Source organism: Parahoeflea halophila, assembly GCF_900220985.1.
In the GTDB taxonomy this organism is placed as follows: Bacteria; Pseudomonadota; Alphaproteobacteria; order Rhizobiales; family Rhizobiaceae; genus Hoeflea; species Hoeflea halophila.
This window is the reverse complement of record NZ_OCPC01000006.1, coordinates 17256-72301: the sequence shown is the minus strand read 5'-3', so window position 1 is coordinate 72301 and position 55046 is coordinate 17256. Positions and strand designations below refer to the sequence as shown.

The following is a 55046-nucleotide window of genomic DNA, read 5'->3' as shown; positions in this document are numbered from 1 at the left end:
GATCACCGTACCATACGAGCGCGTCAAGGCAGATTTTCAACGATCCGCAGCCAGCGGAAGGAAGGATCCTGCCGCTTCCGCCTGATTTTCCGGCGTGGAAGGTGACGCGAGTAAGCCATCGCGCCATGCCCCGCTAGCATGTCGATGCGCGGAACGAATGTTCCAGTGTTGCGTTTTCCCTGTTTACACAGGGGCATTCAATGAAGCGTCTTTATCGCATGGATCCGCCGGTTGTGCGCATCGCGGCCAAGTCCGGAATGGATGCCGGATTGCAGTCAACCGCGCGCATCGCCATCATCGTTACCGGCCTGCTGGTAACGCTTGCAGCACTTGATCATGCCCAACCCTTTCTCGCCCCGGTTTGCCTTGCCGTCATCACCGGTTTGATGGCGTCGCCGGTCGCAAACAAGCTCGAGCGGCTCATTCCCGCGTCGCTTGCCGCGGCCACGGTGGTGATCCTGTTTCTCGCGCTGATCGGATCGGCGGTGGTACTGTTTTCAATGCCACTTTCGATATGGACCGAAAGGCTGCCCGAGATATGGCATGAAATGCAACGCCACCTTATCAACTGGCGCACCATGTTCGACACGCTTGGCGGCGTGCAGGAACAGATCCGCACCATTGCCGGCGGCAAGGCAGAGATGACCGTAGATATTGCCGAGGACTCGGCGGTTGAGGAAATTGCCACCCTCGCCCCGGCCCTGATGGCGCAGATCATACTGTTCCTGGCAAGCCTGTATTTCTTCCTTGCCACACGCCACTCGATCCGCACGAGCGTGCTGTCGCTGTGCTTCAGCCGCCACGCACGGCTGAGAACGGCGCGGATGTTTCGGGATGCCGAATGGTTCGTCTCGCGCTACCTGCTGTCAATTACCGTGATCAATGCCGGCCTGGGCGTCGCGACCGCCGGCCTCATGTGGCTGTTCGGTGTGCCGCAGCCTTATCTGTGGGGCATGCTTGCCTTCTGTCTTAATTACATCGTCTATATCGGCCCTGCCGTCATGGCCGCCATCCTGCTCGGGGTCGGGCTGGCCACCTGGGACACGATGCCGGCCATCTTCCTGCCGGTCGGCGGCTATCTGGTGCTCAACATGATCGAGGCCCAGATCGTGACTCCGCAGGTGATCGGGCGATCGGTCACGCTCAATCCGTTCTTCGTGTTTCTCTCACTCGCGTTCTGGATCTGGATGTGGGGACCAGTCGGTGGACTGCTGGCGGTACCGTTTCTGCTCGTGGGCTACGCGGCGATCAGAAACGCATTTCCGGAACGCATCGGAGGCGCGCAAGTGACGTCGTCACCGATCAAAAAAAGTTGAAGCGGGCCGGAACCTTGATCAGGCGAGCACGTTTACGCCGTGTAACCATCGCCGAGCCGGTCCAGCGCTCTCACACACACGGCCCAGCCCGGCAAGCACCTTTCGATGCAAAGAGGAAATTACCATGTTCAAGACACTTTTGGCCAGTACCGCACTCGCAACGTTTGTTGCTACCTCTGCGATGGCGGCCAGCACCACCACCACTGCAACCACCGACACCACCGCAACCGAAGCGGAAACCGTCGTTGCAACTGACACCAATGCGGCCATGGCTCAGGGCGACAATCTCGCCAGCAACCTGATCGGCTCGGCCGTTTACGGCTCGGCAGCTGAAGATGCAGACATGATCGGCGACATCAACGACATCGTGATTACGCCAGAAGGCGATGTTGCCTCCATCATCGTCGGCGTTGGCGGCTTCCTGGGCATCGGCGAAAAGGACGTCGCCGTCGACTACAAGACCATCGAGTGGGTTGACCGCGACGGCGAACGCTGGCTGGTGGCCAACATGACCCGCGAGCAGCTTGAAGCAGCGCCCGCTTATGATCGCTCGGCGCTCTACAACGAAGCGCGTTCCACCGACGAAGAGATGAACGCAACCGGTCAGATGGCTGCCGAAGACCGGACCGCTGAGAACATCGCCGAAGGCGAAAGCGCAGTCGAAACGGCGGAAGAAAAGACGACGACAATCGATCGCTCGGCCATGACCCAGGTGACCACGGACGATCTGACCGCCGAAAACCTGATCGGCCGCACCGTCTATAGCTCGACCGATGAAAGCATCGGCGAAGTCGGTGACGTCCTGCTGACCGCCGACAACAAGGTCGAAGGTTTCATCCTCGACGTCGGCGGTTTCCTTGGCATGGGTGAAAAGCAAGTGGCCGTCTCGCCCGAAAACCTCGACATTCGTGCCGACGCCAACGGTGATCTGACGATCTTCACGCCGTTTACCCAAGAGCAGCTTGAAGCCCAGAAGGAATACTCGGAAGAAAACTGGGAAGCAGAGCGTGACACCATGATCCTGGTGGTCCCGGCTGGCTAACCAGTCCGACACCTTCCCTATTGCGAGAGCCGCCGGAACATTCCGGCGGCTTTTTTCTGTTTTCCAGCGGAACCATCGTATCGCGCCGGCGTTGGTCGGATGAAATCATGACAGGAGAGGTTACACGATGGCTGCCACCGGCAAAACCGCACGTTCGAACAACAATGCAAACAAGGCTGCCGATGAAATCAGTGAGCGCGCACAACGTATCCGCGAGGAACTCAAAGCGCTTAGTGATGCGCTCGCTGGCGCTGGCGCGGTGCAGTCCGGGATTGCCCGCGAGGCGGCGGAGGAGCGAATTGACGAACTGCTCAAGAGCGGCGAACGGGTTATCGCCGAACTCTCCGGGCACTACGCCAATGCGGAAAGGCAGGTCAGCAGCACCGTGCGCGAAAAGCCGTTGCAGTCGCTCGGCGTTGCGATGGCGGCAGGCTTCCTGGCAGCAATCCTGCTGCGCCGGTAAGCGCTCATGCCTCCGGTCCTCCCTCTAACGTCGCTTGCCACGACCTATGCGCGTTCCAAGGCGAGGCAGGTGCGCCGAGACGCCGCCCTGTTCGGCTTTATCGGCCTGATGGCACTCATGGCATGCAGTGCCCTGTTCGGTGCCTTCGCGCTGGTCGTAGCCGAGACCTACGGCCCTGTTTACGGCCTGCTGGCAACAGCCGGCCTCGCGCTCGTCCTGGCGCTCTTGGCGATCGGCATCCGTGTCCTGCTTCGCCGCCGCGCCCGGCGACGCATGAATGCGGCAATGGCGGGAAGGGCGTCGGTGCTGGCGGTTTCCTCCGCCTCTTCGATGATTGCCCAGCACAAATCGAAGGCAATCGTAGCCGGGCTGCTGATCGGCGCCCTCGCGGCCACGATGCTGCGGTCGAGTGACGAGTGACCGTGCGGTCATGAACAATTTCAGGAGTTACAAATGAATGAACCAAACGATCCAATCAATGTCCGCCAGGCCCGCCAAGGCAGGCCGGTACTGATCATCTTAGCCGTCAGCCTAATTCTCGCCGCCATAGCCGCTTGGGTTATGTGGGGCGCAGTAGCCGAAGACACGGACAACTACATGACCGATGACGCTTCGATTTCGCTTGAGCAGGCGCCATCGGACGATCCCGCAACTCTCTGACCGCCGGCAATTGAACCGGACTACTTCCATTATCCGCCGAAAGGAACCAGATCATGGCCAAGTCAGCCATTGCAAGCCTCACGCCAGAAGCCTCCAGCGACCAGATCAACACCGGGCTCAAGGCAGATTACCGCAAGTCGATGTCCAAGAGCCTTTCAGACATTCTGGCGGCGACCTACCGGTTGACGGTCAAGAGCCACATCTATCACTGGAATGTGGTCGGTCCGATCTTCAAGCCGATCCATGAGCTGACCGAAGAGCACTACAACGAGCTGTTCGGGGCGACGGATATCATCGCCGAGCGGATTCGCGCACTGGGCCACCTGGCCCCGGTCAGTCTCGACATCGCCAAGTCCTTTGCACCCACCGCCTCCGACGTCGACCAGGCTTCCGCACACGACATGGTGGCTGATCTGATCAAGGACCACGAGCAGACGGTGCGCGACATGCGCAAGGCCGCCGGTGAGGCTGCGGAGAATGAGGACAATGTCACCGAGGACATGCTGACCGAGCGGCTCAACTTCCACGAAAAGGCCCTTTGGATGCTGCGCTCGGTTGTCGCGAGCTGATCCGGACATAACTGGATTACGCCGCAAGGGCAGAGGCCAGACCCCTTCTGCCCTTTTTGCCGTTCAATCACAGGCACAAAAAAACCCGCCGAAGCGGGTGTTTTATGGTGCGGTCGAGAAGACTCGAACTTCCACGGGTTGCCCCACAGCGACCTCAACGCTGCGCGTCTACCAATTCCGCCACGACCGCACGTGGTAGAGCCGAAACCTGTCCGGCGCGCTGCATGTAGCAAATGGACTTGCGCTGCACAAGCGCATTCGTCACAAAAAACACATGAGTTCAATGCGAGGGGAAAAACAGGATTCCCGATGCAAACAGATGCTCATGCGGCGGGTTGCAGATCCTTGCCGCGGCGTTTTCGCCGATATGGTCTAGCGGCGCTGACGACGCCGGCCGGACAGCGCGACGGAATCGCGCCGCCTGCCGCGCCATACGCCGAAGAAAGTGATTCTGCCCGCCTCACCGGTCGCGCGCTCAGCGGTTGGTGCCTGCCGTCACCGTCCGGATCAGCCCCTGCCCGGCAAGCGTAACCAGCGGCGTGGGTTTGCCGCACACGCAGAGGTGATGGGAGTGCTGCATCGACCCTGTTTCTTTTGTGGACAAACGGATCTAGAGAAGCTGCATGACACAACGTGATGCACTCGAGACGCGGTTTTTCGCGCGAGCCGGCAGTCCGCCGATCCGGTGGCGGATTTCCGAAGGCCTTACCCCCTACCCGGCCGCTGTCGCCCTGATGGAATCCGAGGCCGAACGAATTGCCGCAGGGGAAGCCGACGAGTTGATCTGGCTGGTGGAGCACCCGCCGCTCTACACCGCCGGCACCAGCGCCAGAACCGAAGACCTGGTCGATCCCCACCGGTTCGAAGTGCACGCGACCGGCCGCGGCGGCGAATATACCTATCACGGGCCAGGCCAGCGAGTCGCCTATGTGATGCTTGATCTGAAGCGGAGGCGGCAGGATGTGCGGGCCTTCGTCTCGGCCATGGAGGCGGTGATCATCTCCACGCTGGCAAGCATGAACGTGACCGGAGAGCGCCGCGAGGACCGTGTCGGGGTCTGGGTGCGGCGTCCCGACAAGGCTCCGCTGCCGGACGGTTCGATGGCTGAAGACAAGATCGCCGCGATCGGAATCCGCTTGCGCAAATGGGTGAGCTTTCACGGACTGGCGCTGAATGTGGATCCGCAGCTCGAGCATTTTTCGGGAATCGTGCCATGCGGCGTGCGTGCCCACGGTGTGACCAGCCTGGTCGATCTGGGTCTTCCCGTTCCCATGCATGAGGCCGACATCCGGCTGCGAGAAGCATTTGAAGCCGTGTTCGGCCCGACCCGGGACGACCAGGACGGCTAGGCAAAGCCCACCCGCCCTGCTGCGTGGCGAAACTGGCCGTTGTCGGTTTACATGGGGCTGCAAAGCACGCCGGGACATCCCGGCTTCAGCGCCGGTCGCAGGAAACCGCGCGCTTTCACTGGACGTGGTGCCCACAATCGCCGATAATAGCCTGCCGGAACCGAAGCTTTCACCCCGATTCGATGATTCCGACTTTCACCAGAGCGTGAGGCACGATCCAGGGGCACCGCCAATTTCAGGGCTGGTGATGGATCACATCATCTGACACGCCAATGCATGTCGCACGTCCGACAGTTCATCGGAATGAAATGGTCCATGCATAGGCTCTAAATTCAGGACGGGTCCACCACCCGCGCGTCACGCCGCGCAACCGCGGGCGCCCGGCCTAAAAGTCAAAGGAACGACATCAATGGATGACATCACAACAGAAACCTATGACGAGACATATGACGACGGCGATACGCTGGGCGGCCGCATCACCCGCGCCCGCGATCTTGCCGGGCTGACGCTGGAAGATGCCGCCTCGCGGATCGGTGTCACCGACGAGACCCTGTCCGAATGGGAGTCCGACCGTTCCGAGCCGCGCGCCAACAAGATCATGACGCTTGCCGGTGTCATGGGCGTCTCCCCCGCCTGGCTGATCAGCGGCGCCGGTGATGCACCGCAATCACCGGGGATTTCGCTCGCAGTCGATGAAATGACTGGCGAGATAAACCGGCTGCGCGAACTGGCGCTGCAGATTACCAGCTGCATCGAAACGCTCGAAGGCAGACTGGTGACGCTCACGCGGGCGGTCAACGAGTAAGCATCTGTCCGCCGCCGATACCGAACGCCCCGAGCAATTCGGGGCGTTGCTTGCCATCACTCCTCTTCAGACATCCGCAGCGTTGCAGAGCTGGATCACGCCACCGACCCTGACGGCCAGCGCGGACAGGTTCCTGCCCAAAGCGGCACGGTAACTCGCATCAAAGCGTGACACCGGGCCGAGCGCTCCGACGCTGAAGGCCGCACCGAAGTTGCCGACAAAAACCGGTGCTGCGACACTGGCGACACCGATATCAATCTCCCGTTCGCACTCGGCATAGCCCAGATCCGCGATACGGTCGAAATCAGCCTGCAGCCGGTCCGGCCCGATCTGCAGATGATCTATATGTTGCCTGAGCGTGCTATGCAGGATCGCATCCCGGATCTGGTCCTCGGCGAAGGCGGCAATGGCCTTTGAGCAAGATGCTGAATGCATTGGACGGACGCCGATACCGGGATAGATATAGCCGCGCTTCGGGTCGTCCGGGGTCTCGACATGGATTATCTCGACCTGGCTGTTGCGGAACCTCGCCAGGAAAACGGTTTCCCGGAACTCGATGGCGGCTGACTTGAGCAACGGCGCCGAGCAGCGCCGCACATCGGCATCGGACTTGCCCAGCAGCGCGATCCGGATCAGCCGTTCACCGATGACAAAGCGCGAGGAGCCGTCCGGGTCATCAACCAGCCGCTGTTCGTGCAGCGTCTGCATCAGCCGATAGCAGGTGGGCTTGGGCAAACCGGTTGCCTTTTGCACCTCAGCGACCGACAGTGGACGCCCGGCGACTGCAATCATTTCCAGAATTGCTATGAGCCGATCAAGATGCATGTTGACGGGAATCTTTCACGCAATGATACTAAGTCTCAAATCATGATAGCGCGATCATTGTGAAGCAAGCGAAATTTGCAGCGGGAGAAACGGGATGCGGACGAGAGCAGCGGTAGCAGTGGAAGCAGGCAAACCCCTGAAAATCATGGAGGTTGACCTCGACGGCCCGCGCGCCGGCGAAGTGCTGGTCGAAATCAAGGCCACGGGTGTGTGCCATACCGACGAGTTCACGCTGTCGGGCGCCGACCCGGAAGGCATCTTCCCGGCCATTCTCGGCCATGAGGGTGCCGGCGTGGTGGTGGATGTGGGCCCCGGGGTGACTTCACTGAAGAAGGGCGATCATGTCATTCCGCTGTATACACCCGAGTGCCGCGAGTGCGAGTACTGCCTCAACCCCAAGACCAATCTGTGCCAGTCAATCCGCAGCACCCAGGGCGCGGGGCTGATGCCTGACGGCACCTCGCGGTTCTCGCTCGATGGCAAGCCGATCTTCCACTACATGGGCACCTCGACTTTCTCCAATTTTACCGTACTGCCGGAAATTGCGCTGGCCAAGATCAATCCCGATGCCCCGTTCGACAAGGTTTGCTACATCGGCTGCGGCGTGACCACCGGCATCGGCGCGGTGATCAACACGGCCAAGGTCGAGATCGGTTCGAAGGCGATCGTCTTCGGGCTTGGCGGTATCGGCCTCAATGTGCTCCAGGGCCTGCGCCTGGCGGGAGCGGACATGATCGTCGGCGTCGATCTCAATCCCGCCAAGGCCGAAATGGCGAAACGCTTCGGCATGACCCATTTCGTCAATCCGGATGAAGTCGAGGGCGACCTCGTGCCTTACCTCGTTGACCTGACAAAAGGGGGTGCTGATTACACCTTCGACGCCACCGGCAATGTCGGCGTTATGCGCACGGCACTCGAATGCGCGCACAAGGGATGGGGTGAATCGATCATCATCGGCGTTGCGCCCGCCGGCGCGGAAATTTCGACCCGTCCGTTCCAGCTGGTCACCGGCCGTTCCTGGCGCGGGACAGCCTTCGGCGGTGCGCGCGGACGCACTGACGTGCCGAAGATCGTCGAGTGGTACATGGAAGGCAAGATCGAGATCGATCCGATGATCACCCATACCATGGGGCTGGAAGGCATCAACGAGGCCTTCGACCTGATGCACAGGGGCGAAAGCATCCGCAGCGTGGTGGTTTTCTGATCGGCTGCGGCCCCTTGCTTCCATCTCTCACACTCAAGAACCGGACAATGGATCCATGAAGATCATTTCGGAAGCCAAGGCCCATGGCGGCCGCCAGGGCGTCTATTCGATGGAATCGGAAGCCTGCGGCTGCGACATGAGTTTTGCCGTGTTTCAGCCGATCCAGGCCAAGGAGCAGCTTTGTCCCGTTGTCTGGTTCCTTTCGGGGCTGACCTGCACCCATGCCAATGTCATGGACAAGGGCGAGTACCGGAAGATGGCGGCGGAACTCGGACTGATCATCGTCTGCCCGGACACCAGTCCGCGCGGCGACCATGTGCCCGACGAACCGGACAACTGGCAATTCGGCAAGGGCGCCGGGTTCTATCTTGATGCGACCGAGCCGCCCTGGTCGAAGCATTACCGCATGGAAACCCATATCCTCGAAGAGCTGCCGAAGCTGATTGCCGGGCATTTTGCCGCCGACATGGAACGCCAGGGCATCATGGGCCACTCGATGGGCGGCCACGGCGCACTGACCTTCGCACTCAAGTATCCCGACAGGTTCAGGAGCTGTTCGGCCTTCGCGCCGATCGTGCAGCCCTCGGGTGCCGATTGGTCAAAACCGGCGCTCGAGAAATATCTCGGTGAAGATGTGGCGGCCTGGCGGCGATATGATGCCACTCAGCTAATTGCGGACGGCGCGCGGTTTCCGGAATTTTTCATCGATCAGGGCACGGCTGACGGATTTCTGGAAGACGGGTTGCGCCCCTGGCTGCTGAAAGAGGCGTGCCGCGGAACCGGCATCGGCCTGACCCTGAGAATGCAGGAGGGCTACGACCATTCCTACAATTTCATCTCGACCTTCATGGATGACCACCTCGCCTGGCATGCCGAACGGCTGGGTTGAGCAGAGCGTAACGGCCTAAGGCACAAAAGGCCGGGTCCATTCGGGCCCCGGCCTCTTTGATTCTGCCGGGTGACCGGCGCCGCATCAGCAGCTAGCTGCAGTCATTTTCAAGGGTGATGACACAGAGATCGTCGGAAGCGTCGGTTTCCGCGCCGGCATATGTGTCGGCAACATCCGGGTCCTCCGCAGGACGCAGTTTCATCTGCTGCACGACCTCCGGGGCAGCCGGGCTTGCACCGGCAGCAGGAGCAGCCTGCTGGGCGGTTGCCCCTCCCCCTAGCAGCGGCTTGGTGTAGTCGAACTTCCGGCTCGCTTCCGGTTCGGCTTCAAGCACCACCGTGGTCGGGGTTACCGTGCCGTTGAGCAAAGGATCGACGGCGCGCAAGGATGGATCATTGGCGTCGAAATCATCCGGCTTCGGATTCGGCCGCACCACGTCACGCTTTGCGCTCCTCACCGGATAGGGCGTGTAACCCGACAGGCCCAACCGCGTGCGGATGTCATCAGTCAGCCGCGCGACCAGCACGGTTTCGGCGTGGGATCTGTTGAAATCAGTGAAGTTCAGGCTCAGGACCTGTGAGCGCTGCACCTCTTCGGTGTTCGAATCCACCAGCGCCATATCGAGGGTGACGGACTGTGACGTGCCGCCGAACAGCCTGACCGGCGAAGGGTCCTCCTTCCGCTCGAGGACTTGAATTCTGAGTTCCGAAGTCTGGCCGACATCGGCGGTGGCACGGCCGACACTGGCTTCCAGCCTGGCCTGCAGCCGCTCGGCAAATTGGGTGTTTTCAGCCCCGTCGGCCATGACCCTAACTTGGGTGACGCTATAGGGCGTGCCTGGATCCATCGGCTTCGGCCGGCCGGCACAGGAAGATACGACAGCAGCCAGCAAGACAAGTAGGACGGTGTGCAAGAAACGCAAATGGAATGGCTGGTCTTGCCGCATGAATCTGCTCCGGATCTGAATTGCTCCACCCCAGAGAAAATCACATTTTATGGTTAGCACATGGTTAAGGCCGCACGGATTGGCCGCAGCATCCGCGAAGAAGCTGCTGATTGCTCCCGCTCACAGCAGCATTTTCACGCGTCCTCGGCGCCGTCCATTTCTCCAAAACGAGCCCCCGGCAAGCGCGGTTCCATTCGTATCAGCCGGGAATCGGCCACTGCGGCCTGGCGGTGCCGGACGGCCTTTCGGTAGTCAGGATCACGCAACATGGCAACAAAGGCATCCTTGTCTGGATACTCGGCAATGAAGGCCAGATCCCAGGCTTCGCTTTGCGGGCCGATCAACATCAGCTCGGGCTTGCCAACCCAGACCTGACGGCCGCCCAGCCGTTCGAAAACCGGGCCACTTTCCCGTGCATAGCTGGCATAGGCCTCGGCGCCGGTGGCGACAGTGCCATCCTCGTAGTCGGCCTGCTCGCGAAACCGGACCAGATTGAGCATGTGGACGGGACCCGACCGATCGAGTGCGCGAAATTCTGCGAATGTCTCCTTCGTCGGGTCGACAAACCCGCCTGGCGTGTCATCCATCTAAATTCATCCTCTCGTTTGCTCTGCCTCAACCGCAAAGCACAAGAAATACCCCAATTCAACGTCCTGTGAATACCGTTCAGAAAAACCTCCGAGCACCGGGGTCTGGCCAGCGCTCGGACTTAGCCACTTACTAATGCGCCGCGCATCCAATCGGATGCGCAAAGGTCGCTGTAAGACTCTGAAAAGTTGCATGTACGTTATCGTTCAAATGAAACCATCTGAATGCGACATGCACCAGGATCACATTTCCATTTCCATAGCTTCTGCCACTTCGATGCTGCCGCCGGCGCTTATGTGCGGACAGGCCAGGGCCATGGTGACCGCAGCCTCCATCGTGTCGGCCTGAACAATCGTAATGCCGGACAGCGGATTTGATCCGCCTCCCTCTTCAGCTCCGGCGGAACTGACTGTCCAGGACTTGCCGACCGGGACGCCCGGATCGACGACCGCATCGCCCAGACCCTGCATCCACTCGCGCCAGGCAAGCATGTGATTTGCGCCGTCCTGCTTTGTCTCGAACTCGGGGGCACCGTGATAGGCGAAAACAAATTTTGGCATCAGCACGTCTCCTCTCGTCGCTGCGGGAAGCAGGAGAGACCGGCTTGCGCAGCGCTCGATCCATCCCCAATCACTGGAAGAGGGTGGCTTCCCTCTCCTGCGCTTATTATTCTCACAGGAAGCGGGAATAGTCACAAGACAAGCGCCGCGCATCCGCTGGATGCGCAAAGGTCCCTAGAACGCTTTGCTATGATACATGTAGGTTGTCGTTCAAATGAGTTTGAACGCAGCTGCGCTAGCGCTTGAACGACAAGAGGATCAGGTTCGCCGCATCGAAATCGACCCGGCGCTTGGCGCGGCGTTCAGCGGCTTCATGGTCCTCGCCCCACTGCGCGGCATTGAAATCCTCGTCGACATGGGCGGCATCCCAGATCTCGGAAGGTTCCCCCTGCCCCTCGGCCAGCGCCAGGGCAAGCACCAGCGAACCCGTAAGCGAGGTGATGGTGTGCAGCGCGGTCAGCTGCAGTGGCGAGGAATGGCGGCGAAGAAGCGCGGCAATGGCGCGGATCGCTTCGGGGGGCTGCTCGACATGGACTATGCCCTCCGACAGCACCAGCCGCGCGCCCATGTTTGCGGCCCAGTCGAGATAGGGATCCCAGGCTTCGCTCTCGCGCGCGACCAGGCTTTCAGGCGCATCGGCGCGATAGCAGAGCAGATCGGAACCGGCATAGCGCAGGATATCCTCGAACACTTCCTCTTGTGCAGAGGCCACGCCGTCGATTGCGGTGTTGATCATCCGCGTCAGTGGCATGGTTGCCGGATCGATCAGCTCCTGCTGCGCCTGCCATTCGGCAGCGAGCGCCTCGGCCAGCTCACGGTCAGGCACGCCCAACGGTTTGCGTGACGGGGTGCGGAGCGGCTTGCCGTCGAGGGCGACGACGAAATCCTGGTCGTCACCGGCAACCACCGTGGCCTCCTTGTAGAAGCGCTTGGGCAATTGCTTCTGCAGGCCGATCTGGGTCTCGCGGACCGGGTCGGAGAGCTTGTCGCCCTTCTCTCCCAGATCAAGATCGCTGAGTATGTCACGCATGGGTGCGTCTCCTGTCATCAGATAAGGGCGGCCAGTTCGCCGGCATAATTGACCACATGAGCGGCACCGGCAGACTTGAGCGCTTCGGCGGGTCCGTAGCCCCAGGACACGCCAACCGGGCGCGCGCCGGCGCTGACGGCCATCTGCATGTCATAGACCGCGTCGCCGATCACGGTGGTGTGTTCGGGATCCACGCCAGCCTCCGCGCAGCATTCCAGCACCATTGCCGGATGCGGTTTGGACGGGCAATCATCGGCGGTACGAGCGGTGAAGAAAGCCTTTGTCAGGCTGTGATGGTCAAGGATCGCATCAAGCCCCCGGCGGGACTTGCCGGTGACAACGCCCAGGATCACATCGTCGCGCGAGGCCAGCGCCTCGATCAATGGCAGCAATCCGTCATAGGCAGGCTCCAGCGTGCCGCCGTTCTGACGGTGCAGCATGAAATGCTCCTTGTAGCGGGCGGTCATGGCGGCAATTTCGGCATCCACCGGACGCTTGAGCATCTGTGCGATGGCAATGTCCAGCGTCAGGCCGATGATCGACTTGGTCAGCTCGAGGCCGGGCCGCTGTTGCCCGAAATCCTCGAATGTGCGCTCCATGCAGGCATGGATCACCGCCGCGCTGTCGACAATGGTGCCGTCACAGTCAAAAAGAACCAGCTTCATGCCTCGTGCTCCCCGCCGCTTTCCTCGTCGAAACCGAGCAGGTTCCAGCTTTGCTGCATATGCGGCGGCAAGGGTGCTGTGACGGAAAGCCGGCCGCCATCGGGATGGGGGATTGAAATGTGCCGCGCCAGCAGATGCAGCCGGTTCTGCATGCCTGTGGGGAACTCCCAGTTCTTGTCAAACGGGAAGTATTTCGGATCACCGATGATCGGGTGACCCAGGTGCAAAGCGTGCACGCGAAGCTGGTGAGTGCGGCCGGTATAGGGTTCGAGTTCGAGCCACGCGAGGTTCTGCGCCGCCTTGTCGATGATGCGGTAATAGGAGACCGCGTGATCGGCGCCCTGTTCGCCATGTTTTGCGACTCGCATCCGGTCGCCGTCCTCAGTGGCTTCCTTGATCAGCCAGGTGGAGATCTTGCTCTCGTTTACGCGCGGTACGCCCTTGACCAGTGCCCAATAGGTCTTCTTCGTGGTCCGTTCGCGGAAGGCGGCTGTCAGCGACTGGGCCGCGCCACGCGTGCGTGCAACCACCAGCACACCTGCCGTATCGCGATCGAGACGGTGAACCAGGCGCGGCTTCTCGCCCTTCTTGTTGCGCCACGCCTCCAGCATCTCGTCGACATTGCGGGTGACGCCGGAGCCGCCCTGCACGGCAAGACCGGCGGGCTTGTTGAAGACCAGCACCTTCGGATCTTCATGCAGCAGCATCTGGCTGAGCACTTCGTGGTCGTTCTGACTGCGCATGGTCTTGGCAGTCAGCGGTCCGCTCGCCTTCTCGTCGACTTCGAGCGGCGGAATGCGGATCGTCTGCCCGGCCTGGATTCGGGCGTCCGACTTGACCCGGCCGCCATCGACACGGACCTGGCCGGATCTGAGCAGCTTTTGCAGCGGCCCGAAGCCGAGGCCCGGAAAATGCACCTTGAACCAGCGATCGAGCCGCATGCCCGCCTCGTCCGGATCCACCTTTTTGAGCTGTACGCCCGCCATATCGATTATCTCTTTGATCTGCGCGTCAGAGCTGGCGCGCCAGCCAGAGCCCGCCAAACAACGCCAGAATGGAAACTGTGACGCTGGCAATCACATAGGCAGCCGCCGCCGTCAACGCGCCGCGCTCGTAAAGCGTCACCGCATCAAGGGAAAAGGCCGAAAATGTGGTAAAACCACCGAGAAATCCGGTCGCCAGCAGCAAACGCAGTTCCGTATCGCCGGAAGAGCGCCGTGCAAGCCAGGCGATCAGCAGCCCCATGGCAAGCGATCCGGCGATGTTGACCAGCATCGTGCCCCAGGGAAAGCCGGGGCCCGAGGCGCGCGTAACCGCCATGCCGGAGAGGTGGCGCGAGACAGCGCCAAGTCCACCGCCGATGAAAACAAGGATGAGTGCATTCATCAGGGCTGCTTAGCTTAAAACCGTGCAGCGATAAAGCGATTGCGCGCGGAGCGACGTCCGGACCGGCGCCCCCCTCGGCGCGAACATTCAGGCGCGTCTGGCCAGGGCCACATCATCGGCGAATTCCTGCACAAAGGCATCGAGCGCCTGCCAGTCTGTAAACTCGTGATCCCGGCTTGTATCGACCGGCCCACCCTCCTTAGCCGCAATCCTGCGCATCAGGGCCCGTTTGAAGAAATCATACTCGAGGAATTTCAAAGCGCCGGCGGCATGATGGACTTTCGGGATGTGAAAGCCAGTCTTCTTCTCAAGCTTGGCGGGATAGGCTTCCGCCTCGGCACGCTCCTCGGCGCTGTCGCTGTGGATGGCAAGCGACACCGACACCAGCGCCGTGGGCACCTGAGCAAGCGCGTCTTTCCACTCGGTGACAAATTGCGCCACCGGAGACGGGTAGCGGCCGATGTGGATCGGGGCGCAGATCAGCACACCATCAAACCGTCCGGGAACGGCAAATCCGGGCTCGCGGATGTCGCCCAAGAACACAGCCTGCCCGGCTGCCTCAAGCCTGGCCGCAGCGTGTTCGGCAATCTTGCGGGTATGCCCCTCGATGGTGGCATACAGAACCAGAACCGTCATGGATCCATCCTCGGTCAATGTTATCGAGGATCATGCAGCGGTTCTGCGCGACGGGCATTGATGCAAGTCAGGGGAAGCGGTTGGGTGAAGAACTTACCGCTCAGCCGCAGCAGTTCGCGCCAGCGCCAGAAGCTCGCCACCGGGCATTTCGGGTGAGGTCTTGGCGGCAAATGCCTCATCGACCAGGCGGCAGATCAAGGCGTTGACCGGCGCGGTGCGGCCGTGGGTTTCGGCCAGTGAGCAGACGGCGCCATTGAGGAAGCGGATTTCAGGCTCCCTGCCAGCCTTCAGGTCATCCCAGGATGATGACCGGGCGGTGTCATCCATCCTCAACTGCTGGCGGGCGACAACGCGGAAAAGCCAGGTCGGCAACCGCAACACTTTCGGGATCAGGCGGGGACTGGTGCGGCTGGCACCGACGATGCTGATTCCGGCGGCATCCAGGGTTGCGAGCAGTTCTTCCATGGCCATGGCCAGAACCAGCCGATAGCCGCGATCCTGAAACTGCCGCAGCAGCGGCTTGCCACTTATCACATTGAGGCCGTTGTTGAGGTTGAGCAGCAGCTTGCCCCACTGCAGGGCGTCAAGATCGTGATGGATTTGAATCTTGAGGCCGGATGCCTTCGCAAGGTCCGTCAGGCTGGTTGAAGCGCTTGACGGGCCGACCAGCACCGTGCCCTCCATCGCGCAGTGGACGGCGTTGGGCGACAGTCGAACGACGTTGAAGGGGACCGTACCGGCCACCACTTCGTGGTTTGCAAGCAGTCGTTTAAGCAGTTCGACATTGCCGACGCCGTTCTGCAGGCTGATGATCGTGGCGCCAGGTTTGAGCGATCTGGAGAGTTCAAGTGCTGCGGCTTCGGTGTCGCCGGACTTGGTGCAAAACAGCACCACATCGCAGCCGCCCAGACTGTCAGCGCCGCCCGATTCATACTGCTCCGGCTTCAGCGTGGCCTTGAAACCATCATAGCGTGACAGCGACAGGCCGCGCTTGATTGATGCAAGTGTCCGCCCGCGGGCGGCAAACACCACTTTCGCACCGCCATGGGCGAGCATGCCGCCAACATAGAGACCGATTGCACCGGCTCCCATGATGCCGATATTCGGTTCTGCTTGCGCGGTCTCACTGCCCATTGCTTGCTAGCCTTTTCCTGAGCGCTCTTTCCTGAGCCGGTTCCAGAATTCCAGACGCTTGCGGATGTCGCGCTCGAAACCGCGCTCGGCCGGATCATAGAAGGTCTTGCGGCCCATCGCCTCGGGAAAATAGTCCTGTCCGGAAAAGGCGTCTGGCTCGTCGTGATCGTAGCGGTAGCCTTCATTGTAGCCCTCCGCCTTCATCAGCTTGGTCGGTGCATTCAGGATATGCTTGGGCGGCAGCAGCGATCCACCCTGTTTGGCAGCCCGCATGGCGGCCTTGTAGGCAACGTAGACCGAATTGGATTTGGGCGCGGTGGCGAGATAGACGCAGGCCTGGGCCAGGGCGAGTTCGCCTTCGGGCGAGCCGAGAAAATCATAGGCATCCTTGGCCGCGTTGGCGATCACCAGCGCCTGGGGGTCGGCCATGGCGATTTCCTCGGACGCCATGCGGACCAGCCGACGGGCGAGGAACAGCGGGTCCTCGCCGGCATCGAACATGCGGCAGAGATAGTAGAGTGCTGCATCGGGATCCGAGCCGCGGACCGACTTGTGCAGCGCGGAGATCAGATTGTAATGCCCGTCCTGGCTCTTGTCGTAGACCGGCGCGCGGCGCTGGACCACCTTGACCAGTGCTTCGGTATCGAACACCTCGTCCTGCCGGGCGGCGCGCCAGACTTCTTCGGCCAGCGTCAGCACAGCGCGGCCATCGCCGTCGGCCATGCCGAGCAGGCTCAGCCGGGCATCGGCGTCGAGCGGCAACGGCTTTCCGGTGTCTTCCTCGGCACGGAGGAGCAGGTTTTCCAGACTGTCCTGATCATGCGATTTGAAGGTCAGAACCCGGGCACGCGACAAAAGCGCGGCGTTGAGTTCGAAGGACGGGTTTTCCGTGGTCGCGCCAACCAGCACGATGGTGCCGTCTTCCATCACCGGCAGGAAGCTGTCCTGCTGCGCCCGGTTGAAGCGATGGATCTCGTCGACGAACAGCAGGGTCTGGCGACCACTCATGCGCCGGGCACGGGCTGTCTCGAACACCTTCTTGAGATCGGCCACACCGGAGAAGATCGCCGAGATCTGGTCGAATGCCAGATCCGTCTCACCGGCGAGCAGCCGTGCCACCGTGGTCTTGCCGGTGCCGGGCGGGCCCCAGAAGATCATCGAGCCGAGGCTGCCCGAGGCGATCATCCGGGTGATCACGCCGTCCTCACCGGTCAGATGCAGTTGCCCGGTAACCTCGGCCAGGGTGGCAGGCCGCAGCCGGTCGGCAAGCGGACGGTGCCCGCTCGGCGCGGCGCCGGGTGTGGCAAACAGATCGCTCATCGCCTCACCGGATGATCTGGCGGATGCGCTGGCCACCACGGACGATCTCGAAACGCCAAAAGCTGGCGCCTTCTGACAGGAGCTGTTCGAGGATGTCGACATTGGCAATTTCCACGCCGTTGATCACGGCAATCAGATCCCCGGGCCGGAAGCCGTAACGCCCGGCAAGCGAGCGCGCCGGTACCTCTGTCACAATTACCCCGCGGAGCGATTGCGGAAGCCGCATCTTGTTGGCCAGCCGCGGCGTGATGTTGGAGACGGAAGCACCCGAGAACGGGTTCTCGCCCCTCAGGATGCGGCGATCGCGCGGATCATCTTCCGGTGGCGCCTGCAGCGTGACTTCCACGGTCCTGCGGCCTCCCCGCGCCAGCACGTCCAGTTGCGCCTTCGTGCCGACCGCTGTGGTTGCCAACCGGTAGCCAAGAGCATCGGGATGTTCTATCGGGCGGCCATTGAACCCAAGCACGATGTCGCCGATGCGTAAGCCGGCGTCGGCGGCCGGTCCGCCCTCGGTGACATTGGCCACGAGTGCCCCTGCTGCCCGGCTCAGTCCCAGGGCTTCGGCGATGTCAGCCGTTACCGGGTCGAATGCGGCGCCGATATAGGGCGGCTCAAAAATCTCACCCCCCGATTGCGCAGTCTCGGCGACAGCGCGCACCAGATTGGCGGGGATGGCGAACCCAATGCCATTGGAGCCGCCGGAACGGGAAAAGATCGAGGAGTTGATGCCGATCAGCCGACCACTCATGTCGATCAGCGCACCCCCGGAATTGCCCGGGTTGATGGCGGCATCGGTCTGGATGAAGGAGCCGAAATCAGAAACACCGACGCTGTTGCGGGCAAGCGCCGAAACAATACCACTGGTCACGGTCTGCCCGACGCCGAAAGGGTTGCCGATCGCCAGCACGATATCGCCGACCTCGGTGTTGTCGGTGTCGCCGAATTCGACAATCGGAAACGGTCCCTCGCCTTCGATCTGCAGGATCGCCAAGTCGAAGCGCTCGTCCTTGAGCAGGATACGGCTCTGGAACTCGCGGCCATCGGCAAGCGCCACACGCACGTCGTCCGCGCCCTCGATAACATGGTTGTTGGTCACAACGATGCCGTTGCGCTGAATGATGACGCCGGAACCGAGCGCAGACTGTTTTTCGGTGCGGTTGGGCATGCGCTGCCCGAAGAAGCGTTCGAAAAACGGATCACCGGCAAATGGCGACAGACTGCGCTGAACCAGCCGGTCGGCATAGACATTGACCACAGCCGGCGCGGTTGCCTTCACCAGCGGCGAGAACGATTGCATCATGTCCGCACGCGAGCGCGGCACCTCGCGTCGCGGTTCGATGGATTGGGTGGGGCGAAGCTCCGGCGCCGGATCCGCGGGTGCGACTTCCTCCGCCCCGCCGCCAAATACATCGCGGAAGATCTTCCCGATCGTATCGCTTACCGTTTCTTCAGTTTTGCTCTGGGCTGTTGCCGGCACAAGCAACGGCGTTGCCACCACACACACAGCCAGCGAAGCCAACAGCAAGGCGCGCAACCGCGAACGATCTGGAATCATGTTGGTAATCCTCGGTGATTTTGGCCAGTATGGCCTGACTGCCACGGTAAAGTCATCATCACTTTGACCGCTTCATGGCAAGCTATGCGATGGGGTGCAACTATCGAAGCTCGACCAGTCGATGTGCTGTCACTTGTCAGTCGACCACCGTTTCAGGCGCACAGTTCTCTGGAGCACAGAAAAGGCCGGGCACACGAAGCACCCGGCCTGTCATGTCTGGCAATGCCCGAAAAGAGAAGCGCTTACGCTGCTTCTTCTTCACCCGAAGCGGCTTCCAGAGCCGTGCGAGCGCGGTCCTTGGCACCCTTGGCGTCGACATCGCGGTCGACGAACTCGACAACGGCCATCGGAGCATTGTCGCCGGTGCGGTAACCAGCCTTCATGATCCGGATGTAGCCGCCGTTGCGGGTGGCGTAGCGGGTTGCGATGGTGTCGAACAGCTTGCGCACGGCCTCGTTGTCGCGGATCTGCGAGATCGCCTGGCGGCGGGCATGCAGATCGCCGCGCTTTCCGAGCGTGACGAGCTTTTCAACGATCGGACGGATTTCCTTGGCTTTCGGCAAGGTGGTCACGATCTGCTCATGTTCGATGAGCGAAGCCGCCATGTTGGCGAACATCGCCTTGCGGTGGCTAGAGGTACGGTTAAGCTTGCGACCTGAATTTCCATGGCGCATGGCTAGTCTCCTTCACATGCAGGCGCACGCCTGCCGTTTGACGGTTTAATACTGGTCTTCGTAACGCTTGGCGAGATCTTCGATGTTTTCCGGCGGCCAGGACGGAACTTCCATACCCAGATGCAGGCCCATGGAAGCGAGTACTTCCTTGATCTCGTTGAGCGACTTGCGGCCAAAGTTCGGAGTCCGGAGCATTTCCGCTTCGGTCTTCTGAATCAGGTCGCCGATATAGACGATGTTGTCGTTCTTCAGGCAGTTGGCCGAACGGACCGAAAGTTCCAGCTCGTCGACCTTCTTGAGAAGCGACGGGTTGAAAGCCAGTTCCGCGACGGTTTCCTCGTGAACTTCCTTCTGCGGTTCGTCGAAGTTGACGAACACACCGAGCTGGTCCTGAAGAATGCGAGCGGCGTAGGCCACAGCATCCTCGCCGCTGACCGAACCATCGGTTTCGATGTTCAGCGTCAGCCGGTCGTAATCAAGAACCTGACCTTCGCGGGTGTTTTCCACCTTGTAGGAGCACTTCTTGACCGGCGAGTAGAGGCTGTCGACCGGGATAAGGCCGATCGGGGCATCTTCAGCGCGGTTACGGTCAGCCGGCACGTATCCCTTGCCGTTGTTGACGGTGAATTCCATGCGGATTTCAGCGCCATCATCGAGCGTGCAGAGGACGTGATCGGGGTTGAGGATCTCGATGTCGCCTACGGTCTGGATGTCGCCGGCCTTGACCACACCGGGTCCCTGCTTGCGAACGACCATGCGCTTGGCTTCGTCGCCTTCCATGCGGATAGCGATTTCCTTGATGTTCAGGATGATGTCGGTGACATCTTCGCGAACGCCGGGGATCGAAGAGAATTCATGCAGTACACCGTCGATCTGCACTGCGGTGACAGCAGCGCCCCGCAGTGAAGACAGAAGAACCCGACGCAGGGCGTTGCCCAGTGTCAGGCCGAAGCCACGCTCGAGCGGTTCTGCAACCACGGAAGCCTTTGTGCGGCCCGAGGTGTTGAACTCGACCTTGCTTGGCTTGATCAGTTCCTGCCAGTTTTTCTGAATCATGTCTGTTGCCTTCCTGTTGCCGCACTATCCAATCGTGCGGCCAAGTGAGAAGAGGATCAAACGGGCGCCGGGAGAGCCGGACCCGCTGAAATTCGGCAGTCGGTTAGACCCGGCGCTTCTTGCGCGGACGGCAACCATTGTGCGGAATCGGCGTTACATCACGGATCGATGTGATGACCAGACCTGCAGCCTGAAGCGCGCGAAGCGCGGACTCACGGCCCGAGCCGGGACCGCAAACTTCAACTTCAAGTGTCTTCATGCCGTGATCCTGCGCCTTCTTGGCAGCATCTTCAGCAGCCATCTGGGCTGCAAAAGGGGTCGACTTGCGCGAGCCCTTGAAGCCCTTCGAACCGGCAGACGACCAGGAAATCGCATTTCCCTGTGCGTCGGTGATGGTGATCATCGTGTTGTTGAAGGACGAGTTGACGTGCGCAACGCCCGTCGAAATATTCTTGCGTTCGCGCTTTTTGACGCGTGTGGCTTCTTTCGCCATGATTTTTCCTTTCGAGATATCAGCACCGCCGTAGCACCAGCGGCTCCACCGGGTTCACCCAGGCTGCAGTCCAAACTTCAAAGCGGTGGTTGCACCAACCACCGCCCCTGATCCGGAACCGCCCCTCAGGCGAAGCCCAATTACTTTTTCTTGCCGGCAATCGCCTTGGCCGGACCCTTGCGGGTGCGGGCATTGGTGTGGGTCCGCTGACCACGCACCGGCAGGCCGCGACGATGGCGAAGACCGCGGTAGCAGCCAAGGTCCATCAGACGCTTGATGTTCATCGAGTTCTCACGGCGCAGGTCGCCTTCAACCTGGTAGTCGCGGTCGATGGTTTCACGGATCTGCAGGATCTCTGCATCCGAAAGCTGATTGACGCGGCGATCAAGCGGGATACCAACCTTCTCGACGATTTCGGAAGCGAACTTCGCGCCGATGCCGTGGATGTAGGTCAGCGCGATCACAACGCGCTTGTTTGTCGGAATGTTTACGCCAGCTATGCGGGCCATTTGCTTCTCCATGTGGGCCGGGACAGATCTGATCTGGCCGGCGGGTTATTGTTGACCCGCGTCCGGTGGAGGCCGGCCCTTGCGGGGTAGTCTCTTGACCAGGTTCGACGTTCAGCCAAAGGGATGGCGAGGATCCTGGGGAGTATGCAACCCGACACACTAAAAGCGACCAGAACCGTTGCCTCAAGTCTTCGAGGGAACGTGCCGGTCGCCTGGATGTCGCGAGTTAGGCTGCTCTTAACGGAACATGGAGGCTTTCGTCAAGCTCTTCGCGTTCGCTAATTCATCGTTTCGCTTGCCAGACGGGCGGTCAAAGCCGTAGCCAACCGCCCATCCGACTGTTCAATCAGTTCACAACGAGGCCAGTACGGCTTCGATTTCTTCCGTGACCGCATCAATGCTCGCCATGCCATCGACTGTGCGTAGCGCACCCTTGGCATAGTAGTAACCGGTCAGCGGCGCGGTCTTCTTGTAATACTCGCGCAGGCGTTCTTCGAACACCTCGGGGTTATCGTCCCTGCGCACCGGCTGCCCGGCGGCGGCGGCCTCTTCGGCCCGCTTGACGATGCGGCCCACGAGCGCTTCGTCGTCGACGAGCAGCTCAATCACCGTGTCGAGCTTCATGCCCTTGGCGCCCAGCATGGCTTCAACCGCATCGGCCTGAACGAGGGTGCGCGGGTAACCATCGAGGATGAAACCACGGGCACAGTCGGGCTGATCAATTCGCTCGGACACAATCGCATTGACGATATCATCGGAGACCAGTTCACCGGCATCCATTACCGCCTTGGCGCGTTTGCCGACATCGGTGCCGGCAGCCACAGCGGCCCGCAACATGTCGCCGGTCGACAGTTGCGGAATGCCGTGTTTTTCAACCAGACGCTGGGCCTGGGTCCCCTTGCCCGCACCTGGCGGTCCCAAAAGAATAAGTCTCATCGTCCCTTCTTGCCTCCCCGAAGTTTGGACTTCTTGATCAGCCCTTCATACTGCTGAGCAATAAGATGCCCCTGAATCTGCGCAACCGTGTCGAGCGTCACCGAAACGACGATCAGAAGCGACGTACCACCCAAATAGAACGGAACGCCGGTCTGCGCGATTAGGAATTCGGGTAAGAGACAAACGAAGATCAGGTACATGGCGCCGATCACGGTGATTCGCGTCAGCACGAAGTCAATATACTCGGCAGTCCGCTCGCCGGGACGGATGCCCGGAATGAAACCGCCGTGGCGCTTGAGGTTATCAGCCGTGTCCTTCGGATTGAACACGATCGCAGTGTAGAAAAACGCGAAGAAGCCGATCATCAGGGCGTAGAGCGCCATATAGGCCGGCTGTCCGTGACCGAGAGACGCCAACACGGTCGAAGCCCAACCCGGCAGGTTCTGTGTATTGGAGAAGCCTGCAATGGTGGCCGGCAGCAACAGCAGCGACGAGGCAAAGATCGGCGGAATGACGCCTGCGGTGTTGAGCTTGAGCGGCAGGTGCGAGGTATCGCCCTGGAACATCCGCGAGCCGACCTGGCGCTTTGGATACTGGATCAGCAATTGCCGTTGGGCGCGTTCGATGAACACGATGAAGGCAATCACGGCGATGGCCACGACGATCACGGCGATGATCAGTCCGGTCGAAAGTGCCCCGGTCCGGCCAAGTTCCAGCGTGCCTGCCACAGCCGATGGCAGGGCTGCCACGATACCGGCGAAAATGATCAGCGAAATGCCGTTGCCGATGCCGCGCGCAGTGATCTGCTCACCAAGCCACATCAGGAACATGGTGCCGCCGACAAGGCTGATGACGGTGGCAATACGGAAGAACCAGCCCGGATCGGTGACGATTCCGTTGCCTGATTCGAGCCCGACCGCGATGCCATAGGCCTGCACGGTACCGAGAAGCACGGTGCCGTAGCGGGTGTACTGGTTGATGATCTTGCGGCCCTGCTCGCCCTCTTTCTTGAGCTGCTCAAGCGTGGGCACGACCGAGGTCATCAACTGGATGATAATCGAGGCGGAGATATAGGGCATGATGCCGAGCGCGAAAATTGCCATACGCTCGACGGCACCGCCGGAAAACATGTTGAAGAGACCGAGAATGCCGCCGGCCTGGCCCTCGAAAGCCTGGGCAAACGCATCGGGATTGATACCCGGGAGCGGAATGTAGGTCCCGAGGCGATACACCAGAAGCGCGCCAAGGGTGAACCAGATCCGCTTCTTGAGATCTTCCGCCTTGGCGAAAGCTCCGAAATTCAGATTGGAAGCGAGTTGTTCGGCTGCAGATGCCATTGCGTTCTCCGCGCGGACCATCCGGCGCCTGATGAACCCGATCATCTCCGGAGGGTCTGAGTTGGTTTCACCGGACCGTGCGGCCCGACCGGACTTACCGTATCTGACCCCTGCCCCAGTCGCCGCGGCTTACCGCGACAGCTGATCCCATATGGGATGAAAACCGCCCGATGTGAAGCACCGGGCGGTCAAAAATATTATTCTTCAGCAGCAGCCGGGGCTGGTGCGAGAAGCTTGATGGTACCGCCGGCCTTTTCGACCTTTTCAATCGCGGTGCGCGAAGCGCCTGCAACTTCAAGGGTCAGCTTGGCCTTCAGCTCGCCGTCGGCAAGCACGCGGACACCGTCCTTGGCGCGGCGGATGACGCCGGCAGCCTTGAGAGCTGCTGCGTCAACAGTGGCCTTGCCGTCGAGCTTGCCTGCATCGACGGCTGCCTGAATGCGGCCGACCGAAACGACATTGAAGTCGGTCGAGAAGACGTTCTTGAAGCCGCGCTTCGGCAGACGGCGGTAGATCGGCATCTGCCCGCCTTCAAAACCGTTGATGGAGACGCCGGAACGGGACTTCTGTCCCTTGACACCACGCCCACCGGTCTTGCCGGTACCGGAACCGATACCGCGACCTACGCGCTTGCGGTCCTTGTTTGCACCTTCGTTGTCGGTGATCTCATTGAGTTTCATGACGGTACACTCCCACTCACTTCTCGTCGACAACGCGAACGAGGTGGCTGACCGCGCGGATCATGCCACGAACGGACGGCGTGTCCTCGAGGGTCCGGACGCGGTGCATCTTGTTGAGGCCCAGGCCGATCAGCGTCTGGCGCTGAACGTTGGGACGGCGAATCGGGCTGCCGATCTGTTCGACGGTGACCGTCTTGCCCTTTTTATTGTCAGCCATGGTCTTGGCTCCCTAATACGATAAAGGCGGAGGCCCGATTACTCTTCGGCGCCGGCGGAGACACCGCGGCGTTCCTGGAGCGTGGAATACTTCAAGCCGCGCTGCGAAGCGATGTCCTTGGGGTGCATCTGGTTCTTGAGCGCGTCGAAAGTGGCGCGGATCATGTTGTAAGGGTTCGACGTACCCGTCGACTTTGCAACAACGTCCTGCATTCCGAGCGTTTCGAAGACCGCACGCATAGGGCCACCGGCAATGATACCGGTACCGGGCTTGGCGGCGCGCAGAAGCACCTTGCCAGCGCCGTGGCGGCCATGCACGTCGTGGTGCAGGGTACGGCCAGAGCGCAGCGGCACGAAAATCAGATCGCGCTTGGCGGATTCTGTCGCCTTGCGGATTGCTTCCGGCACTTCGCGTGCCTTGCCGTGGCCGAAGCCGACGCGGCCCTTCTGATCCCCGACAACCACCAGGGCTGCGAAACCGAAGCGACGGCCGCCCTTGACGACCTTGGCAACGCGGTTGATGTGTACGAGCTTGTCGACGAATTCGCTGTCGCGCTCGTCTTCTCTACCGCGGTTGTCGCGGCGACCTTCCTTGGCCATTGTCCTGTTCCTTATTCTTTTCCGGAATCAATCGGCTGGTTTGACTTAGAAGTTCAGACCGCCTTCGCGGGCTGCTTCAGCGAGTGCCTTGATGCGGCCATGATAGATGTATGCGCCACGGTCAAAGACCACTTCCTTGATGCCTGCCTTGACAGCACGCTCGGCAACAAGCTTGCCAACTGCTGCAGCTGCGGCAACATCTGCACCGGTCTTGAGGTCGGCGCGCAGGCCGGCGTCAAGCGTGGATGCCGCTGCAAGCGTACGGCCTGCAGCATCGTCGATAACCTGAACATAAATGTTCTTCGACGAGCGATGTACCGACAGGCGTGGGCGGCCATTGGCCACCGCTTTGATCTGGCGGCGGACCCGGTTGGACCGACGCGTAAGGGATTGTTTCCTGCTAGCCATTTCGCGTCTTCCTTACTTCTTCTTGCCTTCTTTGCGGACAATCCGCTCTTCAGCATACTTAACGCCCTTGCCCTTGTAGGGCTCCGGGCTCCGATAGGAACGGATCTCAGCAGCAACCTGGCCAAGCACCTGCTTGTCGATGCCGGTGATAACGATTTCCGTCGGCTTCGGGCAAGCAATGTTGACGCCCTTGGGCGGCTGGTAGACGACGTCATGGCTGAAGCCAAGCGCCAGCTGCAGGTTCTGGCCCTGCATGGCAGCGCGGTAACCGACGCCGTTGATCTCGAGCTTGCGCTCATAGCCGTCCTTCACACCGGTGAGGATGTTGGCGACCATGGTGCGCGACATGCCCCATTTGGAGCGCGCGTCCTTGGAATTATCAACGGGAGTGACCGAAATCGCGTTGTCTTCGAGCTTGAGCGACACTTCGTCGTTCGCAACAAAAGTCAACTCGCCCTTTGGACCCTTGGCGACCACAGTCTGACCGTTGATCGTCGCTGTGACGCCGGCGGGGACTGGGACGGGTTTTTTACCGATACGAGACATTGTTCAACCTGTCTGTTCGAGTTGGAGGCTCTGCACGATCAGAAGATCGAGCAGAGAACCTCACCACCAACATTGTGCTCGCGCGCAACATGATCAGCCAAAACGCCCTTCGGAGTCGAAAGGATCGTGATGCCGAGACCGTTGGCGACCTGCGGAATGGACTTGACGGAGACGTACACGCGACGGCCCGGCTTGGACACGCGGGCGATCTCGCGGATCACCGGTGCGCCTTCATGGTACTTGAGCTCAATGCTCAGTTCCGACTTGCCGTTGTCGTATGCGACTTCGGTGTATCCGCGGATGTAGCCTTCCGACTGCAGCACGTCGAGTACGCGGGCGCGCAGCTTCGAGGCAGGAGTCGATACGGAAGACTTGCGGCGAGCGACGCCGTTGCGGATGCGGGTGAGCATATCACCCAGAGGATCAGTCATTGCCATATTGCGTGCTCCTTACCAGCTCGACTTGACCAGGCCTGGCACCTTGGCCAGCGACCCGAGTTCACGCAATGCGATACGCGACATGCCAAGCTTGCGGTAATAAGCGCGCGGGCGGCCGGTAACTTCGCAACGATTGCGAACGCGAATCTTCGACCCGTTGCGCGGCATTTCGGCCAGCTTCAGGGTTGCACGGAAGCGTTCCTCGATCGGAAGCTCCTGATTCTTGGTGATCGCCTTCAGCTCTGCGCGCTTTGACGCATCACGAGCGACCAGTTTGCGGCGGCGCTGGTTCTTTTGAATTGCGCTGACTTTCGCCATATCAGATATCCTTTTTACGAATGCCGTTACGATTACTGGCGGAATGGGAAGTTGAACTCTTTCAAGAGAGCCCGTGCTTCGTCATCCGTTGGTGCCGTCGTACAAACGATGATGTCCATGCCCCAGATCTGATCAACCTTGTCGTAGTTGACCTCCGGAAACACGATGTGCTCCTTGATGCCCATGGCGAAGTTGCCACGGCCGTCAAAGCTCTTCGGGTTCAGTCCGCGAAAGTCACGAACGCGCGGCAGCGCGATGGTGATCAGACGGTCCATGAATTCAAACATGCGAGCGCCGCGCAACGTGACCTTGGCGCCAATCGGCATCTGTTCACGAAGCTTGAAGCCTGCAATCGAATTGCGGGCGCGGGTGATGACCGGCTTCTGACCGGCAATCGCAGCGAGATCCTCAGCCGCAACCGCAGGCTTCTTGGAATCGGCTGTCGCTTCACCAACACCCATGTTGATGACAATCTTGTCGAGGCGCGGGATCTGCATTTCGTTTGCATAGGCAAACTGGTCCTGCATGGCCTTGCGAATACGCTCGACATATTCCTTCTTGAGCCGCGGCTCGTACTTATCAGCCATCGATGACCACTCCCGAACGCTTGGCGACGCGCACCTTTTTCTCACCCTCGATGCGGAACCCGACGCGGGTCGGCTTGCCGTCCTTGGGGTCGGCAACTGCGAGGTTGGACAGGTGAAGCGAGGCTTCCTTGTTGATAATGCCGGCTTCCTGGGTCTGGGTCTGGCGCTGATGGCGCTTGACCATGTTGAGACCACGGACAACCGCACGGTCTTCCTTGGGCATCACAGCAAGAACTTCGCCAGTACGGCCCTTGTCCTTGCCGGTAAGAACGACGACCTTGTCGCCTTTGCGGATCTTTTGCATCGGTTTCGTTCCTTACAGCACTTCGGGAGCCAGCGAGATGATCTTCATGTGGCTCTTGGCGCGCAATTCGCGCGGAACCGGTCCGAAGATACGGGTGCCGATCGGCTCTTTCTTGTTGTCGATCAGGACAGCTGCATTGCCGTCGAAACGGATCACGCTGCCGTCGGCGCGGCGAATGTCTTTGGCTGTACGAACGACAACCGCCTTCATCACATCACCCTTCTTGACGCGGCCGCGCGGAATTGCCTCCTTGATCGAGACGACGATAACGTCGCCGATAGAAGCATATTTCCGCTTGGAACCGCCCAAAACCTTGATGCACATGACACGACGAGCGCCGGAATTATCCGCGACGTCGAGGTTTGTCTGCATCTGAATCATATCAGGCCGCCTTCTTGTTGTTACCGGCACGGTTGGGCTCACAGGCCCCCTATACCAGCTTGGGAATCAATTCTTTTTTGCGCGGAAAGGTTATTGCCAGGGTGGTTTCCCCTAAGGGACCTTCCGTGCGCTGAAAGCAGAAGAACGCCCGTTACCGGGGCGTTCTGCGCCAATGGCCTGCTTCATACAGGATTCTCGGCGGGGCGCAAGGGCCCTCGCCTCAAAACCTATTCATTCAAGCCTGGACGGCCTCGACGACAGTCCAGCGTTTGTCCTTGGAAATGGGCGCGCATTCCTGGATGGAAACCTCATCGCCCACCTTGTACTGATTGTTTTCGTCATGCGCCTTGTAGTTCTTGGTGCGACGAACAATCTTCCGCATGACCGGATGTGCGAAACGGCGTTCCACCCGGACAACCACGGTCTTCTCGTTCTTGTCACTGACAACAGTGCCCTGCAGAATGCGTTTTGGCATTATCTTGGTCCTTAGGCCTTAGCTTCAGCCGCCTTCTGGCGGGCAATAGTCTTGATGCGTGCGATATCGCGGCGTACCTGCTGTACGCGCGATGTCTTTTCGAGCTGGCCGGTGGCGCCCTGGAAACGCAGATTGAACTGCTCTTTCTTCAGCTTGGCAAGCTCATCATTGAGTTGGTCGACGCTCATGGCGCGAACTTCAGCGGCTTTCATGATCCGTCTCCTTACTCTGCGATGCGCTGGACGAAGCGGGTCTTGACCGAAAGCTTGGCTGCGCCGAGACGCAGGGCTTCGCGGGCGAGCTCTTCGCTGACGCCATCAATTTCGAACATGATCCGGCCGGGCTTGACCTTTGCAGCCCAGTAGTCAACCGAACCCTTGCCCTTACCCATACGGACTTCGGTAGGCTTCGATGTGACCGGAACGTCCGGGAAGATGCGGATCCACACGCGGCCGGCACGCTTCATGTGACGCGTGATGGCCCGGCGGGCTGCTTCGATCTGACGTGCATTCACACGATCAGGTTCTTGTGCCTTCAAGCCGTAGGAACCGAAATTCAAGTCCGAGCCGCCCTTGGCGACGCCCTTGATGCGGCCCTTGAACTGCTTGCGGTACTTGGTACGCTTTGGCTGCAACATTGTTTAATTCTCCGAATTATCTGCCTGGCGCAAAATCAGGCGTTTTCGCGCCGACGATTGCCGCCAGAAGCGTCGCCTTCAGTGGCACGACGTTCAGACGCCATTGGATCATGCTCAAGAATTTCGCCCTTGAAGATCCAGACCTTGACGCCGCAAATACCGTAAGCGGTCTTTGCTTCCGCTGTGCCGTAATCGATGTCAGCGCGCAGCGTGTGAAGCGGAACGCGGCCTTCACGATACCATTCGGTACGCGCGATTTCTGCACCGCCGAGACGGCCGCCGCAGGTGATCTTGATGCCTTCGGCGCCAAGACGCATGGCCGACTGAACCGAACGCTTCATGGCGCGGCGGAACGCGATACGGCGCTCGAGCTGCTGGGCGATCGACTGGGCAACGAGCGTCGCGTCGACTTCGGGCTTGCGGACTTCAACGATGTTGAGGTGCGTTTCCGAGTTGGTCATCTCGCTGAGCTTGCGGCGCAGCTTCTCGATGTCCGCACCCTTCTTGCCGATGATCAGGCCGGGACGGGCTGCGTGGATGGTCACGCGGCACTTCTTGTGCGGGCGTTCGATGACAACCTTGGAAATGCCGGCCTGCTTGAGTTCGGCGAGAAGATACTTGCGGATCTTCAGGTCTTCGTGAAGCAGCTTGCCATATTCGGCGTTGTCGGCAAACCAGCGGCTGTCCCAGGTACGGTTAATGCCGAGGCGGAAACCGATAGGATTGATTTTCTGACCCATTATGCGGCCTCCTCTGTGGCTTCCACTTCACGCACCACGATAGTCAGGTGAGAGAATGGCTTTTCGATCCGCGAAGAACGGCCGCGGCCGCGAGCATGGAAGCGCTTCATGACGATGGACTTGCCAACGTAGGCCTCAGCGACAACCAGCGAATCAACGTCGAGATCGTGGTTGTTTTCGGCGTTCGCGATCGCGGATTCAAGCGTCTTCTTGACTGTCGATGCGATCCGCTTGCGCGAAAACTCAAGCTCGGCCAACGCCTTATCAACCTTCTTGCCGCGAATGAGAGCTGCAACCAGGTTAAGCTTCTGCGGGCTGATACGAATAGTGCGGGCGACGGCCTGCGCTTCGTTGGTCTTGAGCCGGCGTTCGGTTTTTGCCTTGCCCATGATTACTTCCTCTTCGCTTTCTTGTCGGCGCCGTGGCCATAATAGGTCCGCGTCGGGGAATATTCGCCAAACTTCTGGCCGACCATCTCTTCTGAGACGTTGACCGGGATATGTTTGTTTCCGTTGTAAACGCCGAATGTCAGGCCGACGAACTGCGGCATGATGGTGGAGCGGCGGCTCCAGGTCTTGATTACTTCGTTGCGGCCGCCTTCGCGCACCTTCTCAGCCTTCTTGAGAAGATAGCCGTCAACAAACGGACCTTTCCAAACTGAACGAGCCATTGGAGACTTCCTCTCTTACTTCTTACGCTGGTGGCGCGAGCGCATGATGAACTTGTCGGTTGACTTGTTCGAACGTGTACGCTTGCCCTTGGTCGGCTTGCCCCACGGGCTCACCGGGTGACGACCACCGGAGGTACGGCCTTCACCGCCGCCGTGCGGGTGATCGACCGGGTTCATCGCTACGCCGCGGACATGCGGACGTTTGCCCTTCCAGCGCGAACGACCGGCCTTGCCGTCATTGATGTTGGCGTGGTCCGGGTTCGACACCGCACCGACGGTTGCAAGGCAGGAGCCCTGGACCAGACGCTGTTCGCCCGAATTGAGGCGCAGGATTGCCATGCCCTGGTCACGACCGACCAGCTGGGCGTAGCCGCCGGCCGAGCGGGCGATCTGGCCACCCTTTGCAGGCTTCATCTCGATGTTGTGGACGATCGTACCGACCGGCATGAACTGAAGCGGCATGCAATTGCCTGGCTTCACGTCGACCGCCTTGTCCGACGAGATCACCTTGTCGCCGGCAGTCAGACGCTGCGGAGCGAGAATGTAGGACTTTTCGCCGTCGGCATAGGTGATGAGCGCGATGAATGCGGTCCGGTTGGGATCGTATTCCATACGCTCCACGGTGGCCTCAACGTCGAACTTGCGACGCTTGAAATCAACCATGCGGTAGGTGCGCTTGTGACCACCACCAATCGACTGGGCCGTAACCCGGCCTGCATTGTTGCGGCCACCCTTGCTGTGGAGGCCCTGGGTCAAGGACTTGACCGGCTTCCCGCGATGAAGACCCGAACGATCAACGATGACCAGCTGACGCTGGCTCGGGGTCGTCGGATTGTAACTTTTCAGTGCCATTTTCCTGTTCCCTTTTGGGGGCTTGTTTCCGCGCGGACCTTACAGACCGGTGGAGACGTCGATCGACTGACCTTCGGCAAGCGTCACATACGCCTTTTTCACGTCGGTCTGACGACCTGCGATGCCACGGAAGCGCTTGGTCTTACCCTTGCGCAGAAGCGTGTTGACAGCCGTTACCTTGACACCGAACAGCGCTTCGACAGCAGCCTTGATTTCAGGCTTGGAAGCACGCCGGGCAACATTGAAGACAACCTGGTTCTGTTCAGACACCATGGTCGACTTTTCGGTGATCGCCGGAGAGACGATCACATCATAATGGCGAATATCCGTCATTTGAAGCGCTCCTCCAGAGCAGCAACCGCGTCCTTGGACAAGACCAGCTTGCCGCGACGCAGGATGTCGTAGACGTTGATGCCCTGGACCGGCAGCACATCCACGTTCGGAATGTTCTTGGCCGCAAGGCGGAAGTTCTGGTCAAGCTCGGCACCGCCGATGAACAGAGCGTTGGTCAGACCGAGCTTGGACAGCGAAACGGTCAGGGCCTTGGTCTTGGCCTCGGCAGCCGACAGGTTGTCGACGACGATGATGTCGGATGTCATTGCCTTTGCCGAAAGCGCATGACGCAGAGCCAGTGCACGGACCTTCTTGGGCAGGTCGTGGGCGTGGCTGCGCTCAACCGGACCATGGGCCCGGCCGCCGCCACGGAACTGCGGCGCGCTTGCAGCGTGGTGACGGGCGCGGCCCGTACCCTTCTGCTTGAACATCTTGGCGCCGGTGCGAGCGACTTCCGAACGGCCGAGGGTCTTGTGACCACCCTGCTGCTTCTTGGCCAGCTGCCAGCGCACGGTGCGCTGGATCAGATCCTGGCGCGGGTCGAGACCGAAGATCGCGTCGGAAAGCGAAATCTTTCCTGCGTCCTTGCCCTCAAGTGTGGTGACGGTGAGATCCATTATTCGGCTCCCTCATTCGATACGTTGGCTGCGGCGCGGAGCGCGGCAGGGAGAGGCGCATCAGCCGGGATGCCGGACTTGACGGCGTCGCGAACGACGATCCAGGTTCCCTTGGAGCCCGGTACCGCGCCCTTGACCAGGATCAGGCCGCGATCAACATCGGTCGAAACAATTTCGAGGTTCTGCGTGGTGACGCGGGTTTGACCCATGTGACCAGCCATCTTCTTGCCCTTCCAGACCTTGCCCGGATCCTGGTTGGAACCGGTCGAGCCGTGGGAACGGTGCGAGACCGAAACACCATGGGTGGCGCGAAGACCGCCGAAGCCGTGGCGCTTCATGGGGCCGGCAAAGCCCTTACCCTGGGTGATGCCGGAGACGTCGACCAGCTGACCGGCAACAAAGTGCTCGGCAGTGATCTCGGCGCCCACATCGATCAAGTTGTCGGCGCTTACGCGGAACTCGACGAGCTTGGCCTTGGGTTCGACATTGGCGATGGCGAAGTTGCCGCGCATTGCCTTCGACGTATTCTTGACCTTGGCAACACCGGCTCCGAGCTGAACAGCGGTGTAGCCGTTCTTCTCTTCCGTACGCTGTGCCACCACCTGGCAGTTTTCCAACCGCAGGACGGTTACGGGCACATGATCACCGGCGTCATTGTAGACCCGTGTCATACCCAGTTTTTGTGCAATCACACCTGAACGCATCGGTTCATTCCTCTTGAGATGAGCCTGTCGGGGGCCTGCCCCTTCATGCCTCGTTCCCTGTCTTCAAGGCCCAGGGCCTTAAAGCTTGATTTCCACATCGACGCCCGCGGCGAGATCCAGCTTCATAAGCGCATCTACGGTCTGGGGTGTCGGATCAACGATGTCGAGAAGGCGCTTATGGGTGCGCATTTCGAACTGCTCGCGGCTCTTCTTGTCGATGTGCGGCGATCTGTTGACAGTGAATTTTTCGATCCGTGTCGGCAGCGGCACCGGGCCCCGTACGCTTGCGCCGGTCCGCTTTGCCGTCGACACGATTTCACGCGTGGAGGCGTCAAGGATCCGGTGGTCAAACGCCTTGAGGCGGATGCGGATGTTCTGGCCGTTCATTCGACTTGTCCTTGCTTGTGTGAGAGCCGCATGGTCCGAAACCCTCGGACCATGCGCCCTGACCCAGTTTGTTACTCGATGATCGAAGCGACGATGCCGGCGCCGACGGTGCGGCCGCCTTCGCGGATGGCGAAGCGCAGCTTTTCTTCCATCGCGATCGGCACGATCAGCGATACTTCAGCCGAGATGTTGTCGCCGGGCATCACCATTTCCGTGCCTTCCGGCAGCGTCACAATGCCCGTCACGTCGGTGGTGCGGAAATAGAACTGCGGACGGTAGTTGGTGAAGAACGGCGTGTGACGGCCACCCTCTTCCTTGGTCAGGATGTAGGCTTCTGCGGTGAACTTGGTGTGCGGCTTGACCGAACCGGGCTTGCACAGAACCTGACCACGCTCGACGTCCTCACGGCCAACGCCGCGAAGCAGCGCGCCGATGTTGTCGCCGGCCTGGCCCTGATCGAGCAGCTTGCGGAACATTTCAACGCCGGTGCAGGTGGTCTTCTGGGTGTCGCGGATACCGACGATCTCGATTTCCTCGCCAACCTTGACAACGCCACGCTCGACACGGCCGGTCACGACGGTGCCGCGGCCCGAGATCGAGAACACGTCTTCGATCGGCATCAGGAACGGCTGGTCGATCGGACGCTCAGGGGTCGGGATGTACTCGTCGACGGTCTTCATCAGCGCGCGGATCGCGTCTTCGCCCTGAGCCTTGTCGCCCTCGGAGAGCGCCACCAGAGCCGAACCCTTGGTGATCGGAATGTCGTCGCCCGGGAAGTCATAGGACGACAGCAGTTCGCGGACTTCCATCTCGACGAGCTCGAGCAGCTCCTCGTCGTCGACCTGGTCGACCTTGTTGAGGAACACCACCAGCGACGGAACGCCAACCTGGCGGGCCAGAAGGATGTGCTCGCGGGTCTGCGGCATCGGGCCGTCGGCAGCCGACACGACCAGGATCGCGCCGTCCATCTGCGCGGCACCGGTGATCATGTTCTTGACGTAGTCGGCGTGGCCGGGGCAGTCGACGTGGGCGTAGTGGCGGGTTTCGGTCTCATACTCGACGTGTGCGGTCGAGATGGTGATGCCGCGAGCCTTTTCCTCAGGCGCAGCGTCAATCTGGTCGTAGGCCTTGAAGTCACCGAAAAACTTGGTGATCGCAGCCGTCAACGAGGTCTTGCCGTGGTCAACGTGACCAATCGTGCCGATGTTAACGTGCGGCTTTGTGCGCTCGAACTTACCCTTTGCCATCTTCGGCTCTCCATTCTCATTCAGCCCGTAGCGGGCAAATTGCTGTTTCTGTCTCCGGGCCGGTCCGCGCCCTCAGGCGCTGAACCGGGGATCCGGCAAATTATGCGTATTTCGCCTGAATCTCCTGGGAGACATTCGACGGTACCGCCGCGTAGTGATCAAATGTCATCGAGTACTGAGCCCGGCCCTGGGACATGGAGCGCAGTGTGTCGACATATTTGAACATGTTGGCCAGAGGCACATGGGCGGAGATGACAACGGCGATGCCGCGCATTTCCTGGCCCTGGATCTGACCACGGCGGGAGTTGAGGTCACCGATCACGTCACCGACGTAATCTTCAGGTGTAATGACTTCCACGGCCATGATCGGCTCGAGCAGCTGCGGACCCATGAACTTCGAGTTTTCACGGAAGCAGGCACGACCGGCGATCTCGAAGGCGAGGACGCTGGAGTCCACGTCGTGGTAAGCACCATCGACGAGGGTTGCCTTGATGCCGAGCATCGGGAAGCCAGCAAGCGGACCGGAGTTCATCACGCTGTTGATGCCCTTCTGGACGCCAGGGATGTATTCCTTCGGCACCGAACCACCAACGATCTTGGATTCGAAGATGAACTCTTCGCTCTCTTCGTTGGGCTCGAACTGGATCTTGACGCGGGCGAACTGACCCGAACCACCCGACTGCTTCTTGTGGGTGTAATCGGCTTCGTAGGCCTTGGTGATCGATTCACGGTAGGCAACCTGCGGCGCACCCACATTCGCTTCGACCTTGAACTCGCGACGCATGCGGTCGACGAGAATGTCGAGGTGCAACTCACCCATACCGGCGATGATGGTCTGACCGGATTCTTCGTCGGTCTTGACCCGGAACGAAGGATCCTCGGCTGCCAGGCGGTTGAGCGCGAGGCCCATCTTTTCCTGGTCGCCCTTGGTCTTCGGTTCGATCGCGATCTGGATCACCGGCTCGGGGAATTCCATGCGCTCGAGGATGACCGGCTTGAGCGGATCGCAAAGCGTGTCGCCTGTCGTGGTTTCCTTGAGTCCTGCAAGAGCAACGATGTCGCCTGCGAATGCTTCCTCGATATCCTCACGGGAGTTCGAGTGCATCTGCAGCATACGGCCGACGCGCTCGCGCTTTTCCTTGACCGTGTTCATCACCGACTGGCCCTTTTCGAGCTTGCCGGAATAGATGCGGGCAAAGGTCAGCGAACCGACGAAGGGGTCGTTCATGACCTTGAAGGCCAGCATCGACAGCGGGGCCTCGTCGGAAGCCGAACGCGTGGTTTCCTCTTCGGTCTTGACGTCGATGCCTTCGATGGCAGGAACTTCAGCCGGGCTCGGCAGGAAGTCGACAACGGCGTCGAGAAGCGGCTGAACGCCCTTGTTCTTGAAGGCCGATCCACAGAACATCGGGAAGAACTGAACAGCGATGGTGCCCTTGCGAACCAGCGCACGAATCTCGTCATTGTCAGGCATCTGGCCTTCGAGATAGCGCTCCATGGCAGCTTCGTCGGCTTCCACGGCAGTTTCGATGAGCAGTTCGCGGTACTCTTCGGCCTTCTCCTTGAGATCGGCCGGGATTTCCACGATGTCCCACTGAGCGCCGAGCGATTCATCGCGCCAGACCAGTGCGTTCATCTCGATGAGGTCGACAACACCCTTGAATTCGGTTTCGGCACCGATCGGCAGCTGCATGACAACAGGCGTTGCACCAAGACGGGTCTTGATCATCTTGACCGAGCGGTAGAAGTCTGCGCCGGTCTTGTCCATCTTGTTGCAGAAGATCATCCGCGGGACGTTGTACTTGTCGGCCTGGCGCCAGACGGTTTCGGTCTGCGGCTCAACGCCGGCATTGGCATCGAGAAGCGCGATCGCACCGTCGAGCACGCGCAGCGAACGCTCGACTTCAATGGTGAAGTCGACGTGGCCTGGGGTGTCGATGATGTTGAAGCGGCACATCTTGCCGTTGCGGCCCTTCCAGAAGGTGGTGGTTGCAGCAGAGGTGATGGTGATGCCACGCTCCTGCTCCTGCTCCATCCAGTCCATGGTGGCAGCGCCGTCATGAACTTCGCCGATCTTGTGCGACTTGCCGGTGTAGTAAAGAACACGCTCTGTGGTCGTGGTCTTGCCGGCGTCAATATGCGCCATGATGCCGAAGTTGCGGTAGTCTTCGATTGCGTATTCGCGGGCCATTGTGAATGCCTTTCGAGAACGGTTCGCTGATTACCAGCGGTAATGCGAAAATGCGCGGTTGGCGTCGGCCATCTTGTGGGTGTCTTCCCGCTTCTTGACAGCACTGCCGCGATTGTTCGCTGCGTCCATGAGTTCGCCCGAGAGGCGCTCGACCATGGTGGTTTCGTTGCGCTTGCGCGCAGCGGCGATCAGCCAGCGAATAGCAAGAGCCTGACGGCGCTCGGGACGAACATCGACCGGGACCTGATAGGTCGCGCCACCAACACGACGGGAACGAACTTCCACGTGCGGGGCAACATTTTCGAGCGCTGTGTGGAACTGGGCAACCGGCTCCGACTTGGACCGCGCCTCGACCTGATCAAGCGCACCATATACGATCTGCTCGGCAACTGATTTCTTGCCGTGCATCATGATGGCGTTCATGAACTTGGAGAGAACCAGGTCACCGAACTTCGGATCCGGGTTGATCTCACGCTTTTCTGCACTGTGACGTCGTGACATGCTTTTCGTCTTTCAACTGATGGGTCGAAACGGCCAGCTGCACCTTCATGCAGCCAACCGACACAATTACTTCGGACGCTTGGCGCCGTATTTCGAGCGGCGCTGCTTGCGGTTCTTGACACCCTGGGTATCGAGAACGCCACGGATGACGTGGTAACGCACACCCGGAAGGTCCTTCACGCGGCCGCCGCGGATCATGACCACGGAGTGTTCCTGAAGGTTGTGACCCTCACCCGGGATATACCCGATCACTTCATAGCCGTTGGTCAGACGGATCTTTGCAACCTTACGAAGCGCCGAGTTCGGCTTCTTCGGGGTCGTGGTGTACACACGGGTGCAAACGCCGCGCTTCTGCGGATTCTGCTCCAGCGCGGGAACCTTGTTGCGCTTTACCGGCGCCTGGCGCGGCTTGCGGATCAGCTGGTTTACAGTTGGCATGTAACCATCCCTTTAGAATTCATGTTTCGCCCTCTCGGGCACGTTGCCCGCGAACCGGATGCGCAAAATAAGGGCCGGACCGGTTCTACCGGAAGGCCCATAAAAGCAGAGGACACAATCGGCCGTGTCTTGCGTGCAGCATTGTCAGTTCACAGTGCAGTCAGAAACCGTGTTTGAGGCAAGTTCCAGAACGTGTCGTTCCGAAGAAAAGCGCCTCACATCGGTCTCGGTGGCCGGTAACTACGGATTTTCACGCATGCCGTCAAGACCATGCTGGAAATAATCGCAAATGGCCGCATCCTCCGCGCGCCGCCGAGAAGATGGCGACATATTATTGCGCAGAGCATCCCCAATCAAGTGTTTCGTTGCCCTGCCCCGGCCTTTGAGCCCGAACCACTGGGAATCGTCTCCGGCGGTGACTGACAATCCGCCGACTCAGGCGGCCGTCGTGCCGAGTCGCCTGTCGTTCGATCAATGGCTGCGGCGAAGCTAGCGTTTCTTTACAAGACCGATCAGGAACAACAGGATCACCGCCCCGATGGTCGCATGAATGATGGAACCGATCAGGCCGCCGCCGATGGATATGCCGATCATGGGCAGCAACAGCCCGGCAATGAACGCGCCGATGATGCCGACCACGATGTTGCCGATAAGGCCGAAGCCAAAGCCCTTCATGATCAGACCAGCCAGCCAGCCCGCAATTGCGCCGATCAGCAGAAATACAATCAATCCTTGGATGCCCATGCTGTCCTCCAATAGTTTCACGCTCCGCACTCCGGCCGGTAGTTACCTTTGCGGGACCGAGCCGGAACACTGCAGCCTGATGCCAATGACAGGCGAGATGCCTGCCGGGCGAAAGAGAACCACGGTTCACGTCCGTCAGCAAGCTCTGGCTTGCCGCCAGCATTGGCATCCCTGCCGGGTCACGGTCCAGCAGGCGCAATGGAGGCACCGCCAAACATTGCCTTTGCGAGGATGACGTGGGAGTAGTCGCTCAAACCAAGACACCGAAAGGACGAGCCTGTGATTTCTGACAATGACAATGCCGGCCATGGCGAGAGCGACACGACGGTTTTCATCATCACCGGCCGCGTCAACCAGGAAATGGGTGGGGACATGGCCGCAATCCATGTCATGCTTGCCGCCCCGGACGAGGATAGCGCGGTGCGGCTCTGCCTGGACGCGTTGTCAGCGAAGGGCTTTGCGGAAGCAGATCTCGACCAGATCGGACTGATGGGCGGCATGCCGGACGAAGAGCCGCATGCCTCGGCCTACCAGGGCGCCCTTGAGGGCGAGGTGGCGATCATCAATGTCGACACGGACGGCAGCTGAGCCGTCACCGCTTGCGCGGTCGGAATCTGGCAACACTCTGCCTGCAACAAAAAAGGCCGCCCCGAAAGGCGGCCTTTTGCATGTTTTGGACGAAACCGCCTATTCAGCAGGCGTCGGCTCTTCGCTGGCCATGTCGGTCAGCATCGGTGCGGCGGTTTCCGCGCCCGAGGTCTTGCGACGCTCATCCAGGATCAGATCGTCGCGCGAAGTGGCGATGCGACGGATCTGGGTCATGGTGCCGCCGGTACCCGCAGGCACCAGACGTCCGACGATGACGTTTTCCTTGAGACCCTGCAACGTGTCGACCTTGCCGGCAACAGCGGCTTCGGTGAGCACCTTGGTGGTTTCCTGGAACGACGCCGCCGAGATGAAGGACGGTGTCTGCAACGACGCCTTGGTGATGCCGAGCAACACCGGGTTGCCGGTGGCGGGCTTGCGGCCCTCCTCGATCAGGCGTTCGTTGACGTTGTCCAGTTCGATCTGATCCACATTGTCGCCGACGATGTAGACGGAATCACCGGAGTCGGTGATCTCGACCTTCTGCAGCATCTGGCGGACAATCACTTCGATGTGCTTGTCGTTGATCAGAACGCCCTGCAACCGGTAGACTTCCTGGATCTCGTTGACGAGGTAGGAAGCCAGAGCCTCCACGCCCTTGATCGCCAGGATGTCGTGCGGCGCGGGATTGCCGTCGAGGATATAGTCGCCCTTTTCGATGTAGTCGCCATCCTGAAGGTGGAAAGGCTTCCCCTTCGGAATGAGATACTCGACGGATTCAACCGTATCGTCGGCGGATTCGATCTGGATGCGGCGCTTGTTCTTGTAGTCGCGGCCGAAGCGGATGGTGCCATCGATCTCGGCGATGATGGCGTGATCCTTCGGACGACGTGCCTCGAACAGTTCCGCAACCCGCGGCAGACCACCGGTGATGTCCTTGGTCTTGGCGCTTTCGAGCGGCACGCGGGCGAGCACGTCACCCTGGCTGACCTTGGCGCCGGGCTCGACCGACAGGATCGCGTCCACGGACAACTGGAAGCGGGCTTCGCCACCACGTGCCAGCTTGGCGATCTCGCCGTTCTTGTCCTTGATGACAATGGACGGCTTGAGGTCGGCACCGCGCGGCGTCGAACGCCAGTCGATGACCTGACGCTTGGTGATGCCGGTTGCCTCGTCGGTGGCTTCGGAAACCGAGATGCCGTCGACGACATCTTCGAATTCCACGGTGCCTTCGACTTCGGTCATCATCGGGCGTGTATACGGATCCCACTCGGCCAGACGCTGGCCGCGCTTCACCGCATCGCCGTCATCGACATAGATCTTGGAGCCGTAGGCGACGCGCTGCGAGGAACGCTCGGTGCCGGATTCATCCAGGATCTGGATCGCCATGGAGCGGCCCATGGCAATCAGGTTGCCGTCGGAGTTGCGCAGCATGTTGCGGTTCTTGATCCGCACCGTGCCCTCATAGGAGGCTTCCAGGAACGACTGGTCGACCACGGTGGCCGTGCCGCCAAGGTGGAAGGTACGCATCGTCAGCTGGGTGCCCGGTTCACCGATCGACTGCGCAGCGATAACGCCGACAGCTTCACCAATATTGACCGGCGTACCACGAGCCAGATCTCGGCCGTAGCAGGTGGCACAGATACCCGTCTGGATGTCACAGGTCAGTGGCGAACGGATGCGAACCGACTGGATACCGGCCGCCTCGATTTCCACTACCTGGGCTTCCTCGACTGTCGAACCGGCCTTGACGATCAGGTCACCTGTTACCGGGTGATTGATGTCGTCAAGCGTGGTGCGACCCAGGATCCGCTGACCGATCGACGCGACCACCTGACCAGCATCAACGATTGCCGTCATGGTCAGGCCTTCGGTGGTGCCGCAATCGACATGGGTAACGATGCAATCCTGTGCAACGTCCACCAGACGACGGGTCAGGTAACCGGAGTTCGCGGTCTTCAGCGCGGTGTCGGCGAGGCCCTTACGTGCGCCGTGAGTCGAGTTGAAGTACTCGTTCACGGTCAGGCCTTCCTTGAAGTTCGAGATGATCGGAGTCTCGATGATCTCACCCGACGGCTTGGCCATCAGGCCGCGCATGCCGCCCAGCTGACGCATCTGACTCGGGGAACCACGCGCACCGGAGTGGCTCATCATGTAGATCGAGTTCATCTGCTTCTGGCGGCCGTTCTCATGGAACTGGACCGACTTGATGCGGGCCATCATTTCGTCGGCGACCTTCTCGGTCGCCTTGCCCCAGGCGTCGACAACCTTGTTGTACTTCTCGCCCTGGGTAATGAGACCCTCATTGTACTGCTGCTCGTATTCCTTGACGAGGGAATCGGTGTCGCCAACGATCTTCGCCTTGGAATCCGGAATCACCATGTCGTCCTTGCCGAACGAGATGCCGGCGCGGCAGGCATGGCTGAAGCCGAGCTGCATGATACGGTCGCAGAAAATGACCGTGTCCTTCTGACCGCAGTGACGGTAGACGGTGTCGATCATCCGGGAAATGTTCTTCTTGGTCATCTCCTGGTTGCAGACATCGAACGAGATGTTGGCGTTGCGCGGCAGCAGTTCGCCAATGATCATGCGACCGGGGGTGGTGTCGACGATGGTCGATGTCGGGTTGCCCTCGGCATCGATGCTCTTGAAACGTCCCTTGATCTTGGTGTGCAGGGTCACGACCTTGCTCTCAAGCGCATGGTGCAGTTCGCCCATATCGGAGAACACCATGCCCTGACCCGGCTCGTTCTCGGCCACGATCGAGAGATAGTACAGACCAAGCACCATGTCCTGCGAGGGCACGATGATCGGAGCGCCGTTTGCAGGGTGAAGGATGTTGTTGGTCGACATCATCAGCACGCGGGCTTCCAGCTGGGCTTCCAGCGACAGAGGCACGTGAACCGCCATCTGGTCGCCGTCGAAGTCGGCGTTGAACGCCGTACAGACGAGCGGGTGCAGCTGAATAGCCTTGCCTTCGACCAGGGTCGGTTCGAACGCCTGGATGCCAAGACGGTGAAGTGTCGGCGCGCGGTTGAGGAGAACCGGGTGCTCGCGAATCACCTCGTCGAGGATATCCCAGACTTCCGGCTTTTCCTTCTCGACCAGCTTCTTGGCCTGCTTGACGGTCGAGGAATAACCCTTGGCGTCGAGACGGGCATAGATGAACGGCTTGAACAGTTCGAGCGCCATCTTCTTGGGTAGGCCGCACTGGTGCAGCTTGAGTTCCGGACCGGTCACGATGACAGAACGGCCGGAATAGTCGACGCGCTTGCCGAGCAGGTTCTGACGGAACCGGCCCTGCTTGCCCTTAAGCATGTCGGACAGCGACTTCAGCGGACGCTTGTTGGCACCGGTGATGGTGCGGCCGCGGCGGCCATTGTCGAACAGGGCGTCAACAGCTTCCTGCAGCATCCGCTTTTCGTTGCGGATGATGATGCCCGGCGCACGCAGCTCGATCAGCCGCTTGAGACGGTTGTTGCGGTTGATGACGCGGCGATACAGATCGTTCAGGTCGGAGGTGGCGAAACGGCCGCCATCGAGCGGAACCAGCGGACGCAGGTCCGGCGGGATCACCGGTACAACCTTCATGATCATCCATTCCGGGCGGTTGCCGGAATCGAGGAAGCTTTCGACGATCTTGAGGCGCTTCATCAGCTTCTTCGACTTCAGTTCCGAAGTCGTCGATGCCAATTCGGTGCGCAGTTCGCCGGCAATCCGGTCGAGGTCCATTGAGGCAAGCATCTCGTAGATAGCTTCCGCGCCGATCATGGCGGTAAAGCTGTCTTCGCCGAACTCGTCAACGGCGACCATATAGTCTTCCTCGGAGAGAAGCTGGTTCTCCTTGAGCGAGGTCAGGCCGGGTTCGGTGACGATGTAGTTCTCGAAATACAGGACCCGCTCGATATCCTTGAGCGTCATGTCCATGAGCGTGCCGATACGTGAAGGCAGCGACTTCAGGAACCAGATATGGGCAACAGGAGCTGCCAGCTCGATGTGGCCCATGCGCTCGCGGCGGACGCGGCTGAGCGTGACTTCAACGCCGCATTTCTCGCAGATGACGCCCTTGTACTTCATGCGCTTGTACTTGCCGCACAGGCACTCGTAGTCCTTGATCGGACCAAAGATGCGGGCGCAGAACAGACCGTCGCGCTCCGGCTTGAAGGTACGATAGTTGATTGTCTCCGGCTTTTTGATTTCGCCGAAAGACCAGGAAAGAATCTTCTCGGGGCTGGCGATCGAGATCCGGATGGATTCGAACGTCTGCGCCGGAACATTGTTGTTGAAAAGATTCATGACCTCATGGTTCATGCCTGTCTCCTTTTAGGGCTGTTCGCCCTTGGCTTGCGACGGCGCCGGTGTCCACCGGCACAGGCCATCGCCTGAAATTCATTTCACCGCGTCAAAGGCGGGTGTCATCTCCTTGCCGCCGAAGCGGAAAGGTAGATGGCGCGAAGGGCCCTGCCCCTCGCGCCTTCCAGGCTTTATTCAGCCGCGTCGGGCAGTTCGTCAGGCTCGATGGTCCCGTCGATGATCTTGTTCGATTCAAGCTCGACATTGAGACCAAGCGACCGCATTTCCTTGACGAGAACGTTGAAGCTCTCCGGAATGCCGGCCTCGAAGGTGTCGTCGCCACGGACAATGGCTTCGTAGACCTTGGTACGGCCTGCCACGTCGTCGGATTTCACCGTCAGCATTTCCTGCAGGGTGTAGGCAGCGCCGTAGGCTTCCAGAGCCCAGACTTCCATTTCCCCGAAACGCTGTCCACCGAACTGCGCCTTGCCGCCCAGCGGCTGCTGGGTCACGAGCGAGTAAGGTCCGATCGAGCGGGCGTGGATCTTGTCGTCGACCAGGTGGTTGAGCTTGAGCATGTAGATGTAGCCCACGGTCACCGGACGGTCGAAGGTTTCGCCGGTACGCCCGTCATAGAGCGTCGACTGACCCGAAACATTGAGACCTGCCTGTTCCAGCATCTTGTTGATGTCGGCCTCGACCGCACCATCAAACACCGGCGTCGCGATCGACACGCCACGGCGGGTCTGCTCGGCCAGACGAACGATCGACTCATCGTCATACTGCTTGGTCGGCTCGCCCTTCGGGCCGGTGCCGATGACGCTGTCGATGGTGTCACGCAGCGGCTGGATCTCGCCGCTCTCCTTATAGGCATCGAGCATCTCGCCGATCTGCTTGCCCATACCGGCGCAAGCCCAACCCAGATGGGTCTCGAGGATCTGTCCGACGTTCATGCGCGACGGCACGCCTAGCGGGTTGAGCACGATGTCGACATGGGTTCCGTCTTCAAGGAACGGCATGTCTTCGCAAGGCAGGATGCGGGACACCACACCCTTGTTGCCGTGACGGCCGGCCATCTTGTCGCCGGGCTGGATCTTGCGCTTCACAGCGACAAAGACCTTCACCATCTTCATCACGCCGGGCGGCAGTTCGTCGCCACGCTGGACCTTCTCGACCTTGTCCATGAAGCGGCTTTCAAGCAGCTTCTTGGATTCGTCGTACTGGGCACGCAGCGCTTCGATTTCGCCCTGCAGCTTCTCGTCCTCGACGGCAAATGTCCACCACTGCGAGCGTGGGTATTCGCCCATGCTCTCGGCGCTGACTTCCGAGCCCTTCTTGAAGCCCTTCGGTCCGGCGATCGCCACCTTGCCCGCCAGCATGTCTGACAGACGGCCGTAGACGTTGCGGTCAAGAATGGCCTGCTCGTCGTCACGGTCCTTGGCCAAACGCTCGATTTCCTCGCGTTCGATGGCCATTGCGCGCTCATCCTTTTCAACGCCGTGGCGGTTGAAAACGCGAACTTCGACGATGGTACCGTAGGTCCCGGGTGGCATCCGCATGGATGTGTCGCGGACGTCGGAGGCCTTCTCGCCGAAGATGGCGCGCAGAAGCTTCTCTTCCGGCGTCATCGGGCTTTCGCCCTTCGGCGTGATCTTGCCGACGAGAATGTCGCCCGGCGCCACTTCGGCACCGATATAGACAATGCCGGCCTCATCGAGGTTGCGAAGCGCTTCTTCCGAAACGTTCGGAATGTCGCGCGTGATCTCTTCCGGTCCGAGCTTGGTGTCACGCGCCATCACTTCGAACTCGTCGATGTGGATGGAGGTGAACACGTCATCGGAGACGATGCGCTCGGAAAGAAGGATCGAATCCTCGTAGTTGTAGCCGTTCCAGGGCATGAACGCGACGAGCACGTTGCGGCCGAGCGCCAGATCACCGAGATCCGTGGACGGACCATCGGCAATGATGTCGCCCTTGTTGAGAACGTCGCCCACGGTGACCAGCGGACGCTGGTTGATGCAGGTGTTCTGATTGGAACGCTGGAATTTCTGCAACCGGTAGATATCGACGCCCGTACGCGAGGCTTCGAGGTCTTCGGTGGCCCGAATCACGATACGGGTGGCGTCGACCTGATCGACAATACCACCACGGCGCGCCGCGATGGCCGCACCCGAGTCACGGGCCACGACCGGCTCCATGCCTGTGCCCACGAACGGAGCTTCGGCGCGGACCAGCGGAACAGCCTGACGCTGCATGTTCGATCCCATCAACGCGCGGTTGGCGTCGTCGTTCTCCAGGAACGGAATCAGGGCTGCAGCCACCGAGACCAGCTGACGCGGCGAAACGTCCATCAGGTCGATGTTTTCACGCGGAGTCATCATCACATCGCCGGAGTGGCGGCAGACGACGAATTCGGAGACAAGTTCACCGTCTTCGCTGAGCTCGGCATTGGCCTGGGCCACGTAGTACTTGGCTTCCTCCATCGCCGAAAGATAGATCACTTCCTTGGTGACCTTGCCGTTAGAGATCTTCCGGTACGGGCTTTCGATGAATCCGTACTTGTTGACCCGTGCAAAGGTTGCCAGCGAGTTGATCAGACCGATATTCGGGCCTTCCGGCGTCTCAATCGGGCAGATACGGCCATAGTGGGTCGGGTGAACGTCGCGGACTTCGAAGCCCGCACGCTCACGGGTCAGACCGCCCGGTCCAAGCGCCGAGAGACGGCGTTTGTGGGTGATCTCGGAAAGCGGATTGACCTGGTCCATGAACTGCGACAGCTGCGAGGAGCCGAAGAATTCGCGCACCGCGGCGGCAGCCGGCTTGGCGTTGATCAGATCCTGCGGCATCACGGTGTCGATCTCGATCGACGACATGCGTTCCTTGATGGCACGCTCCATGCGCAGCAGTCCCAGACGGTACTGATTTTCCATCAATTCACCGACCGACCGCACACGGCGGTTGCCGAGGTTGTCGATGTCATCGATTTCGCCCTTGCCGTCACGCAGCTGAACAAGAGTTCCGACCACGGCGATGATGTCTTCCTTGCGCAGCACGCGCACGGTGTCTTCGGCGTCGAGATCAAGGCGCATGTTCATCTTGACGCGGCCAACGGCCGACAGATCGTAGCGCTCCGCATCGAAGAACAGCGAATCGAACATGGCTTCAGCCGATTCGATGGTCGGCGGCTCACCGGGACGCATGACGCGGTAGATGTCGAACAGCGCTTCCTGGCGCGACGAGTTCTTGTCGGCGGCAAGCGTGTTGCGGATATAGGCGCCGACATTGATGTGGTCGATGTCGAGGACCTTGATCTCGTCGTAACCGGCCTCGATGAGATCGATCAGGTTGCCCTTGCGTTCACCGGTCTTTGCGTCGACAGAGAATTCGAGCTCGTCGCCGGCCTCTAGATAGATCTCACCGGTTTCCGGATTGACCACATCCTCGGCCAGGTAGGAACCAACGAGATCCTCGTCGGTTGCCTTGATCGCCTTGAGGCCCTTCTCGGTCAGCTGCTTGAGCAGGCGCGGTGTGAGCTTCTTGCCGGCCTCGACAACAACTTCGCCGCTGTCGGCATCGATGATGTCGGTAATGGTCTTCTGACCCTTGAGGGTTTCGGGCTGGAACGGCATCCGCCAGCCATCGCCATCGCGGCTGTAGACCGAATGGGTGTAGAAGGTCGACAGGATTTCTTCGGCATCCATGCCAAGCGCCATGAGCAGCGACGTGGCCGGAATCTTGCGGCGACGGTCGATACGGGCATGGACGATGTCCTTGGCGTCGAATTCGATGTCGAGCCACGAGCCGCGATAGGGAATGACACGGGCTGCGAACAGCAGCTTGCCCGACGAATGGCTCTTGCCCTTGTCGTGATCGAAGAACACGCCCGGCGAACGGTGCATCTGCGAGACGATCACGCGCTCGGTGCCGTTGACGATGAAGGTACCGTTGTCGGTCATGAGCGGCATGTCGCCCATGTAGACGTTCTGTTCCTTGATGTCCTTGATCGACTTTGCGCCGGTATCCTCGTCGACATCAAATACGATCAGGCGCAACGTCACCTTCAGCGGCGCGGCGTAGGTCAGGTCGCGCTGGCGGCATTCCTCGGTGTCGAACTTCGGCGGTTCGAACTCATAGGACACGAATTCCAGCATTGCACTGCCGGAGAAGTCGGAAATCGGAAACACCGACTTGAATACCGACTGCAGTCCTTCGTCCAGACGACCACCAGCGGGCTCGTCCACCATAAGGAACTGGTCGTAAGATGCCTTCTGAACCTCGATGAGGTTCGGCATTTCCGCCACTTCCGGGATTTTTCCGTAAACTTTGCGTACGCGCCTGCGACCGTTGAAGGAAAGGGTCTGAGCCATCGTCGCTCCTTGTCAATTTGCATCCGGGCCTGCAACAGACGAACGCCGCTGGCCAAGCGACTCCGTCATATAAATGAATTCAATCAATCTCGTCTCAGATCCCAGACGGCGCGGCCGGAGTGCCTAGCGGTCTGGGTCGAGACCATCCTTTTGAAGAACCCATTACCCAAAAGCCGTTTTCCAGGCTTTTGGGTAATCTGTTCGTCAGCAAATACATCCGGGGGGCGAGACGCCCCGCCCCCCGGATGCGGGTATCGTCTTACTTGACGGTGACCTTGGCGCCAGCGTCTTCAAGCTTCTTCTTGATGTCGTCAGCTTCGCCCTTGGAGATGCCTTCCTTGACAGCCTTCGGAGCAGCTTCGACCAGGTCCTTGGCTTCCTTGAGGCCAAGACCGGTGATGCCGCGGACTTCCTTGATGACGTTGATCTTGTTGGCGCCGGCTTCGGCGAGGATCACGTCGAATTCAGTCTGCTCTTCAGCGGCTTCAGCAGGAGCACCAGCAGCGCCACCGGCGGCAGCAACGGCCACGGGAGCGGCGGCGGAAACGCCCCACTTTTCTTCAAGCATCTTGGACAGCTCAGCAGCTTCCAGGACGGTCAGGTTGGAAAGGTCTTCCACGATTTTGGCGAGATCAGCCATTTTCTTACTTCCTTGTATTCGGTTCGAACCGGTTTTGAACTATTTTCACAGCGAAGTTCCGCCTTATGCGGCTTCGTCCTTCCGGGCGTGTGCGCCGATGACGCGTGCCACCGCACCAGCCGGTGCGTTGACGATCTGGGCGATGCGCGTTGCTGGCGTCTGAATCATGCCAACAATCTTTGCGCGGAGCTCGTCGATGGACGGCATCGTGGCAAGCGCCTTGACCCCATCTGCGTCGAGTGTTGTCGCCCCCATCGCGCCACCAAGAATGACCAGCTTGTCGCTGACCTTGGTAAACTCGACGGTGATCTTCGGAGCGGTCACCGGATCATCGCAATAGGCGATGAGCGTCTGACCCGTGAAGAGATCTGCGACCCCTTCCGACTCCGTGCCCTGAAGAGCGATCTTGGCAAGGCGGTTCTTCGCGACCTTGACGGTGCCTCCGGCTGTGCGCATGCGCGACCGAAGGTCGTTCATTTGCGCAACCGTAAGACCGGCGTAGTGGGCCACGACAACCGAGCCGGCGTTTGTGAAAACACCGTTCAGTTCAGTGACGAATTCGCGTTTTTCCGCTCTATCCACTGCGTTTCTCCAGTTGACAGATGATGCGTGCACCATCTGCCGGGTTTGCCTTTGCCGCCAGGGATTCTTGTGGAACCCGCAAGCGACGCTTGAGGATCCTGTCCCCTTACGCCGGAACCGACGAGCGGTAGCGGCACAAGGCAAGCGAGGTTCGAACCGTTGGAGCATTCACTCCCGAAAACGGATCTAACCCGTCTCATGCAGGCCGGTGAATTAAGGTGAACCGATGAGGGCGCACCACCTGCAATCTCGGACAGGGAGCCCGGGAAATCTCCCGGACCTTTCCGGCCCGAAGGCCGAAAACTGAGGAAAACCGGACTAATATCCGGTTTCCCTGATATTTTCAAATCAGGCGACGCTGAGCGACGACGGATCGATCTTGAGGCCAGGCCCCATGGTCGAGGAAATCGCCACGCGCTTGACATAGTTGCCCTTGGCGCCGGCCGGCTTGGCCTTGACCACGGCATCAGCGAAGGCGCGGATGTTTTCTTCGATCTGCTGAGGACCGAAAGAGGCCTTGCCGATACCGGCATGCACGATACCGGCCTTTTCGACGCGGAACTCGACAGCGCCGCCCTTGGAGGCGTTGACCGCACCGGCTACGTCCATGGTCACGGTGCCGACCTTCGGGTTCGGCATCATGCCACGCGGGCCGAGAACCTTGCCGAGACGACCGACGAGCGGCATCATGTCCGGAGTGGCGATACAACGGTCGAAATCGATGTTGCCTGCCTGAACGGCCTCAACGAGGTCTTCGGCACCAACAACATCGGCGCCTGCTGCACGGGCTTCGTCGGCCTTGTCGCCACGGGCGAAGACGCCGACGCGGACGGTACGGCCGGTGCCGTTCGGCAGGTTGACCACGCCGCGGACCATCTGGTCGGCGTGACGGGGGTCGACACCCAGGTTCATCGAGACTTCAATGGTCTCGTCGAACTTGGCAACGGCGCGCTCCTTGAGCATCGAAACGGCTTCGCCGAGCGGGTAGAGCTTGTCGCGATCAACTCCTTCGTTGATCTTCTGCATACGCTTTGCAATCTTGGCCATGGTCTTATCCCGTCACTTCCAGGCCCATGGAGCGGGCGGAGCCCTCGACCATTGCCATCGCGCCTTCGATGTCGGCGGCGTTGAGATCCTTCATCTTTGCTTCGGCGATCGTGCGGACCTGGTCACGCGTGATCGAGCCTGCAACTTCCTTGCCCGGAGTCTTGGAGCCGGACTTGAGCTTGGCTTCCTTCTTGAGGAAGTAGCTCACAGGAGGTTTCTTCATCGTGAAATTGAAGGACTTGTCCTGGTAGTAGGTGATGACGACCGGGATCGGCATGCCCTTTTCCATTTCCTGGGTAGCGGCATTGAATCCCTTACAGAATTCCATGATGTTGATGCCGCGCTGACCAAGCGCCGGACCAATCGGGGGCGACGGGGTCGCCGAACCGGCCGGAACCTGCAGCTTGAGTTGACCTGCAACTTTCTTAGCCATTGTTTCTCTGCCTCTTGTTACGGGACACCTGAAGCATCCCCTCATGCCGGAACACCGGCGGCTGCGGTTGCGTGGTTCGGTTCACGAGGCCGGCTTCAGCCTCCTCGCCTTCCACGCGGATGCATTTTCGGTGATGCCGGAAATGCAAAATCCCGCCCACGCCTCCGGAGTGGAAACGCAGACCGGGAAATAAGTGATCAGACCTTTTCGACCTGACCGTATTCGAGCTCGACCGGGGTGGCCCGGCCGAAAATGGACACTTCGACCTTCAGGCGCGAGCGCTCTTCGTCGACTTCCTGCACGACGCCGTTAAACGACGCGAAAGGACCGTCCGACACGCGAACCTGTTCGCCGATTTCGAAAGCGATGGAAGGCTTTGGCCGCTCGACACCTTCCTGTACCTGGGTCAGGATGCGCTCGGCCTCAGAGTCCGGAATTGGAACAGGCTTGGAATCGCTGCCCAGGAAACCCGTCACCTTCGGCGTGTTCTTGATCAGGTGAAAGGCTTCATCGGTCAGATCGGCGCGGACCATGACATAGCCGGGGAAGAACTTGCGTTCCGCATCCACCTTGCGGCCACGGCGCAGCTCGACGACCTTCTCGACCGGCACCAGAATCTTTTCGAACAGATGGCTCAAGCCCTTCTGACGAGCCTGCTCCTCGATCGATTCCGCGACCTTCTTCTCGAAATTCGAATAGGCGTGGACGATATACCAGCGTGCAGTCATGTTTTCCCCTGCCTCAAGCGCCAACGTTCAGGATGAGCCCAATCACCCAACCCAAAGCCTGGTCGGCCGTAAAAAAGAAAATGGACGCAAGCAGCACCATGACGAGAACCATGATCGTCGAGATCGAGGTTTCACGGCGTGAAGGCCATTTCACTTTTGCAGTTTCGGACCGAACCTGCTGGAGGAATGTAAACGGATTTGTCTTGGATGCCATTGTCTGTCCACGCTTATACGGCGCGTAAAGCCGGTCTCCCAGCTCCACGCACCGCGTGTCTGTTAACGTCTACATAAAGCCCGATTCTTCAAATCACAAGAGGGCATCGGGCTTTTTTCAAGGATGGCGGCGAGACTGGCCCGAAGTTTGCTAGCCGAATCCGGGATCCTACTAGATTCTCCGTCAAAGTCCGCAGGCGCCAAAATGGGAAACTCCGGACTGGCAGGGGCAGCAGGACTCGAACCTGCGACCTACGGTTTTGGAGACCGTCGCTCTACCAACTGAGCTATACCCCTAGTCCGGTGGCGGACCTGATAGCGTCAAATACACGGTCAATGCAAGGGCGAAGTGACGGCAATCGCGGCTGCATGATATTTTTCTCCACAGCGCTGTGCAAAAGGGGTACCGCAAGCGTGCTTTTTCGCAGCCCAACCACACCGGCGCCCGCACATCACCCCTGCCCGTCGGCCGCTCAAATCCGCGCCGCCTTGACGGTGCTTGCCCGCCAGGGTCCGCCCACCCGGCCCCGCTGGACTTAGTCCTCAGGCCGCGCTTTCAAGCACCTCGATATCAGCGCCGGTGATGGCGTCGACATGCCGTTCGATGCGGTCGATGTCCCAGTCCCACCAGCTCAACGCCAGCAACCGCCCGACGAGAGCCACATCAAAACGATGGCGGATCACGCGGCCCGGATTGCCGCCGACAATGGCGTAGTCCGGCACGTCATGCGTGACCACACTGCGCGCGGCGATGATGGCACCGTTTCCGATCCGAACGCCCGGCATCACCACCGATTCGAAACCGAGCCAGACATCGTTGCCGATGACAGTGTCCTTGCGGTTGTCGAGTGCGGACCCATAGCTGCCGATCAGCTCCGGGTTGAAGACGGCGAACGGGTAGGTCGAAAAACCGTCCATGGCATGATTGGCGGAACTGGTGATGATGCGCACGCCGTGGGCGATCTGACAGAACCTGCCGATGCTCAGGCGTTCAGGGGCGCCGGGGTAAAGATAAGGCGCCAGCGCCGCCGCATAATCTGGGGGCGTTTCGAAACCCGAGTAATAGCTGTAATCGCCGATTGTGATGTTGGGGTGGTCGATCACCTGGTTAAGATGGACAGTGCCCGTGTGCGGGTTGCCATCGGGCAGAATGATGGGATGCCGCAGGCTTGCGTCGAGAAAGGGAAGGGACATGAGTGTGCTCTTTCGATCTGAAATTCTTGCGATTTGGGATTTTCAGAAGAGCTTCTTGTTCACCGTCGCCTCCATATGACCTTCAGGGAGCCCAGCAGGGAGCGGCGCTGGTGTTTGCTATAGGTCGCGGCGGCCGGCTTTTCAAGCTTCCCGCTGCAGCGCCGCGGCCTGTGCGAAACGCGGAGGCCGAGATGGCAGATTGAAACGGGACCCTCTCGCTTTTGTTCAAACGATCAATCCAATCGCGATAGACATTAATCGGGCTTGGCAAGCGCGCAGTGCCTGTTCAACCCAGTTCCCGGAGCATTCTCGAAGGTACATCTGAGCGTAGGCGGTTCTCCGCATTTTGTTTTCAGTTGCTTGAATCCGGCACATTTGCCGGTCGCAATGATGCGGTATCCCGGTCCTCCCTTGCAGCCGCAGCCCTTGCAGGGTGGACGGTCGGGACAGCGTGCAGATGACGGCCCCGCGGCCGCCAGCAGTCCCGTCGTCATCGCTATCAGAATAAGAAATTTGCCGCAGTCCAGAATCAACCGCGCCCCCGAAGCTGAAATGACGGCGCAATGTCATCGCACTGCCCTGCCCCGGTCAATCCCATTCCAGCCGCGCTGTCCCAACGCCGGGAAACACAAAACGCGCCTCGCGGCGCGTTTTGCATCACATTTACTGCCGCCGGCAGGCTTGCGCCATCGCCCAGGCGATCATCGATTACTCGATGATCGAAGCGACGATGCCGGCGCCGCAAATACAAAACGCGCCTCGCGGCGCGTTTTGCATCACATTTTCTGCCGTCGGCAGGCTTGCGCCATCGCCCAGGCGATCATCGATTACTCGATGATCGAAGCGACGATGCCGGCGCCGACGGTGCGGCCGCCTTCGCGGATGGCGAAGCGCAGCTTTTCTTCCATCGCGATCGGCACGATCAGCGATACTTCAGCCGAGATGTTGTCGCCGGGCATCACCATTTCCGTGCCTTCCGGCAGCGTCACAATGCCCGTCACGTCGGTGGTGCGGAAATAGAACTGCGGACGGTAGTTGGTGAAGAACGGCGTGTGACGGCCACCCTCTTCCTTGGTCAGGATGTAGGCTTCTGCGGTGAACTTGGTGTGCGGCTTGACCGAACCGGGCTTGCACAGAACCTGACCACGCTCGACGTCCTCACGGCCAACGCCGCGAAGCAGCGCGCCGATGTTGTCGCCGGCCTGGCCCTGATCGAGCAGCTTGCGGAACATTTCAACGCCGGTGCAGGTGGTCTTCTGGGTGTCGCGGATACCGACGATCTCGATTTCCTCGCCAACCTTGACAACGCCACGCTCGACACGGCCGGTCACGACGGTGCCGCGGCCCGAGATCGAGAACACGTCTTCGATCGGCATCAGGAACGGCTGGTCGATCGGACGCTCAGGGGTCGGGATGTACTCGTCGACGGTCTTCATCAGCGCGCGGATCGCGTCTTCGCCCTGAGCCTTGTCGCCCTCGGAGAGCGCCACCAGAGCCGAACCCTTGGTGATCGGAATGTCGTCGCCCGGGAAGTCATAGGACGACAGCAGTTCGCGGACTTCCATCTCGACGAGCTCGAGCAGCTCCTCGTCGTCGACCTGGTCGACCTTGTTGAGGAACACCACCAGCGACGGAACGCCAACCTGGCGGGCCAGAAGGATGTGCTCGCGGGTCTGCGGCATCGGGCCGTCGGCAGCCGACACGACCAGGATCGCGCCGTCCATCTGCGCGGCACCGGTGATCATGTTCTTGACGTAGTCGGCGTGGCCGGGGCAGTCGACGTGGGCGTAGTGGCGGGTTTCGGTCTCATACTCGACGTGTGCGGTCGAGATGGTGATGCCGCGAGCCTTTTCCTCAGGCGCAGCGTCAATCTGGTCGTAGGCCTTGAAGTCACCGAAAAACTTGGTGATCGCAGCCGTCAACGAGGTCTTGCCGTGGTCAACGTGACCAATCGTGCCGATGTTAACGTGCGGCTTTGTGCGCTCGAACTTACCCTTTGCCATC

At 60.2% G+C, this 55046-nt stretch carries 65 protein-coding genes and 2 tRNA genes; 11 read left to right on the top strand and 56 right to left on the bottom strand.

Going from position 1 to position 55046, the window contains the following annotated elements; genetic code table 11:
- The first annotated feature begins 200 nt into the window (after positions 1–200).
- From CRO46_RS17700 to CRO46_RS17675, 6 genes are all read left to right on the top strand, one after another.
- On the top strand, positions 201–1316 hold the full coding sequence (locus tag CRO46_RS17700; protein ID WP_097109132.1) for an AI-2E family transporter: 1116 nt from the start codon (positions 201–203) through the stop codon (positions 1314–1316).
- Between the two features lie 124 nt (positions 1317–1440).
- Complete coding sequence (locus CRO46_RS17695) at positions 1441–2358, top strand: PRC-barrel domain-containing protein (RefSeq protein WP_097109131.1); 918 nt, start codon at positions 1441–1443, stop codon at positions 2356–2358.
- 127 nt (positions 2359–2485) lie between these two features.
- Positions 2486–2821: an ElaB/YgaM/YqjD family protein gene (locus CRO46_RS17690; protein ID WP_097109130.1), complete on the top strand. Its 336-nt coding sequence runs from the start codon at positions 2486–2488 to the stop codon at positions 2819–2821.
- 6 nt (positions 2822–2827) lie between these two features.
- On the top strand, positions 2828–3241 hold the full coding sequence (locus CRO46_RS17685) for a hypothetical protein (protein WP_179759109.1): 414 nt from the start codon (positions 2828–2830) through the stop codon (positions 3239–3241).
- 33 nt (positions 3242–3274) lie between these two features.
- Positions 3275–3481, top strand: coding sequence for a hypothetical protein (locus CRO46_RS17680; RefSeq protein ID WP_097109128.1), 207 nt, complete (start codon positions 3275–3277; stop codon positions 3479–3481).
- A gap of 53 nt (positions 3482–3534) precedes the next feature.
- On the top strand, positions 3535–4050 hold the full coding sequence (locus CRO46_RS17675; RefSeq protein ID WP_097109127.1) for a Dps family protein: 516 nt from the start codon (positions 3535–3537) through the stop codon (positions 4048–4050).
- A gap of 105 nt (positions 4051–4155) precedes the next feature.
- Here CRO46_RS17675 and CRO46_RS17670 read toward each other — a convergent pair.
- Positions 4156–4240, bottom strand: a tRNA-Leu gene (locus CRO46_RS17670).
- Positions 4241–4673: 433 nt separating this feature from the next.
- Between CRO46_RS17670 and lipB the strand changes: the two genes are divergently transcribed.
- Positions 4674–5399 carry a lipoyl(octanoyl) transferase LipB gene (lipB, locus tag CRO46_RS17665; RefSeq protein ID WP_097109126.1) on the top strand — a complete coding sequence of 242 codons (726 nt, stop codon included), beginning with the start codon at positions 4674–4676 and terminating at the stop codon, positions 5397–5399.
- A gap of 409 nt (positions 5400–5808) precedes the next feature.
- On the top strand, positions 5809–6204 hold the full coding sequence (locus tag CRO46_RS17660) for a helix-turn-helix domain-containing protein (protein WP_097109125.1): 396 nt from the start codon (positions 5809–5811) through the stop codon (positions 6202–6204).
- A gap of 66 nt (positions 6205–6270) precedes the next feature.
- Here the strand turns inward: CRO46_RS17660 and CRO46_RS17655 are convergent, their stop codons facing one another.
- Entirely contained in the window at positions 6271–7029 is a 759-nt protein-coding gene (locus tag CRO46_RS17655) for an IclR family transcriptional regulator (protein ID WP_097109124.1), read from the bottom strand.
- Positions 7030–7123: 94 nt separating this feature from the next.
- Here CRO46_RS17655 and CRO46_RS17650 point away from each other — a divergent pair, with 94 nt between their 5' ends.
- Positions 7124–8233 (top strand): S-(hydroxymethyl)glutathione dehydrogenase/class III alcohol dehydrogenase, encoded by a 1110-nt coding sequence (locus CRO46_RS17650; protein ID WP_097109123.1) that lies wholly within the window; start codon positions 7124–7126, stop codon positions 8231–8233.
- Between the two features lie 55 nt (positions 8234–8288).
- Positions 8289–9122, top strand: coding sequence for an S-formylglutathione hydrolase (gene fghA / locus CRO46_RS17645; protein WP_097109122.1), 834 nt, complete (start codon positions 8289–8291; stop codon positions 9120–9122).
- A gap of 91 nt (positions 9123–9213) precedes the next feature.
- Here fghA and CRO46_RS17640 read toward each other — a convergent pair whose 3' ends face one another.
- From CRO46_RS17640 to CRO46_RS17430, 43 genes are all read right to left on the bottom strand, one after another.
- Positions 9214–9927 (bottom strand): hypothetical protein, encoded by a 714-nt coding sequence (locus tag CRO46_RS17640; protein ID WP_097109121.1) that lies wholly within the window; start codon positions 9925–9927, stop codon positions 9214–9216.
- A gap of 275 nt (positions 9928–10202) precedes the next feature.
- Positions 10203–10655: a DUF1330 domain-containing protein gene (locus CRO46_RS17635; RefSeq protein WP_097109120.1), complete on the bottom strand. Its 453-nt coding sequence runs from the start codon at positions 10653–10655 to the stop codon at positions 10203–10205.
- A gap of 243 nt (positions 10656–10898) precedes the next feature.
- On the bottom strand, positions 10899–11216 hold the full coding sequence (locus CRO46_RS17630; RefSeq protein ID WP_097109119.1) for a YciI family protein: 318 nt from the start codon (positions 11214–11216) through the stop codon (positions 10899–10901).
- Between the two features lie 235 nt (positions 11217–11451).
- Positions 11452–12246 (bottom strand): ATP12 family chaperone protein, encoded by a 795-nt coding sequence (locus CRO46_RS17625; protein WP_097109118.1) that lies wholly within the window; start codon positions 12244–12246, stop codon positions 11452–11454.
- 17 nt (positions 12247–12263) lie between these two features.
- Positions 12264–12911, bottom strand: a complete 648-nt coding sequence (locus CRO46_RS17620) for an HAD-IA family hydrolase (protein WP_097109117.1) — start codon at positions 12909–12911, stop codon at positions 12264–12266.
- Complete coding sequence (locus tag CRO46_RS17615; RefSeq protein WP_097109384.1) at positions 12908–13897, bottom strand: RluA family pseudouridine synthase; 990 nt, start codon at positions 13895–13897, stop codon at positions 12908–12910. Before CRO46_RS17615 ends, CRO46_RS17620 begins: the two co-directional genes overlap by 4 nt.
- Positions 13898–13922: 25 nt before the next feature.
- Entirely contained in the window at positions 13923–14297 is a 375-nt protein-coding gene (gene crcB, locus CRO46_RS17610) for a fluoride efflux transporter CrcB (RefSeq protein WP_097109116.1), read from the bottom strand.
- An 87-nt stretch (positions 14298–14384) separates the two neighbouring features.
- Positions 14385–14933: a flavodoxin domain-containing protein gene (locus tag CRO46_RS17605; RefSeq protein WP_097109115.1), complete on the bottom strand. Its 549-nt coding sequence runs from the start codon at positions 14931–14933 to the stop codon at positions 14385–14387.
- Between the two features lie 93 nt (positions 14934–15026).
- Positions 15027–16067 (bottom strand): 2-dehydropantoate 2-reductase, encoded by a 1041-nt coding sequence (locus CRO46_RS17600; protein WP_097109114.1) that lies wholly within the window; start codon positions 16065–16067, stop codon positions 15027–15029.
- A gap of 6 nt (positions 16068–16073) precedes the next feature.
- Entirely contained in the window at positions 16074–17387 is a 1314-nt protein-coding gene (locus CRO46_RS17595) for a replication-associated recombination protein A (protein WP_097109113.1), read from the bottom strand.
- A 4-nt stretch (positions 17388–17391) separates the two neighbouring features.
- The gene (locus CRO46_RS17590; protein WP_097109112.1) at positions 17392–18942 is read right to left on the bottom strand and encodes a DegQ family serine endoprotease; all 1551 of its coding nucleotides are present in this window, start codon (positions 18940–18942) and stop codon (positions 17392–17394) included.
- A gap of 242 nt (positions 18943–19184) precedes the next feature.
- Positions 19185–19616 (bottom strand): 50S ribosomal protein L17, encoded by a 432-nt coding sequence (gene rplQ / locus CRO46_RS17585; RefSeq protein WP_097109111.1) that lies wholly within the window; start codon positions 19614–19616, stop codon positions 19185–19187.
- 45 nt (positions 19617–19661) lie between these two features.
- The gene (locus CRO46_RS17580) at positions 19662–20672 is read right to left on the bottom strand and encodes a DNA-directed RNA polymerase subunit alpha (RefSeq protein ID WP_097109110.1); all 1011 of its coding nucleotides are present in this window, start codon (positions 20670–20672) and stop codon (positions 19662–19664) included.
- Between the two features lie 103 nt (positions 20673–20775).
- Positions 20776–21165 (bottom strand): 30S ribosomal protein S11, encoded by a 390-nt coding sequence (gene rpsK / locus CRO46_RS17575; protein ID WP_097109109.1) that lies wholly within the window; start codon positions 21163–21165, stop codon positions 20776–20778.
- A 140-nt stretch (positions 21166–21305) separates the two neighbouring features.
- Positions 21306–21674 (bottom strand): 30S ribosomal protein S13, encoded by a 369-nt coding sequence (rpsM, locus tag CRO46_RS17570; protein WP_097109108.1) that lies wholly within the window; start codon positions 21672–21674, stop codon positions 21306–21308.
- A 351-nt stretch (positions 21675–22025) separates the two neighbouring features.
- Positions 22026–22610 (bottom strand): adenylate kinase, encoded by a 585-nt coding sequence (locus CRO46_RS17565; protein ID WP_097109107.1) that lies wholly within the window; start codon positions 22608–22610, stop codon positions 22026–22028.
- A complete protein-coding gene (secY, locus tag CRO46_RS17560; protein WP_097109383.1) occupies positions 22607–23947 on the bottom strand; it encodes a preprotein translocase subunit SecY in 1341 nt (446 codons plus the stop codon). Before secY ends, CRO46_RS17565 begins: the two co-directional genes overlap by 4 nt.
- A 197-nt stretch (positions 23948–24144) precedes the next feature.
- Entirely contained in the window at positions 24145–24627 is a 483-nt protein-coding gene (rplO, locus tag CRO46_RS17555; protein WP_097109106.1) for a 50S ribosomal protein L15, read from the bottom strand.
- 16 nt (positions 24628–24643) lie between these two features.
- A complete protein-coding gene (gene rpmD / locus CRO46_RS17550; protein WP_097109105.1) occupies positions 24644–24844 on the bottom strand; it encodes a 50S ribosomal protein L30 in 201 nt (66 codons plus the stop codon).
- Between the two features lie 38 nt (positions 24845–24882).
- The gene (gene rpsE / locus CRO46_RS17545) at positions 24883–25443 is read right to left on the bottom strand and encodes a 30S ribosomal protein S5 (RefSeq protein ID WP_097109104.1); all 561 of its coding nucleotides are present in this window, start codon (positions 25441–25443) and stop codon (positions 24883–24885) included.
- A 45-nt stretch (positions 25444–25488) separates the two neighbouring features.
- Complete coding sequence (gene rplR, locus CRO46_RS17540) at positions 25489–25851, bottom strand: 50S ribosomal protein L18 (protein ID WP_097109103.1); 363 nt, start codon at positions 25849–25851, stop codon at positions 25489–25491.
- A gap of 12 nt (positions 25852–25863) precedes the next feature.
- Positions 25864–26397, bottom strand: coding sequence for a 50S ribosomal protein L6 (gene rplF / locus CRO46_RS17535; protein WP_097109102.1), 534 nt, complete (start codon positions 26395–26397; stop codon positions 25864–25866).
- A 38-nt stretch (positions 26398–26435) separates the two neighbouring features.
- Complete coding sequence (gene rpsH, locus CRO46_RS17530) at positions 26436–26834, bottom strand: 30S ribosomal protein S8 (RefSeq protein WP_097109101.1); 399 nt, start codon at positions 26832–26834, stop codon at positions 26436–26438.
- A 12-nt stretch (positions 26835–26846) separates the two neighbouring features.
- On the bottom strand, positions 26847–27152 hold the full coding sequence (rpsN, locus tag CRO46_RS17525; RefSeq protein WP_097109100.1) for a 30S ribosomal protein S14: 306 nt from the start codon (positions 27150–27152) through the stop codon (positions 26847–26849).
- Positions 27153–27184: 32 nt separating this feature from the next.
- The gene (gene rplE, locus CRO46_RS17520) at positions 27185–27739 is read right to left on the bottom strand and encodes a 50S ribosomal protein L5 (RefSeq protein WP_097109099.1); all 555 of its coding nucleotides are present in this window, start codon (positions 27737–27739) and stop codon (positions 27185–27187) included.
- A complete protein-coding gene (gene rplX, locus CRO46_RS17515; RefSeq protein WP_097109098.1) occupies positions 27732–28043 on the bottom strand; it encodes a 50S ribosomal protein L24 in 312 nt (103 codons plus the stop codon). Before rplX ends, rplE begins: the two co-directional genes overlap by 8 nt.
- 12 nt (positions 28044–28055) lie before the next feature.
- A complete protein-coding gene (gene rplN / locus CRO46_RS17510) occupies positions 28056–28424 on the bottom strand; it encodes a 50S ribosomal protein L14 (RefSeq protein ID WP_097109097.1) in 369 nt (122 codons plus the stop codon).
- Between the two features lie 235 nt (positions 28425–28659).
- Positions 28660–28899: a 30S ribosomal protein S17 gene (gene rpsQ / locus CRO46_RS17505; RefSeq protein ID WP_097109096.1), complete on the bottom strand. Its 240-nt coding sequence runs from the start codon at positions 28897–28899 to the stop codon at positions 28660–28662.
- Between the two features lie 11 nt (positions 28900–28910).
- Positions 28911–29111 carry a 50S ribosomal protein L29 gene (gene rpmC, locus CRO46_RS17500; protein WP_097109095.1) on the bottom strand — a complete coding sequence of 67 codons (201 nt, stop codon included), beginning with the start codon at positions 29109–29111 and terminating at the stop codon, positions 28911–28913.
- An 11-nt stretch (positions 29112–29122) separates the two neighbouring features.
- Entirely contained in the window at positions 29123–29536 is a 414-nt protein-coding gene (gene rplP / locus CRO46_RS17495; protein ID WP_097109094.1) for a 50S ribosomal protein L16, read from the bottom strand.
- A 35-nt stretch (positions 29537–29571) separates the two neighbouring features.
- Positions 29572–30276, bottom strand: coding sequence for a 30S ribosomal protein S3 (gene rpsC, locus CRO46_RS17490; protein WP_097109093.1), 705 nt, complete (start codon positions 30274–30276; stop codon positions 29572–29574).
- Complete coding sequence (rplV, locus tag CRO46_RS17485; protein ID WP_097109092.1) at positions 30276–30665, bottom strand: 50S ribosomal protein L22; 390 nt, start codon at positions 30663–30665, stop codon at positions 30276–30278. Before rplV ends, rpsC begins: the two co-directional genes overlap by 1 nt.
- A gap of 2 nt (positions 30666–30667) precedes the next feature.
- Positions 30668–30946, bottom strand: a complete 279-nt coding sequence (gene rpsS, locus CRO46_RS17480; RefSeq protein WP_097109091.1) for a 30S ribosomal protein S19 — start codon at positions 30944–30946, stop codon at positions 30668–30670.
- A gap of 15 nt (positions 30947–30961) precedes the next feature.
- Positions 30962–31798: a 50S ribosomal protein L2 gene (gene rplB / locus CRO46_RS17475; protein ID WP_097109090.1), complete on the bottom strand. Its 837-nt coding sequence runs from the start codon at positions 31796–31798 to the stop codon at positions 30962–30964.
- A 39-nt stretch (positions 31799–31837) separates the two neighbouring features.
- Positions 31838–32131 (bottom strand): 50S ribosomal protein L23, encoded by a 294-nt coding sequence (locus CRO46_RS17470; protein ID WP_045648404.1) that lies wholly within the window; start codon positions 32129–32131, stop codon positions 31838–31840.
- The gene (gene rplD, locus CRO46_RS17465) at positions 32128–32748 is read right to left on the bottom strand and encodes a 50S ribosomal protein L4 (protein ID WP_097109089.1); all 621 of its coding nucleotides are present in this window, start codon (positions 32746–32748) and stop codon (positions 32128–32130) included. The genes CRO46_RS17470 and rplD overlap by 4 nt, the downstream gene beginning before the upstream one ends.
- A complete protein-coding gene (rplC, locus tag CRO46_RS17460; RefSeq protein WP_097109088.1) occupies positions 32748–33452 on the bottom strand; it encodes a 50S ribosomal protein L3 in 705 nt (234 codons plus the stop codon). The genes rplD and rplC overlap by 1 nt, the downstream gene beginning before the upstream one ends.
- A gap of 78 nt (positions 33453–33530) precedes the next feature.
- Complete coding sequence (gene rpsJ, locus CRO46_RS17455; protein WP_003547547.1) at positions 33531–33839, bottom strand: 30S ribosomal protein S10; 309 nt, start codon at positions 33837–33839, stop codon at positions 33531–33533.
- Positions 33840–33910: 71 nt separating this feature from the next.
- Positions 33911–35086, bottom strand: coding sequence for an elongation factor Tu (gene tuf, locus CRO46_RS17450; RefSeq protein ID WP_097109075.1), 1176 nt, complete (start codon positions 35084–35086; stop codon positions 33911–33913).
- Between the two features lie 100 nt (positions 35087–35186).
- Positions 35187–37277, bottom strand: a complete 2091-nt coding sequence (fusA, locus tag CRO46_RS17445) for an elongation factor G (protein ID WP_097109087.1) — start codon at positions 37275–37277, stop codon at positions 35187–35189.
- A 30-nt stretch (positions 37278–37307) separates the two neighbouring features.
- Positions 37308–37778: a 30S ribosomal protein S7 gene (rpsG, locus tag CRO46_RS17440; protein WP_097109086.1), complete on the bottom strand. Its 471-nt coding sequence runs from the start codon at positions 37776–37778 to the stop codon at positions 37308–37310.
- A gap of 66 nt (positions 37779–37844) precedes the next feature.
- A complete protein-coding gene (rpsL, locus tag CRO46_RS17435) occupies positions 37845–38216 on the bottom strand; it encodes a 30S ribosomal protein S12 (protein WP_007197105.1) in 372 nt (123 codons plus the stop codon).
- A gap of 489 nt (positions 38217–38705) precedes the next feature.
- Positions 38706–38960: a GlsB/YeaQ/YmgE family stress response membrane protein gene (locus tag CRO46_RS17430; RefSeq protein ID WP_097109085.1), complete on the bottom strand. Its 255-nt coding sequence runs from the start codon at positions 38958–38960 to the stop codon at positions 38706–38708.
- Between the two features lie 360 nt (positions 38961–39320).
- On the opposite strand from CRO46_RS17430, the gene CRO46_RS17425 reads away from it, so the two are divergent.
- On the top strand, positions 39321–39548 hold the full coding sequence (locus tag CRO46_RS17425; RefSeq protein ID WP_097109382.1) for a transcriptional regulator: 228 nt from the start codon (positions 39321–39323) through the stop codon (positions 39546–39548).
- 99 nt (positions 39549–39647) lie between these two features.
- Here the strand turns inward: CRO46_RS17425 and rpoC are convergent, their stop codons facing one another.
- The 11 genes from rpoC to tuf (CRO46_RS17365) all read right to left on the bottom strand — a co-directional run bounded on the left by rpoC (position 39648) and on the right by tuf (CRO46_RS17365) (position 55045).
- Complete coding sequence (gene rpoC, locus CRO46_RS17420; RefSeq protein WP_097109084.1) at positions 39648–43856, bottom strand: DNA-directed RNA polymerase subunit beta'; 4209 nt, start codon at positions 43854–43856, stop codon at positions 39648–39650.
- A 173-nt stretch (positions 43857–44029) separates the two neighbouring features.
- Positions 44030–48205: a DNA-directed RNA polymerase subunit beta gene (gene rpoB, locus CRO46_RS17415; RefSeq protein ID WP_097109083.1), complete on the bottom strand. Its 4176-nt coding sequence runs from the start codon at positions 48203–48205 to the stop codon at positions 44030–44032.
- 259 nt (positions 48206–48464) lie between these two features.
- Entirely contained in the window at positions 48465–48845 is a 381-nt protein-coding gene (gene rplL, locus CRO46_RS17410; RefSeq protein WP_097109082.1) for a 50S ribosomal protein L7/L12, read from the bottom strand.
- A gap of 63 nt (positions 48846–48908) precedes the next feature.
- Positions 48909–49427 carry a 50S ribosomal protein L10 gene (gene rplJ / locus CRO46_RS17405; protein ID WP_097109081.1) on the bottom strand — a complete coding sequence of 173 codons (519 nt, stop codon included), beginning with the start codon at positions 49425–49427 and terminating at the stop codon, positions 48909–48911.
- A 348-nt stretch (positions 49428–49775) separates the two neighbouring features.
- Positions 49776–50474, bottom strand: a complete 699-nt coding sequence (gene rplA, locus CRO46_RS17400) for a 50S ribosomal protein L1 (protein WP_097109080.1) — start codon at positions 50472–50474, stop codon at positions 49776–49778.
- A gap of 4 nt (positions 50475–50478) precedes the next feature.
- A complete protein-coding gene (rplK, locus tag CRO46_RS17395) occupies positions 50479–50907 on the bottom strand; it encodes a 50S ribosomal protein L11 (protein ID WP_097109079.1) in 429 nt (142 codons plus the stop codon).
- Positions 50908–51104: 197 nt separating this feature from the next.
- Positions 51105–51635: a transcription termination/antitermination protein NusG gene (gene nusG, locus CRO46_RS17390; RefSeq protein WP_097109078.1), complete on the bottom strand. Its 531-nt coding sequence runs from the start codon at positions 51633–51635 to the stop codon at positions 51105–51107.
- Between the two features lie 13 nt (positions 51636–51648).
- The gene (gene secE, locus CRO46_RS17385) at positions 51649–51849 is read right to left on the bottom strand and encodes a preprotein translocase subunit SecE (protein WP_097109077.1); all 201 of its coding nucleotides are present in this window, start codon (positions 51847–51849) and stop codon (positions 51649–51651) included.
- 220 nt (positions 51850–52069) lie between these two features.
- Positions 52070–52145, bottom strand: a tRNA-Trp gene (locus CRO46_RS17380).
- Positions 52146–52391: 246 nt separating this feature from the next.
- Positions 52392–53042, bottom strand: a complete 651-nt coding sequence (locus CRO46_RS17375) for a CatB-related O-acetyltransferase (protein ID WP_097109076.1) — start codon at positions 53040–53042, stop codon at positions 52392–52394.
- Positions 53043–53869: 827 nt separating this feature from the next.
- Positions 53870–55045 (bottom strand): elongation factor Tu, encoded by a 1176-nt coding sequence (tuf, locus tag CRO46_RS17365; RefSeq protein WP_097109075.1) that lies wholly within the window; start codon positions 55043–55045, stop codon positions 53870–53872.
- Between the last annotated feature and the right edge of the window lies 1 nt (position 55046).

Bases quoted from the DNA above. Each gene is read 5' to 3' on its own strand.
- CRO46_RS17700 (WP_097109132.1), top strand. From the start codon at position 201: ATGAAGCGTCTTTATCGCATGGATCCGCCGGTTGTGCGCATCGCGGCC.
- CRO46_RS17695 (WP_097109131.1), top strand. From the start codon at position 1,441: ATGTTCAAGACACTTTTGGCCAGTACCGCACTCGCAACGTTTGTTGCT.
- CRO46_RS17690 (WP_097109130.1), top strand. From the start codon at position 2,486: ATGGCTGCCACCGGCAAAACCGCACGTTCGAACAACAATGCAAACAAG.
- CRO46_RS17685 (WP_179759109.1), top strand. From the start codon at position 2,828: ATGCCTCCGGTCCTCCCTCTAACGTCGCTTGCCACGACCTATGCGCGT.
- CRO46_RS17680 (WP_097109128.1), top strand. From the start codon at position 3,275: ATGAATGAACCAAACGATCCAATCAATGTCCGCCAGGCCCGCCAAGGC.
- CRO46_RS17675 (WP_097109127.1), top strand. From the start codon at position 3,535: ATGGCCAAGTCAGCCATTGCAAGCCTCACGCCAGAAGCCTCCAGCGAC.
- lipB (WP_097109126.1), top strand. From the start codon at position 4,674: ATGACACAACGTGATGCACTCGAGACGCGGTTTTTCGCGCGAGCCGGC.
- CRO46_RS17660 (WP_097109125.1), top strand. From the start codon at position 5,809: ATGGATGACATCACAACAGAAACCTATGACGAGACATATGACGACGGC.
- CRO46_RS17655 (WP_097109124.1), bottom strand. From the start codon at position 7,029: ATGCATCTTGATCGGCTCATAGCAATTCTGGAAATGATTGCAGTCGCC.
- CRO46_RS17650 (WP_097109123.1), top strand. From the start codon at position 7,124: ATGCGGACGAGAGCAGCGGTAGCAGTGGAAGCAGGCAAACCCCTGAAA.
- fghA (WP_097109122.1), top strand. From the start codon at position 8,289: ATGAAGATCATTTCGGAAGCCAAGGCCCATGGCGGCCGCCAGGGCGTC.
- CRO46_RS17640 (WP_097109121.1), bottom strand. From the start codon at position 9,927: ATGGCCGACGGGGCTGAAAACACCCAATTTGCCGAGCGGCTGCAGGCC.
- CRO46_RS17635 (WP_097109120.1), bottom strand. From the start codon at position 10,655: ATGGATGACACGCCAGGCGGGTTTGTCGACCCGACGAAGGAGACATTC.
- CRO46_RS17630 (WP_097109119.1), bottom strand. From the start codon at position 11,216: ATGCCAAAATTTGTTTTCGCCTATCACGGTGCCCCCGAGTTCGAGACA.
- CRO46_RS17625 (WP_097109118.1), bottom strand. From the start codon at position 12,246: ATGCGTGACATACTCAGCGATCTTGATCTGGGAGAGAAGGGCGACAAG.
- CRO46_RS17620 (WP_097109117.1), bottom strand. From the start codon at position 12,911: ATGAAGCTGGTTCTTTTTGACTGTGACGGCACCATTGTCGACAGCGCG.
- CRO46_RS17615 (WP_097109384.1), bottom strand. From the start codon at position 13,897: ATGGCGGGCGTACAGCTCAAAAAGGTGGATCCGGACGAGGCGGGCATG.
- crcB (WP_097109116.1), bottom strand. From the start codon at position 14,297: ATGAATGCACTCATCCTTGTTTTCATCGGCGGTGGACTTGGCGCTGTC.
- CRO46_RS17605 (WP_097109115.1), bottom strand. From the start codon at position 14,933: ATGACGGTTCTGGTTCTGTATGCCACCATCGAGGGGCATACCCGCAAG.
- CRO46_RS17600 (WP_097109114.1), bottom strand. From the start codon at position 16,067: ATGGGCAGTGAGACCGCGCAAGCAGAACCGAATATCGGCATCATGGGA.
- CRO46_RS17595 (WP_097109113.1), bottom strand. From the start codon at position 17,387: ATGAGCGATCTGTTTGCCACACCCGGCGCCGCGCCGAGCGGGCACCGT.
- CRO46_RS17590 (WP_097109112.1), bottom strand. From the start codon at position 18,942: ATGATTCCAGATCGTTCGCGGTTGCGCGCCTTGCTGTTGGCTTCGCTG.
- rplQ (WP_097109111.1), bottom strand. From the start codon at position 19,616: ATGCGCCATGGAAATTCAGGTCGCAAGCTTAACCGTACCTCTAGCCAC.
- CRO46_RS17580 (WP_097109110.1), bottom strand. From the start codon at position 20,672: ATGATTCAGAAAAACTGGCAGGAACTGATCAAGCCAAGCAAGGTCGAG.
- rpsK (WP_097109109.1), bottom strand. From the start codon at position 21,165: ATGGCGAAAGAAGCCACACGCGTCAAAAAGCGCGAACGCAAGAATATT.
- rpsM (WP_097109108.1), bottom strand. From the start codon at position 21,674: ATGGCCCGCATAGCTGGCGTAAACATTCCGACAAACAAGCGCGTTGTG.
- CRO46_RS17565 (WP_097109107.1), bottom strand. From the start codon at position 22,610: ATGAGACTTATTCTTTTGGGACCGCCAGGTGCGGGCAAGGGGACCCAG.
- secY (WP_097109383.1), bottom strand. From the start codon at position 23,947: ATGGCATCTGCAGCCGAACAACTCGCTTCCAATCTGAATTTCGGAGCT.
- rplO (WP_097109106.1), bottom strand. From the start codon at position 24,627: ATGAAACTCAATGAGATCACCGACAACGAAGGTGCAAACAAGGACCGC.
- rpmD (WP_097109105.1), bottom strand. From the start codon at position 24,844: ATGGCTGACAATAAAAAGGGCAAGACGGTCACCGTCGAACAGATCGGC.
- rpsE (WP_097109104.1), bottom strand. From the start codon at position 25,443: ATGGCCAAGGAAGGTCGCCGCGACAACCGCGGTAGAGAAGACGAGCGC.
- rplR (WP_097109103.1), bottom strand. From the start codon at position 25,851: ATGGCTAGCAGGAAACAATCCCTTACGCGTCGGTCCAACCGGGTCCGC.
- rplF (WP_097109102.1), bottom strand. From the start codon at position 26,397: ATGTCTCGTATCGGTAAAAAACCCGTCCCAGTCCCCGCCGGCGTCACA.
- rpsH (WP_097109101.1), bottom strand. From the start codon at position 26,834: ATGGCAATGACTGATCCTCTGGGTGATATGCTCACCCGCATCCGCAAC.
- rpsN (WP_097109100.1), bottom strand. From the start codon at position 27,152: ATGGCGAAAGTCAGCGCAATTCAAAAGAACCAGCGCCGCCGCAAACTG.
- rplE (WP_097109099.1), bottom strand. From the start codon at position 27,739: ATGGCTGATAAGTACGAGCCGCGGCTCAAGAAGGAATATGTCGAGCGT.
- rplX (WP_097109098.1), bottom strand. From the start codon at position 28,043: ATGCAAAAGATCCGCAAAGGCGACAAGGTCGTCGTTCTTACCGGCAAG.
- rplN (WP_097109097.1), bottom strand. From the start codon at position 28,424: ATGATTCAGATGCAGACAAACCTCGACGTCGCGGATAATTCCGGCGCT.
- rpsQ (WP_097109096.1), bottom strand. From the start codon at position 28,899: ATGCCAAAACGCATTCTGCAGGGCACTGTTGTCAGTGACAAGAACGAG.
- rpmC (WP_097109095.1), bottom strand. From the start codon at position 29,111: ATGAAAGCCGCTGAAGTTCGCGCCATGAGCGTCGACCAACTCAATGAT.
- rplP (WP_097109094.1), bottom strand. From the start codon at position 29,536: ATGTTGCAGCCAAAGCGTACCAAGTACCGCAAGCAGTTCAAGGGCCGC.
- rpsC (WP_097109093.1), bottom strand. From the start codon at position 30,276: ATGGGTCAGAAAATCAATCCTATCGGTTTCCGCCTCGGCATTAACCGT.
- rplV (WP_097109092.1), bottom strand. From the start codon at position 30,665: ATGGGCAAGGCAAAAACCGAACGCCGGCTCAAGACCAACGAAGCGCAG.
- rpsS (WP_097109091.1), bottom strand. From the start codon at position 30,946: ATGGCTCGTTCAGTTTGGAAAGGTCCGTTTGTTGACGGCTATCTTCTC.
- rplB (WP_097109090.1), bottom strand. From the start codon at position 31,798: ATGGCACTGAAAAGTTACAATCCGACGACCCCGAGCCAGCGTCAGCTG.
- CRO46_RS17470 (WP_045648404.1), bottom strand. From the start codon at position 32,131: ATGACGGATATTCGCCATTATGATGTGATCGTCTCTCCGGCGATCACC.
- rplD (WP_097109089.1), bottom strand. From the start codon at position 32,748: ATGGATCTCACCGTCACCACACTTGAGGGCAAGGACGCAGGAAAGATT.
- rplC (WP_097109088.1), bottom strand. From the start codon at position 33,452: ATGCGTTCAGGTGTGATTGCACAAAAACTGGGTATGACACGGGTCTAC.
- rpsJ (WP_003547547.1), bottom strand. From the start codon at position 33,839: ATGAACGGCCAGAACATCCGCATCCGCCTCAAGGCGTTTGACCACCGG.
- tuf (WP_097109075.1), bottom strand. From the start codon at position 35,086: ATGGCAAAGGGTAAGTTCGAGCGCACAAAGCCGCACGTTAACATCGGC.
- fusA (WP_097109087.1), bottom strand. From the start codon at position 37,277: ATGGCCCGCGAATACGCAATCGAAGACTACCGCAACTTCGGCATCATG.
- rpsG (WP_097109086.1), bottom strand. From the start codon at position 37,778: ATGTCACGACGTCACAGTGCAGAAAAGCGTGAGATCAACCCGGATCCG.
- rpsL (WP_007197105.1), bottom strand. From the start codon at position 38,216: ATGCCAACTGTAAACCAGCTGATCCGCAAGCCGCGCCAGGCGCCGGTA.
- CRO46_RS17430 (WP_097109085.1), bottom strand. From the start codon at position 38,960: ATGGGCATCCAAGGATTGATTGTATTTCTGCTGATCGGCGCAATTGCG.
- CRO46_RS17425 (WP_097109382.1), top strand. From the start codon at position 39,321: ATGGGTGGGGACATGGCCGCAATCCATGTCATGCTTGCCGCCCCGGAC.
- rpoC (WP_097109084.1), bottom strand. From the start codon at position 43,856: ATGAACCATGAGGTCATGAATCTTTTCAACAACAATGTTCCGGCGCAG.
- rpoB (WP_097109083.1), bottom strand. From the start codon at position 48,205: ATGGCTCAGACCCTTTCCTTCAACGGTCGCAGGCGCGTACGCAAAGTT.
- rplL (WP_097109082.1), bottom strand. From the start codon at position 48,845: ATGGCTGATCTCGCCAAAATCGTGGAAGACCTTTCCAACCTGACCGTC.
- rplA (WP_097109080.1), bottom strand. From the start codon at position 50,474: ATGGCCAAGATTGCAAAGCGTATGCAGAAGATCAACGAAGGAGTTGAT.
- rplK (WP_097109079.1), bottom strand. From the start codon at position 50,907: ATGGCTAAGAAAGTTGCAGGTCAACTCAAGCTGCAGGTTCCGGCCGGT.
- nusG (WP_097109078.1), bottom strand. From the start codon at position 51,635: ATGACTGCACGCTGGTATATCGTCCACGCCTATTCGAATTTCGAGAAG.
- secE (WP_097109077.1), bottom strand. From the start codon at position 51,849: ATGGCATCCAAGACAAATCCGTTTACATTCCTCCAGCAGGTTCGGTCC.
- CRO46_RS17375 (WP_097109076.1), bottom strand. From the start codon at position 53,042: ATGTCCCTTCCCTTTCTCGACGCAAGCCTGCGGCATCCCATCATTCTG.
- tuf (WP_097109075.1), bottom strand. From the start codon at position 55,045: ATGGCAAAGGGTAAGTTCGAGCGCACAAAGCCGCACGTTAACATCGGC.